This is a genomic window from Gordonia insulae, from assembly GCF_003855095.1.
Classification (GTDB): Bacteria; Actinomycetota; Actinomycetes; order Mycobacteriales; family Mycobacteriaceae; genus Gordonia; species Gordonia insulae.
In genome coordinates, this window is the sequence record NZ_CP033972.1 from 3,673,879 (window position 1) to 3,731,549 (window position 57,671).

At 66.4% G+C, this 57,671-nt stretch carries 45 protein-coding genes and 1 pseudogene (2 of these 46 only partly in view); 35 read left to right on the forward strand and 11 right to left on the reverse strand.

The genetic code is table 11. The annotated features are described in order from the left end of the window. Window positions 1-181, reverse strand: the 5' portion of a protein-coding gene (locus D7316_RS16775) for a MarR family winged helix-turn-helix transcriptional regulator (RefSeq protein WP_124709261.1). It extends 308 nt beyond the left edge of the window; only the first 181 of its 489 coding nucleotides appear in the window; it begins with the start codon at window positions 179-181; its stop codon lies off the left edge, out of view. 228 nt (window positions 182-409) lie between these two features. On the opposite strand from D7316_RS16775, the gene D7316_RS16780 reads away from it, so the two are divergent. The 6 genes from D7316_RS16780 to D7316_RS16805 are packed head-to-tail and all read left to right on the forward strand — an operon-like array spanning window position 410 to window position 6,913. After that, window positions 410-1,888, forward strand: a complete 1,479-nt coding sequence (locus D7316_RS16780) for an aldehyde dehydrogenase family protein (protein ID WP_124709262.1) — start codon at window positions 410-412, stop codon at window positions 1,886-1,888. 30 nt (window positions 1,889-1,918) lie between these two features. Beyond that, window positions 1,919-3,025: an NAD(P)-dependent alcohol dehydrogenase gene (locus tag D7316_RS16785; RefSeq protein WP_124709263.1), complete on the forward strand. Its 1,107-nt coding sequence runs from the start codon at window positions 1,919-1,921 to the stop codon at window positions 3,023-3,025. Between the two features lie 31 nt (window positions 3,026-3,056). Beyond that, on the forward strand, window positions 3,057-3,974 hold the full coding sequence (locus tag D7316_RS16790; RefSeq protein WP_124709264.1) for an SDR family NAD(P)-dependent oxidoreductase: 918 nt from the start codon (window positions 3,057-3,059) through the stop codon (window positions 3,972-3,974). 4 nt (window positions 3,975-3,978) lie between these two features. Continuing rightward, complete coding sequence (locus D7316_RS16795) at window positions 3,979-4,872, forward strand: amidohydrolase family protein (RefSeq protein WP_269462499.1); 894 nt, start codon at window positions 3,979-3,981, stop codon at window positions 4,870-4,872. Next, window positions 4,862-6,409: an acyl-CoA synthetase gene (locus D7316_RS16800; protein ID WP_124709265.1), complete on the forward strand. Its 1,548-nt coding sequence runs from the start codon at window positions 4,862-4,864 to the stop codon at window positions 6,407-6,409. Before D7316_RS16795 ends, D7316_RS16800 begins: the two co-directional genes overlap by 11 nt. A 45-nt stretch (window positions 6,410-6,454) precedes the next feature. Beyond that, entirely contained in the window at window positions 6,455-6,913 is a 459-nt protein-coding gene (locus D7316_RS16805) for a MaoC family dehydratase (protein ID WP_124709266.1), read from the forward strand. A gap of 131 nt (window positions 6,914-7,044) precedes the next feature. On the opposite strand, the gene D7316_RS16810 is transcribed toward D7316_RS16805, so the two are convergent. Then, complete coding sequence (locus D7316_RS16810; RefSeq protein ID WP_197718253.1) at window positions 7,045-8,088, reverse strand: AraC family transcriptional regulator; 1,044 nt, start codon at window positions 8,086-8,088, stop codon at window positions 7,045-7,047. A 179-nt stretch (window positions 8,089-8,267) separates the two neighbouring features. Between D7316_RS16810 and D7316_RS16815 the strand changes: the two genes are divergently transcribed. The 16 genes from D7316_RS16815 (at window position 8,268) to D7316_RS16890 (ending at window position 21,900) form a co-directional block, all read left to right on the forward strand. Further along, window positions 8,268-9,620, forward strand: coding sequence for a cytochrome P450 (locus tag D7316_RS16815; RefSeq protein WP_124709267.1), 1,353 nt, complete (start codon window positions 8,268-8,270; stop codon window positions 9,618-9,620). A gap of 17 nt (window positions 9,621-9,637) precedes the next feature. Continuing rightward, window positions 9,638-9,949 (forward strand): EthD family reductase, encoded by a 312-nt coding sequence (locus tag D7316_RS16820; protein WP_124709268.1) that lies wholly within the window; start codon window positions 9,638-9,640, stop codon window positions 9,947-9,949. Between the two features lie 50 nt (window positions 9,950-9,999). Further along, window positions 10,000-10,410: an SCP2 sterol-binding domain-containing protein gene (locus D7316_RS16825; protein ID WP_124709269.1), complete on the forward strand. Its 411-nt coding sequence runs from the start codon at window positions 10,000-10,002 to the stop codon at window positions 10,408-10,410. Window positions 10,411-10,466: 56 nt separating this feature from the next. Continuing rightward, window positions 10,467-10,790 carry a 2Fe-2S iron-sulfur cluster-binding protein gene (locus D7316_RS16830; RefSeq protein WP_124709270.1) on the forward strand — a complete coding sequence of 108 codons (324 nt, stop codon included), beginning with the start codon at window positions 10,467-10,469 and terminating at the stop codon, window positions 10,788-10,790. Further along, the gene (locus tag D7316_RS16835) at window positions 10,787-12,022 is read left to right on the forward strand and encodes an NAD(P)/FAD-dependent oxidoreductase (protein WP_124709271.1); all 1,236 of its coding nucleotides are present in this window, start codon (window positions 10,787-10,789) and stop codon (window positions 12,020-12,022) included. Before D7316_RS16830 ends, D7316_RS16835 begins: the two co-directional genes overlap by 4 nt. Before the next feature lie 140 nt (window positions 12,023-12,162). Continuing rightward, window positions 12,163-12,699, forward strand: a complete 537-nt coding sequence (locus tag D7316_RS16840; protein WP_124709272.1) for a hypothetical protein — start codon at window positions 12,163-12,165, stop codon at window positions 12,697-12,699. Between the two features lie 86 nt (window positions 12,700-12,785). Continuing rightward, on the forward strand, window positions 12,786-13,253 hold the full coding sequence (locus tag D7316_RS16845) for a hypothetical protein (RefSeq protein WP_232016938.1): 468 nt from the start codon (window positions 12,786-12,788) through the stop codon (window positions 13,251-13,253). A gap of 12 nt (window positions 13,254-13,265) precedes the next feature. Beyond that, on the forward strand, window positions 13,266-13,799 hold the full coding sequence (locus tag D7316_RS16850; protein ID WP_124709274.1) for a hypothetical protein: 534 nt from the start codon (window positions 13,266-13,268) through the stop codon (window positions 13,797-13,799). A 27-nt stretch (window positions 13,800-13,826) separates the two neighbouring features. Beyond that, window positions 13,827-14,483, forward strand: a complete 657-nt coding sequence (locus D7316_RS16855) for a hypothetical protein (protein WP_232016939.1) — start codon at window positions 13,827-13,829, stop codon at window positions 14,481-14,483. Then, window positions 14,483-15,124, forward strand: coding sequence for a hypothetical protein (locus tag D7316_RS16860; protein WP_124709275.1), 642 nt, complete (start codon window positions 14,483-14,485; stop codon window positions 15,122-15,124). Before D7316_RS16855 ends, D7316_RS16860 begins: the two co-directional genes overlap by 1 nt. Window position 15,125: 1 nt before the next feature. Continuing rightward, window positions 15,126-15,650 (forward strand): hypothetical protein, encoded by a 525-nt coding sequence (locus D7316_RS16865; RefSeq protein ID WP_124709276.1) that lies wholly within the window; start codon window positions 15,126-15,128, stop codon window positions 15,648-15,650. Window positions 15,651-15,760: 110 nt separating this feature from the next. After that, entirely contained in the window at window positions 15,761-16,381 is a 621-nt protein-coding gene (locus D7316_RS16870; protein WP_164473806.1) for an MBL fold metallo-hydrolase, read from the forward strand. 584 nt (window positions 16,382-16,965) lie between these two features. Further along, window positions 16,966-18,384: an FAD-binding oxidoreductase gene (locus tag D7316_RS16875; protein WP_124709278.1), complete on the forward strand. Its 1,419-nt coding sequence runs from the start codon at window positions 16,966-16,968 to the stop codon at window positions 18,382-18,384. Window positions 18,385-18,440: 56 nt separating this feature from the next. After that, complete coding sequence (locus D7316_RS16880) at window positions 18,441-19,202, forward strand: decaprenylphospho-beta-D-erythro-pentofuranosid-2-ulose 2-reductase (protein WP_124709279.1); 762 nt, start codon at window positions 18,441-18,443, stop codon at window positions 19,200-19,202. A gap of 8 nt (window positions 19,203-19,210) precedes the next feature. Next, complete coding sequence (locus D7316_RS16885) at window positions 19,211-21,142, forward strand: galactan 5-O-arabinofuranosyltransferase (protein WP_408610016.1); 1,932 nt, start codon at window positions 19,211-19,213, stop codon at window positions 21,140-21,142. Beyond that, a complete protein-coding gene (locus D7316_RS16890; RefSeq protein ID WP_124709281.1) occupies window positions 21,139-21,900 on the forward strand; it encodes an MBL fold metallo-hydrolase in 762 nt (253 codons plus the stop codon). Before D7316_RS16885 ends, D7316_RS16890 begins: the two co-directional genes overlap by 4 nt. Before the next feature lie 39 nt (window positions 21,901-21,939). Here the strand turns inward: D7316_RS16890 and D7316_RS16895 are convergent, their stop codons facing one another. From D7316_RS16895 to D7316_RS16905, 3 genes are read right to left on the reverse strand one after another with little or no spacing between them, the layout of a single operon-like run. Then, the gene (locus D7316_RS16895) at window positions 21,940-22,386 is read right to left on the reverse strand and encodes an SRPBCC family protein (RefSeq protein WP_124709282.1); all 447 of its coding nucleotides are present in this window, start codon (window positions 22,384-22,386) and stop codon (window positions 21,940-21,942) included. Further along, entirely contained in the window at window positions 22,383-22,715 is a 333-nt protein-coding gene (locus D7316_RS16900) for an ArsR/SmtB family transcription factor (protein WP_197718371.1), read from the reverse strand. Before D7316_RS16900 ends, D7316_RS16895 begins: the two co-directional genes overlap by 4 nt. Window positions 22,716-22,755: 40 nt before the next feature. Further along, window positions 22,756-23,205 (reverse strand): SRPBCC domain-containing protein, encoded by a 450-nt coding sequence (locus tag D7316_RS16905; RefSeq protein WP_124709283.1) that lies wholly within the window; start codon window positions 23,203-23,205, stop codon window positions 22,756-22,758. Between the two features lie 272 nt (window positions 23,206-23,477). Here D7316_RS16905 and D7316_RS27480 point away from each other — a divergent pair, with 272 nt between their 5' ends. The 3 genes and pseudogenes from D7316_RS27480 to D7316_RS27490 all read left to right on the forward strand — a co-directional run bounded on the left by D7316_RS27480 (window position 23,478) and on the right by D7316_RS27490 (window position 26,041). Beyond that, on the forward strand, window positions 23,478-24,776 hold the full coding sequence (locus D7316_RS27480) for an AMP-binding protein (RefSeq protein WP_232016940.1): 1,299 nt from the start codon (window positions 23,478-23,480) through the stop codon (window positions 24,774-24,776). Beyond that, window positions 24,722-24,859, forward strand: a pseudogene (locus tag D7316_RS27485) (hypothetical protein); the annotation flags it as partial. The gene D7316_RS27480 and the pseudogene D7316_RS27485, both read left to right, overlap by 55 nt. Window positions 24,860-24,862: 3 nt before the next feature. After that, window positions 24,863-26,041, forward strand: a complete 1,179-nt coding sequence (locus tag D7316_RS27490; protein WP_232016941.1) for a thioesterase domain-containing protein — start codon at window positions 24,863-24,865, stop codon at window positions 26,039-26,041. A gap of 21 nt (window positions 26,042-26,062) precedes the next feature. On the opposite strand, the gene aroQ is transcribed toward D7316_RS27490, so the two are convergent. Then, window positions 26,063-26,524 (reverse strand): type II 3-dehydroquinate dehydratase, encoded by a 462-nt coding sequence (gene aroQ / locus D7316_RS16915; RefSeq protein WP_124709284.1) that lies wholly within the window; start codon window positions 26,522-26,524, stop codon window positions 26,063-26,065. A 68-nt stretch (window positions 26,525-26,592) separates the two neighbouring features. On the opposite strand from aroQ, the gene D7316_RS16920 reads away from it, so the two are divergent. Then, complete coding sequence (locus D7316_RS16920; protein ID WP_124709285.1) at window positions 26,593-29,916, forward strand: arabinosyltransferase domain-containing protein; 3,324 nt, start codon at window positions 26,593-26,595, stop codon at window positions 29,914-29,916. A gap of 68 nt (window positions 29,917-29,984) precedes the next feature. Here the strand turns inward: D7316_RS16920 and D7316_RS16925 are convergent, their stop codons facing one another. Next, window positions 29,985-33,314 (reverse strand): arabinosyltransferase domain-containing protein, encoded by a 3,330-nt coding sequence (locus D7316_RS16925; protein WP_124709286.1) that lies wholly within the window; start codon window positions 33,312-33,314, stop codon window positions 29,985-29,987. After that, window positions 33,307-36,678 (reverse strand): arabinosyltransferase domain-containing protein, encoded by a 3,372-nt coding sequence (locus tag D7316_RS16930; protein WP_124709287.1) that lies wholly within the window; start codon window positions 36,676-36,678, stop codon window positions 33,307-33,309. Before D7316_RS16930 ends, D7316_RS16925 begins: the two co-directional genes overlap by 8 nt. Before the next feature lie 105 nt (window positions 36,679-36,783). Here D7316_RS16930 and D7316_RS16935 point away from each other — a divergent pair, with 105 nt between their 5' ends. The 5 genes from D7316_RS16935 (at window position 36,784) to D7316_RS16955 (ending at window position 46,140) form a co-directional block, all read left to right on the forward strand. After that, a complete protein-coding gene (locus D7316_RS16935) occupies window positions 36,784-40,125 on the forward strand; it encodes an arabinosyltransferase domain-containing protein (RefSeq protein ID WP_232016942.1) in 3,342 nt (1,113 codons plus the stop codon). A 127-nt stretch (window positions 40,126-40,252) separates the two neighbouring features. Continuing rightward, the gene (locus D7316_RS16940) at window positions 40,253-43,501 is read left to right on the forward strand and encodes an arabinosyltransferase domain-containing protein (protein WP_232017193.1); all 3,249 of its coding nucleotides are present in this window, start codon (window positions 40,253-40,255) and stop codon (window positions 43,499-43,501) included. Between the two features lie 89 nt (window positions 43,502-43,590). Next, window positions 43,591-44,517: an oxygenase MpaB family protein gene (locus D7316_RS16945; protein ID WP_124709290.1), complete on the forward strand. Its 927-nt coding sequence runs from the start codon at window positions 43,591-43,593 to the stop codon at window positions 44,515-44,517. Window positions 44,518-44,753: 236 nt separating this feature from the next. Next, complete coding sequence (locus D7316_RS16950; RefSeq protein ID WP_124709291.1) at window positions 44,754-45,398, forward strand: MspA family porin; 645 nt, start codon at window positions 44,754-44,756, stop codon at window positions 45,396-45,398. 73 nt (window positions 45,399-45,471) lie between these two features. After that, window positions 45,472-46,140 carry an MspA family porin gene (locus tag D7316_RS16955; protein WP_124709292.1) on the forward strand — a complete coding sequence of 223 codons (669 nt, stop codon included), beginning with the start codon at window positions 45,472-45,474 and terminating at the stop codon, window positions 46,138-46,140. 77 nt (window positions 46,141-46,217) lie between these two features. Here the strand turns inward: D7316_RS16955 and D7316_RS16960 are convergent, their stop codons facing one another. Continuing rightward, on the reverse strand, window positions 46,218-46,667 hold the full coding sequence (locus D7316_RS16960; protein WP_124709293.1) for a nuclear transport factor 2 family protein: 450 nt from the start codon (window positions 46,665-46,667) through the stop codon (window positions 46,218-46,220). 82 nt (window positions 46,668-46,749) lie between these two features. Here D7316_RS16960 and D7316_RS16965 point away from each other — a divergent pair, with 82 nt between their 5' ends. The 4 genes from D7316_RS16965 to D7316_RS16980 all read left to right on the forward strand — a co-directional run bounded on the left by D7316_RS16965 (window position 46,750) and on the right by D7316_RS16980 (window position 51,106). Continuing rightward, window positions 46,750-47,472, forward strand: a complete 723-nt coding sequence (locus D7316_RS16965) for a VIT1/CCC1 transporter family protein (protein WP_124709294.1) — start codon at window positions 46,750-46,752, stop codon at window positions 47,470-47,472. Between the two features lie 165 nt (window positions 47,473-47,637). Then, window positions 47,638-48,873: an HNH endonuclease gene (locus D7316_RS16970; RefSeq protein ID WP_124709295.1), complete on the forward strand. Its 1,236-nt coding sequence runs from the start codon at window positions 47,638-47,640 to the stop codon at window positions 48,871-48,873. A 299-nt stretch (window positions 48,874-49,172) separates the two neighbouring features. Next, the gene (locus D7316_RS16975) at window positions 49,173-49,721 is read left to right on the forward strand and encodes a Dps family protein (RefSeq protein WP_124709296.1); all 549 of its coding nucleotides are present in this window, start codon (window positions 49,173-49,175) and stop codon (window positions 49,719-49,721) included. A gap of 152 nt (window positions 49,722-49,873) precedes the next feature. Then, the gene (locus D7316_RS16980; RefSeq protein WP_124709297.1) at window positions 49,874-51,106 is read left to right on the forward strand and encodes a DICT sensory domain-containing protein; all 1,233 of its coding nucleotides are present in this window, start codon (window positions 49,874-49,876) and stop codon (window positions 51,104-51,106) included. A 237-nt stretch (window positions 51,107-51,343) separates the two neighbouring features. Here D7316_RS16980 and D7316_RS16985 read toward each other — a convergent pair whose 3' ends face one another. Both D7316_RS16985 and pks13 read right to left on the reverse strand, forming a co-directional pair. Continuing rightward, entirely contained in the window at window positions 51,344-52,894 is a 1,551-nt protein-coding gene (locus D7316_RS16985; protein ID WP_124709298.1) for an acyl-CoA carboxylase subunit beta, read from the reverse strand. A gap of 27 nt (window positions 52,895-52,921) precedes the next feature. Further along, on the reverse strand, window positions 52,922-57,671 hold the 3' portion of the coding sequence (gene pks13 / locus D7316_RS16990; protein WP_124709299.1) for a polyketide synthase Pks13. 659 nt of this gene lie beyond the right edge of the window; the window shows 4,750 of its 5,409 coding nt (coding positions 660-5,409); its start codon lies off the right edge, out of view — the gene reads right to left on this strand; its stop codon occupies window positions 52,922-52,924.

Genomic DNA, 57,671 nt, shown 5'->3' on the forward strand with positions numbered 1-57,671 from the left:
AGACGGTCAGTGCGGTGTACTGCAGCGCCGTCAGGTTCATCGGGCGAAGCAGATCGTCCATGTGCGCTCGAATGGCCAGCTCGACCTGCTTGATCGCATACAACAACGTCGGCGCAGGATCGACGTCAGCAATATCGACATCGTCGACGACATCGTCAGGCAGGCCCACGCTGGCGCTCATCTCAGGTCCTCTCATCGTTCCCGCCGGAAGAAACCCTTCAGGTTTCCTGTCATACTAGAGGATCACACTCGACGACGGTGAGTGAGCGACCGCAATCGCCGCTTTCCGAAAGTTGTTACTCGAGAATCTCTTCCAACTCTTCTTGTCAGGCCCTCCCCTCCCACCCAACCACAAGGAACCCTTACTATTTGGGTTCGAACTTCCTACATGAATTCAGAGGCGACTCGCATGACCACACTCGACGATGCCGGGACGATCACTCGCCCGCAGCTTCCGCCCCGACAGCTCTACATCGACGGTCGCTGGCGCGAATCCTCCAGCGGCCGCCGCACCAACATCATCGATCCGTCCACAGGTGACACATTGACGTCGGTATCCGAGGCCGACTCCACTGATCTCGACCATGCTGTGCAGGCTGCGCGGACAGCGTTCGACGATGCCCGCTGGAGCGGACTTCCCGGACGCGAGCGCGCTCGTGTCCTCAACCGCGTGGCCGCACTCGTGCGTGAGCGAGCGGACGAGATCATCGCCGTGGAGAGCGCGAATGTCGGCAAGCCGGTGTCGTTGTGCAGACCGGTCGATGTCATCACCACCGCCGAGCAATATGAGTACTGCGCGTCTCTCGCGCAGCTGAATGATGGTGCAACTCGGGCCACGCCCATGCCCGCTCATGCTTACACCCGCCGCGAACCCCTGGGCGTCGTCGGAGCCATCACCCCGTTCAACTTTCCGTTGATCCTGTCGAGTTCGAAGATTGCCCCCGCCCTGGCCGCCGGAAACACCGTTGTGCACAAGCCGGCGGAAGACACCCCGCTCAGTGCCCTACTGATGGCCGAGATACTCACCGAAGCCGGTGTACCGGACGGCGTCCTCAACGTCGTGACCGGGCTGGGCGCTGAGGTGGGCGAGGCTCTGCTTCATCATTCGGGCATCGACAAGATCGCCTTCACCGGTTCGACGGCGATCGGACGACACGCGGCCAGCGTCGCGGGCGAGAATCTCGTCCCCGTCACCATGGAGTTGGGCGGCAACGCCGCGCACATAGTGTTCGATGACGCGGACGTGGAGAAGGCCATCGGTGCGATCATCAAGGGCTTCGTATTCAACACCGGACAGTTCTGCATGGGTGGGCCGCGCCTGCTTGTTGCCCGCGCTCTCCATGAAACCGTCATATCCATTCTCGCCGAGGCGGTCCCGGCCGTACCGATCGGCGACCCCTTCGACCCCGAAACCATCATCGGTCCGATGGCCGGGGACAAACACGTTCGCAAAGTCGAGGAGTACGTCTCTCTCGCCGAATCCGAGGGTGCGCGAATCGTGTGCGGCGGCACGCGATTGCCACGTGAAGGATTCTTTTACGCGCCCACAGTCATTGCCGAGGTGGACAACGACTCACGGGTGGTTCAAGAAGAGATCTTCGGGCCGGTCCTGACAGTGCAGACGTTCGACTCTGAAGAAGAGGCTGTCGAACTGGCCAACTCCACCGAATACGGACTGGCTGCCGGCCTACAGACACGTGATGTTGCGCGCGCGCACCGAGTCGCCGCGCGCCTCCAGGCAGGCATCGTGTGGGTCAACGACTGGGCAATGCTCGATCCCGCAGTGCCTTTCGGGGGTGTGAAGAACTCGGGCTTCGGCCGTGAGTATGGCCCCGAAGCCCTCGACTCGTATACCAAGACCAAGTCTGTTGTCATCTCACTCGCCTGACCTTCCGGTCGAACCAAGGAGTACATCGTCATGACCAGCACCACTGCCGCCGTCGTCGAGTCCGGAGGGGCTGAGTTCAGCCTGTCCCCGGTAGATCTCGACGAGCCTCGCCACGACGAGGTCCGTGTTCGTCTCGTGGCGGCCGGACTGTGCCACACCGACCTCGGAGTCGCGTCCGGCGCGCTTCCCTTCCCACTGCCCGGTGTCCTCGGACACGAGGGGGCCGGCGTCGTCGAGGCTGTGGGTGCGGGTGTGTCACGCGTTGAGCCCGGCGATCATGTTCTGCTGTCCTTCACCTCCTGTGGCACGTGCGGGAACTGTCGTGACGGTCACCCGGCCTACTGCGATACGTGGTTGCCGCAGAACCTGATCGGTGGTGCCCGAACTGACGGCAGCAGCCCGGTCACGCGTGACGGCAAGGACCTGGGTGGACACTTCTTCGGCCAGTCCTCCTTCGCTCAGCATGCAATTGTCGACGAACGTAGCGTTGTCAAGGTCGACTCCGCTGCACCACTGGACCTGCTTGCTCCACTGGGGTGTGGCGTCCAGACGGGCGTCGGCGCGGTGTGGAACGTGTTGCAGCCGCGTCCGGGACACACGCTCCTGATCACCGGGGCCGGAGCCGTGGGGCTGTCGGCGGTGATGGCGGCAGCGATGACACCGGCAACCACGATCATCGTCGTCGATCGCGTGGCCGAACGGCTGCGGCTCGCCACGGAACTGGGCGCCACCCACACGATCGATGCATCCACTCAGGACGCGGCTGAGACGATTACCGACATCACCTCTGGTGCTGGGATCGATGGCGCTGTCGAAACCACCGGCAACACCGCAGTCCTGCGGACGGCGGTGGATGCGCTCGCCCCTCGAGGTACCGCGGTCATCGTCGGCGCCCCCGCATTCGGCACAGAAGTGGCACTCGACGTCAACGCGATGATTCCCGGGCGCAACGTGATTGGACTGACCCTGGGAGACAGCGAAACCCAAACCCTGATCCCGGCACTGGTTGCCATGGTGCAATCCGGTCGCCTACCGCTCGACAAACTGATCACCCACTACCCGTTCGAGGACATCAACGTCGCCGTGGCCGACATGGTCGGCGGTTCCACCATCAAGCCCGTTCTGAGATTTCAGTAACCACCACCTAGTTCAGAGGAGCACAACAGACATGGACCTCAGCGGAAAAGTCGCCGTCGTCACCGGTAGCGGACAAGGCCTCGGCCTGGCTTACGCCCGCGCCCTTGCCTCAGCAGGGGCCGCCGTCGTCATCAACGACGTGAACCCCGAGACCGCCGAGAAGGCCGTCGCCTCGATCAATGAATCCGGTGGCCGCGCTGTCGCAGAGGTGACCGCAGTCGGATCGGAGGAGGCAGCATCAGCTCTCGTCGAACGCGCAGTCGGCGAGTTCGGCCAGCTCGACATCATGGTCACCAACGCCGGAATCTTGCGCGACAAGGTGCTGTGGAACCTGGCCGCCGACGACTTCGACGCGGTCATCCGAGTCCACCTCCGCGGCACATTCCTGTGTGCGCGCGAGGCCGTCAAGCATTTCCGAGAGCGCGGCAACGGCGGACGGCTCATCCTGGCCGGCTCGCCCGCGGGTCAGCGCGGAAACTTTGGGCAGACCAATTACGCTGCGGCCAAGGCAGGTATCGCTGCGATGGCACGCACCTGGGCGATGGAGTGCGCGAAGGCCAAGGTCACGGTCAACGCGATCGTTCCCAACGCCGCGACTGCGATGACCTCGACGATCCCGTTCTTGGCGCCGTACGTCGAAGGCCTGGAGAAGGGGGAGCCCATCCCCTCAGTGGTTCGACGGGCTGCGTCGTTCGGCACCGCCGACGATGTCGCCGGACTCGCGGTGTTCTTGGCCTCCGACGCCGCCGCCGGCATCAGCGGCCAGTGCATCGGCATCGGCGGCGATCGACTGACCCTCTGGTCACACCCATCCGAGGTCGCCTCGGCGTTCCACGACGGCGGGTGGTCCGCCGACGACATCGCCGAGGCCTTCGACTCCAGCATCGGCGAGCGTCTCGAGACCTACGGCATCCCGCTGCCGAACATTCCTACGACACAGAAGGGATGATCGTGTGAGCACCACACTGGATCTGGAAAACCTCACTGCGATAGACGTTCACACCCATGCCGAGAACGATGGCTGCGGCCATTACTCGCTGCCGGACGACCTTCGCGCCGGTGCCGGAACGTACTTCGGCTCGGACGAGGGACCACCGACCCTCGACGAACTGGCCGATTACTACCGCAGCCGCAAAATGGCCGCAGTCGTGTTCACTGTCGACGCCGAGGCCGCGCTCGGGCACGGGCGTATCAACAACGAGGCAATCGCCGAGGCGGCCGGGCGTCATCCCGACGTGATCATCCCGTTTGCCAGCATCGATCCGGCCAAGGGAAGGCTCGGGGTCCGCGAAGCACAGCGACTGATCGACGAACACGGCGTAAAGGGCTTCAAGTTCCATCCGAGCGTCCAAGAGTTCTATCCCAACGATCGCGGGGCGTATCCGCTCTACGAGGTAATCGCGGAAGCGGGCCTGCCGGCGCTGTTCCATTCCGGACAGACCGGCATCGGGTCCGGGATGCCTGGCGGTGGCGGCATCCGTCTCAAGTACAGCAACCCGATGCACCTCGACGACGTCGCGGTCGACTTCCCCGACCTGACCATCATCATCGCCCATCCGTCGTTTCCCTGGCAGGACGAAGCACTCGCAGTGGCCACGCACAAGCCGAAGGTCTACATCGACCTCTCGGGATGGTCGCCCAAGTACTTTCCGCCACAACTCGTGCAGTACGCCAACTCACTGTTGAAGAACAAGGTGCTCTTCGGCTCGGACTTCCCACTGATCAGCCCAGACCGCTGGCTCGAGGACTTCGACAAGATCACGATCAAAGATGAAGTGCGTCCGAAGATACTGAAGGACAATGCGATTCGTGCGCTGGGACTGAAAGACGCCGGCCATGGCCAATGACATCGCGTCCGCCGACACCGGCCTCGGGAGCTGGCCATGGCGGCGTGCACGCATCACACCTGATCGCATCGCACTGATCGACGACGACCGTTCGCTGACCTACCGTCAGTTGGCCGACAACACCGAACGGCTGGCGTCGGCGTTTCGTGTCGCAGGACTCGACCGCGGGGCCCGGGTCGCCTACCTGGGCCCGAACGACATCGCGGCATTCGAATCGCTGTTCGCTGCCGGTCTCGGCGGACACGTATTCGTGCCACTCAACACGCGGTTGTCGGCGCGAGAGATCGACTTCATGCTCGAGGATTGCAGTGCCGATGTGCTGATCGTCGCGCCGAGCCATCACGACGTCGTCGAGCAACTCACCGTCAGACCATCGACGATCCTGACGCTGGGTCCTGGCGACGATGTACCCGGGGCCAGGGAGTTCCGCAACTTCATGGCCCAGGGAGGCCTCGGGGACGGCTTCGCGCCGGTCGGACTCGATGATCCCTGCCTGGTCCTCTACACGTCCGGCACCACCGGGTTGCCCAAGGGCGCCGTGCTCACCCACGGCAACCTGACCTTCAACACTGTCAACCAACTCGCCCACCTCGATGTACTGAGTTCCGACAGAGCACTTGGCATCGCACCGATGTTCCATGTCACCGGCCTCAACCAGGTGACACTGCCCACCTTGTTCAAGGGCGGATCGGTGCGCCCGGTAGGCAAATTCGACGCGGGGACAGTGCTGAAGAGCATCGAGGAACATGCTGTCAATTGCTTCTCGGCGGTGCCGACCATCCTGCAGATGCTCTGCGAGCACCCTTCATGGCAATCGACCGACATAAGCACGGTTCGTTACGTCATCTACGGCGGTTCACCGGTCATCGAACGCGTCGCCAAGGCGTGGTTGGACCGAGGCGTGCAGTTGCTCCAGGGATATGGAATGACCGAGGCGGCCGCCGGAATCTATCTGTCGATCGCCGATGGCGCCGCCGATCATCCCGTGTCAGTCGGCTTTCCGCACTTCTACACCGACGTCGGCATCGCGAAAGACAACTCGGTTCATCCGGTCACCTCCGACGACCGGGGTGAATTGCTGGTGCGCGGACCAAACGTGTTCTCGGGCTACCTGAATCGCTCCGAAGCAACCGACTCGTCATTTGATGGAGATTGGTTTCGCACCGGTGATGTCATCGCCACCGATCACGCCGGCTGGACGTCCGTCGTCGATCGGGTGAAAGACATCATCATCTCCGGTGGCGAGAACATCTACCCTGCCGAGGTCGAGGCAGTCCTGACCGACTACCCGGGAGTGGTCTCGGCCGCGGTCGTGGGGGTCAACGACGACAAATGGGGTGAGGTAGGCACTGCATTCGTGGTGACCGATGGTCGAGCGATCGACAAACACGACATCGCCGAGTACCTCGCAGGGCAGATCGCGCGCTACAAGATCCCCAAGAGTTTCCATGTCGTCGAGGACATCCCGCGCAGTGCCACCGGCAAGATCCTCCGAACCGAACTGCGGACCATCGCGGCCGACCAGGTACCGCACTGACCCCCTGATTGCATCACGTGATCACCGAACCGATAGGAGCACAACATGACAACAACCATTTCCAGCCCGAAGGATTTGCTCGATCTGGCCGGCCAGGACCTCGGGGTCAGTGAGTGGCTCGAAGTTCCTCAGCGCGACATCGACACCTTCGCCGAGGCAACTCACGATCATCAGTGGATTCACACCGACGTCGAACGAGCGAAGACAGGTCCGTTTGGTGAGACCATCGCCCACGGTTACCTGACCTTGTCCCTGCTCATCCCACTGTGGTCGGAGATCCTCGAGATCACCGAACTGAAGATGGCCGTCAACTACGGGTTGAACAAGGTGCGATTCCCCGCTCCGGTGCCTGCCGGATCGTCGATTCGGTTGGCCGCCAACGTGGTCTCAGTCGAGGAGGTCAAGGGTGGCGGCTATCAGGTCACCGTCGCCGCCACAGTGGAATGCAACCGCTCGGAGAAGCCCGTCGTGATCGCCGAGATGGTCTACCGCTACTACGGCTAGAACACACTCTCCGCTTCGGGGAGTCGTGGAGCCCTCTCGCCACGACTCCCCAAAGCGATCGGCAGCACGCTACTCATCGACCGACAACCATCATCCGGCCGCAGTCGGTCACACTCTCAGGGGCCCAGTCCTCACCCTTTGCCTGCCAGATAGAGTGCGCCCTCGGCCGGGACAAGCGTGTGACGCGGAGTGGAGCGAAGCGCGTTCGACGGCGTCTCCCCGAACATCTCGCGGTACTGTCCGGCAAAGCGACCGAGGTGGGTGAATCCCCACCGGAACGCGACTTCTGCGACTCCGACTTCGGCGGCATCGGCTGCCAGCAGATCCTGACGCGCACGACGGAGGCGTAGGTCCCGCATGTATCGGGTCGGAGTGGTCTGTAACGACTTCTGAAAACCACTTTGTAAAGCCCGCAAACTCAGGCCCACGGCTTGCGCGACCATTTGCGGCGTCACGTGCTCGTCGACATGCTCGTGCATGTATTCGCGGGCGTGCGCGATCGCGGCTGGACAAGCTGCCTCTCCCACCACCGACAACCGATCGGTGTAGTCGTGATTCGACGCCAGCAAGAGTCCCATGATCAAGCTTTGGGTGAGAGAACCCGCCAACATAGGATTTCGGAACAGCGAGTCGCTGACGCGCAGCGTGCTCGCGAGGGCCTGCACCACCGACCACCACTGCTGACCGTGTCCGCTCGAGATGTCCAGAGCGAGGTCGAAGCCGATCGGGTCCGCGATCTGCTGCCCGAGCATGGCCGAGAGCTGTTCGTCGACTGCATTGCGGTCGATCTTCACCGCCAGCATTCGGGAGGGGGTGTCCCCCCACCCCCGCAGGATCGTTCCCTGATCCGCACGGTAGACCGCGGCGCGGTCCTTGGTTGCGACAACTCGGTTGCTTCCCGAACCTGTCAACAACTGCCCGGCAAACGGGATGTTGATGTGATAGGAGTCCTCGAGCGGACCGGTCTCGATCTGCACCTCGGTGTCGTAGGTCAGCCACCCCAACGTGACGGGCCCCAGACGTGCCGCGTCGATGTGCATGCTGAACTTGCGCGCATCACCGAGGACATCGACGGAGTGCGGGTAATACAACCGTCCACCCACCTGGCGGGCCTCATCGACGTCGGCGCTCATGACCGACAGCCGTCCCCCGCCCACGCCTACTTCACTTTCCATGGATCAATGAGATCAGAGTCACACCTTTATTGCAAGGAACCCTTACCTTTCCGCACCGGCATTCCGGTTGCGTTGGATGGACAACTCCCGGCGTCCAGTGGATCGACGGTGTGTGAGGGCGGCCCTACCGTTCATTTAACGAGTGGTTCGCATCACACCGACCGACGACAGGAATCAGCATGACTGTGCAACACGATCTCCCCGCTGAGAGCACCACCCCTGACGGCTGCCCGGTTTCGAGTGTCACCGAGACGCCGACTGGCTGTCCCATCTCCCACCAGGCTGCGGCGTTCGATCCGTTCAAGGGTGACTACCAGGTCAATCCGGCCGACTCGCTGCGTCTGGCCCGGACCGAGGAGCCGGTCTTCTACAGCCCAGTTCTGGACTACTGGGTGGTCACCCGCTACGACGACATCAAGGAGATCTTCAAGAACCCGGACCTGTTCTCCGCAGCCATCACTCTTGAACAGATCACTCCGGTCAGCGAGGAAGCCATCGAGATCCTCGACAAGTACGACTTCGCACCCGGACCCACCATCGTGAACGAAGACGAACCGATCCACACGGAGCGTCGTCGTGCACTGTTCGCGCCGTTCGAGGCCGAGGCCGTCGCCGAGCTGGCGCCGGCGATCACCGAGGTCACCAACGAGTACATCGACAAGTTCGTCACGCGGGGTCAAGCCGACCTCGTGGACGACCTGTTCTACGAGGTGCCGTGCATCGTTGCACTGAAGTTCCTCGGAGTGCCCGACGAGGACATCGAGACATGCCGCCAGTTCGGCATGCAGCAGACCCTGTTCACGTGGGGACGGCCGCCGGCCGAAGAGCAGAATCGCGTCGCCACCGGTATGGGGCAGTTCTGGGAATTCGCCGGCGGACTCGTCGAACGTCTCAAGCAGACACCAGATGCGCCGGGTTGGATTCCACACGCCATCCGTGTGCAGGCCGACAATCCCGAGCTCATCACGGACAACTACCTGCAGAACATCATGATGAGTGGGATCCTCGCAGCGCACGAGACCACCACGAACGCGTCCGGTAACGCTTTCCGGACCTTGCTGGAGAACCGGCACGCGTGGGACGCGGTGTGCGAGGACCCGGATCTCATCCCCAAGGCAATCGAGGAGTGCCTTCGCTATGCGGGGTCCGTGGTGGCATGGCGCCGGATGACAACCGACGACACTGCTGTCGGCGGTGTCGAGATCCCCGCCGGCTCACGCGTTCTCATCGTCACCGCATCAGCCAATCGCGACGAGACGATGTTCCCTGAACCGGACGAGTTCGACATCAACCGCAAGAATGCCCGCCGACACCTGACCTTCGGTCTCGGCACGCACACCTGTATGGGAGCCACCCTGGCACGACAGGAGTTGCGCATCTTCATCGGCGAGATCACTCGTCGTCTGCCCCATCTGAGACTGGTCGAGGATCAGTCGTTCACCTATCTGCCCAACACGTCGTTCCGCGGGCCGGAGCACGTGCTCGTCGAGTGGGACCCGAGCCAGAACCCCATCCCCGCAGACCGCCCCTGAGCACCAGGAGACAACTGATGTATCACGTCACCATCACCTACGGGCATCCCGAGGATCCCCAAGCGTTCGACGAGTACTACTCGACAACCCATCTGCCGCTCGCGGCCAAGATCCCCGGCGTCCGCGCCTTCTCCGCCGGGAGGACCGAGACACTTGACGGTACTGCGCCGTCCGTGTACTACCTGGCGTCGATCACCTTCGACGACAAGGAATCGGCGGCAGCCGGATTCACATCTCCCGAGGGCCAGGCCGCTGCCGCCGACATCCCCAACTTCGCCACCGGCGGGGCGACCCTCCACTTCAATCCGGCGGAGATCTCCATTCCCTGATCGACCGACCAATCCCGACCACAACCCCGATTCCAGTAAGGACTGACCCCATGCCCAGCTTCACCAACGCCTCGGACCTCTACACCTTCGTCGGCGGAATCTTCGAAAAGGCCTACCAGGACCCCGATCTCGGACCCAAGCTCTCGGGAACCGGAGCTGTTCTCCTCGTCAAGTGCACCGACCCGGACAGCGAGGTCGTCCTCGACATGCCCAACAAGAAGGTGTACCCGAGCGCCGCAGACTCGCCCGAAACACCCAACGCCACCATGCGTATGGACACCGACACCGCCAACCGATTCTGGCAGGGCAAAGTCAACATGACGCTCGCAATGGCCAAGGGCCAGGTCAAGACCGAAGGCGCGATCATGAAGGTACTCAAGCTTGTGCCCAGCACCAAGTTCCTGTTCCCCATCTACATCGATGACCTCAAGAACGCCGGTCGCGAAGACCTGCTCGTCTAGCACGCACCACCGCTACGGCGCAGCACTCTCAGAAATCCGAAAGCGAGATGGGACTCATGCCCACCATCACCTATGTCCAGAATGACGGGACCAAGCAAGAGCTCGAGGTACCTGCAGGCAAGCGGATCATGCAGGCGGCGGTCAGCGCCGGGATCGACGGCATCGTCGCCGAATGCGGCGGCCAGGCAATGTGCGCCACGTGCCATGTGTACGTGGATGCCGCATGGCTCGACAAGCTGCCGGAGATGAACGATGACGAGGACGAGATGCTCGAGGACACGATCAGCATGCGGACGGCCGAGAGCCGCTTGTCCTGCCAGATCCCGGTTACAGAGGATCTGGACGGCATCGTCGTGCGACTGCCGGAGACGCAGGTATGACCGCCACACCGAACCGGGTCGTCATCGTCGGTGCGGGGCAAGCCGGATTCGAAACCGCGACGTCATTGAGAAGTCGAGGATTCGAAGGCGCCATCACCGTGTTCGGCGACGAACCCGATGTACCGTATCAACGCCCACCCCTGTCGAAGGCCTTCCTCAAAGGCGAACCCGACCCGGATTCGGTGTGGCTTCGTCCGCTCGACTACTTCACGTCCCACCGTATCGATCTGCGGTGTGGAAGCCCGGTGGTCGCCATCGATCGAGATGCCCAGCAGGTCGCTCTGCTCAGCGACGACACCATCGGCTACGACCACCTGGTGCTGGCCACCGGGACACGGAATCGAGAACTGCCCGTACCCGGAGCCGGCCTACAAGGTGTCCAGTACCTGCGCACGCTCAGCGAGGCTCATGAACTCGCCTCCACCCTGACCTCGTGCAAATCGGTCGTCGTCGTCGGCGGCGGATTCATCGGGCTCGAGGTGGCCGCGGCCGCCTCACGCCATGGCGCCAGTGTCACTGTGGTCGAGGCGCTGGATCGCCCCATGGCGCGTGCCGTCAGTGAGACGATCTCGTCGTTCTTCGTCGACGAGCACGCCAAGCGCGGAGTCCAGTGGCGGCTGGGTGTCGGAGTGACCGAGATAGAAGAGCGGGACGGTCGAGCCGCGGCGGTGCGAACCAGCGACGGGGAGACCATTCCCGCCGACATCGTCGTCGTCGGAATCGGTGTTCTGCCGAACACCGAACTGGCGAGCGATGCGGGCCTGGCGGTGGACAACGGCATCGTCGTCGATCGCCATCTACAGACCGAGGACGAGCGCATCTCCGCGATCGGCGACTGCGCAAGCTATCCCAACACCGCAGGTACCGGACGGCTTCGGCTGGAGTCGATCCAGAACGCAGTCGACCACGCGCGCTGCGTCGCCAATCGACTGGTCGGGAACGACCGCCCCTACGCCAGCGTCCCGTGGTTCTGGACCGAGCAGTACTCGAGCAAACTGCAGATGGCCGGCTTGGTCACCGGCCACGACAACACCGTGGTGCGCGGATCGATCTCTGACGGCGAGTTCTCAGTCTTCTGCTTTGCAGGCGACCAACTACTCGGAGTCGAATCGGTCAATCGCACGCGCGATCACATGGCTGCACGAAAGTTGTTGGCAGCCAACGCAACACCGACGAGAGAACAGGTCACGGATCTCGACTTCGATCTCAAGTCCCTGGCCCGCGCATCCTAGCTTCTACCTCATGATCGACCCTCCAACCTGACCGTCATCGGTCGGTCAGGCACGTCGGTGCAGCACGGGGACTGCGACCGACCTCGCCCATCGGCGCCATCACCCGCAGTGGCCATCAGACCACGACGTCAGGAGAACCCGTGCACATCACCGAGCCCAGCCTCGACGACCCCGAATCGGGCGAGGACATCGAGTACCCGATCGAGCGATACGACGGTCGCGACACCAACGCCGTGGCCGCGTCCGTCGCCTCGCTGCTCCGGGACAACTTTCACGCCGACCCGGGCCGAGCTCGACTGAGCCGCCGGTTGGGCAGACCGGTCGCCATCTATGACGCGAGTTCTGACGACAGCGCGACGATCGATTTTCGGGCCACCGGCGCCACCGTTTACAACGGCATCGCCGGCAGACCGACGATAGTCGTCGAACGCGAGCCCGAGTCTCTCCGTGAGTTGCCGGCGATCGCCGTTCGTCGATTCAGTACTGCCGGCACGCTGTTGTTCACCCGCACCGGGGCCGCGATCCTCCGTGCCGTACTCACGGGGACCGTGCCCGTGCACCGTGCCGTTCTCCATCCCCTGGTCACCGTGCGGCTGCTCGCTATTCTCGCCCCGCCGACGGACCCCGCGCACACCGAGATGAGCGCAGACCCATCGACCGCGACGAGCGCGGCATGAATGGCCGCACCGCAACACCGACAGCTAAGCGCCGAGTGGCTCAGGCAGCCCTCGTCATCATCGTGGTGGTTGTGGGAGTTCTGTACATGGGTCCGAGACTGTTCAATCTGACGGCCACACCATATCGGCTGGATCAGACCATCGTCTCGGCCGACAACTACAACCCGGCGCTGGACACGATCATCGGCCATGAGAAGACGACACTGGCGGCATTCGATGCACTCGACGAGATGCAGAAGGCAATCGACAGCGTGCAGGTCACTGATACCCGCGTCGACGCCGAACTGACCACATTGACTCGTCAGATCAGTGACGACATCCGGGCGACTCTGGCGCGGGCCAACGTCAATCTGGGTGGGTTGATCGGCGAACTCGATGGCCTGACAACCCGTATCGACACTCTGTCCGGAACTGTCGACGGCACCGCGAACAGTCTGAACGACAACCGCACTCGGTTGGCCGCAATTCTCGACGATGCACGGGCGACCGCGGCGAAAGTCCACAAGACCCGTCAGTCCGCGGATTCAGCCGCCGACGACCTGTCTGGACAATAGGGAGAAACGACGATGACTTTCTTCGGCAAACAGGGCGGGCCGGTCCGCATGGTGCTGGCGCTGGCCGCGGTGACCATGCTGGCTCTGCTCAGCTTCGTCATCTTCAACCTCAACACCAGGCTGGACAATCAACATCAGGCCAACCTCGACAGCATCCAACGATCCGAGCAGATCGTCACTGTCAACGACCAACTCACCGGTCAACTGGCGGATCTGACCGCACTGACCGCTGACGCGCAGAAAGCGCTCGACGCCACCGCTGCGCTGGGCCCGGTACTAGCGAAACTCGGCGATGCCATCGCCCCGGCAGCCGAGCTGCTCACGACCAACACCGCAGGCGCCCAGCTGACCAACGAGCAGCTCGGCGCCATCGCATCCGCACTCAGCCAGGTGCACGGCAAGGTGCAGGCCCTGCAAGCCTCGGCGCAGGAATTCGGCAACCAGGGTGACCAATTGCTGCAGCTGGTCGCAGGATTGGTCACCGACCTGCAGAGCTCGGTGTCCTCGGCACAGACGATCAATCAGATGCTGCCGCTGCCGGGCTGAGGTCCCTCGCCTTCCACGACGCCTTACATGACCGCGAAAGGGACCCCGTTGTCCACATTCACACTCGCCACCCGACGCCCCTGGGCCGATCAGGTCCGTACCGATCTCCCCCCGGACGAACTGCCGACATCGAGCCGGTTCGCCATCGTGACCGAATGGGCCGGAAAGTTCGCAGCCGTCCTGGCAGTGGTGTTGTTCATCCTCGTGCTCCTGGCCATCCACAAAGGACTGCTCGTCCAGCACACTGCCAAGACCGTGGTGACCGACTTCCGCACCACCAACCAGTACTTCGCCGATCGAGCGGACCTGACCGCGCCGGCCACCGCCCGCAAGCAACTCGAACAACTACGGGCGGTGCTCGACGACCTCAACTCTGCCGGGGCCCGAGACGTCGATCAACTCAACGCCCTGCTCCCCGACGCGCGGGCACTGCTGGTCGCCGGCCAGAACGACTCGCAGATCGCCGAACAGCTCCGCGGGGTCACCGGCTCGCTGCAATCGGCGGCCACATCGATCCACAAGATCGCGGCGACCGCCGACAACACTGTCGCCCAGGTAGCGGTCAAACTCGACCAAGCGTTGCGCCTGGCCCGCCAGCTCAACGCCGAATTGAACCGAACCACAGTCAAACTGGCGCCCATCCCCGCCCAAGATGGCCTCATCCCCCCACCAGGAGAAAACTGATGACCAGCACTCGCACCTGGATCGGCATCGTGGTCTGTCTCGGACTCATACCAGCGGTCGTGCTCTGCCTGATCCACGGCTTCATACCGCAGTGGCGCGACCTCAGCGACCCCCTCGGGCGGCCGTCGACGCTGAGCAACGAACTCATCGTCTCTGCCGATCAGCTCGACAAACTCACCGCCGAGATGGCACCCAAGCACGCGACCTTGTCGGTCACGATCCAAGACATCAGCCCGTTGGCCCGAAGCCTCACCGAACTGACCACGCTGGCAGCACAACTGCCCGACAGCGCCCGCACGGTCAACGCCGCCACCACGTCCGTCGCGGGAACCGCCCGACCCCTGCCCGACATGATCTCCGACCTGGTGGCCAACTCCGGACAAGCCTCCACCACCGTGGGCAACATGACCGGAGCAGTCTCCGGCGTGACCGCCCGTCTCGACGACGTCGACTCTCAGATGAGTTCTGTGCAAACCACACTCAAGACCTTGGGGCCGAAAGCCACCACCATCTCCAAGACCCTGAACACCATTGAAGAAGAGGCCGCTCGAGTCGCCGCCCTCGGGCCACTGCTCGCCGTTCTCGGACCCGCGGTCAACGGACCGAAACGACCCGCACCCCACACCACTACAGGACGCTGACGTGCACAAGACCTCCTGGGCCATCACCGCGGCCATGACCATTGCCCTACTGGTGGGCCTGCTGATCCTCACTCGCGACCTGTCCATCTCCAACGACACGTTCAAAGACGGAGTGAACCAAGCCGCCACCGTGAACGGCACAACCGACGACGCGCTCGACGGCGCCGACCAACTCCAGCCCGCCGACACCGCCACCCGCGCAGGAATGCCCGAAGTCACCGGCATCATCGGATCACTGGCACAAGCCGACCAGACGCTGGGTGAACTCGGCACCAAACTCAACCAACTCGGCGGAGCTCTCACCGGAGCAAACACTTCACTCGAAGGAATCATCACCAGCGGAAACAGTGCTGTCGGACAAGCACAACAAGCCGCGACCTCAGCCGGCGCCATCGCCAACCGACTGACCGGAATCAACAACCAGGCCGCACAGATCTCCGCCGAACTCGACAACACCCAAGCTCTCTCACACACCATCGACACCAAGCTCCGCATCGCCCTGCTACTCCCGAAGACGCCTCAGTGAGCTTGACGACTGCCTCGAGCGAGCATGCTGACGCGGTACTCGGAGTGGGACCCGGCGGACGACGGGTCAGTGTCCGATCCCGCGATGGATCGCAGGGTCGGCAGCACGCCGTGAACATCGACCGCGTCGTCACGTCCGCGGCCGTCGACGGCGAAACGCGCCGGCTTTCGGAAAACAGCAGCAACGCCTGGGTCGTCGGCGACGATCACGATGTCATCGTCATCGACCCGGGCAACCGCGCTGAGCCGATCATCGAAGCGATCGGTGGTCGCTTCGTGACCGCCGTCATCTGTACCGATGGTCGACGCGAACGAACTGCTGCGGCACCCGACATGGCCCACGAGCTCTATGCACCACTGCTGATCCATCCCGCCGACGACGAACTGTGGCGCGAGACCCACGGCGACGCCCGTTACATGATGCTCCATGATCGCCAAGAGATCGCCTTTGCCGGAATGGTTTTGACCGTCCTGCACACACCGGGGCGCACCACCGGGTCGGTGTGCCTCTACGCCGACGCTATCGCCGCCGTCTTCACCGGAGACACCCTGCGCGGCCGGGAGATGATGACCGGCAGGAGGACTCGGCGCGAGGTTCCGACCCTCGCCGCTCGCGAACGTCTGTCGACCTTGCCGTCGACGACGACGGTTCTGCCCGGACGCGGTGAAGCCACGACGGTGGGTGCTGTGAGATTGCGCCGACTCAGCGGCACTGGCACGAGCGACGACTGAGAGGGCCGAGCGGAGCTTCAGCGACTCTTTCTCACCCACACCTCCACCACGTCGCCGATCCCTTTACCGATCTGCGGCAACAATGTCGCCATAATCGGGAGCCTTGTGCCGGCCGTCGCCGGCGCCATGAACGAGCTCTCGAATGGGTAGCCGTCTGCGTGTCCCTCAGATCGACGACGTGAGCACCACGAACTCATCGGCGAGCGACCTAACGGTGCTCGGCGTCTGATCGTGACGGCATCACCGATATCGCCACATCGGGCTGAAAACAATCGTAGGGTGACAGATGATACGGAGAAACGTCATGTGTTTCTCTGTATCACGCGACATTCGTTGAGAAATAGTCGGATACATCGGGAACGGCGTCAAAAGAAAGAATGGTGCACAATGCTCGCAACGATCTTCTATGCGATCGAGGCTTTCGACAACATGCTGTGGGACATCGCCGAGTCGATAGTCACCGGCAGCAGCGGATCGTAGGCCGCCAGGGGTCGTCGCGATCCTCGAGCGCCGTCCCCGCCCCTGTCACCAGCAGAATCTGATCGCGAACAGGCCGCGTAGGCGGCCAGGTACCCTCATGAGCGATGTCTACTGAAGAGTTGTTGCCGATCGAGACCCGCAAGCTGATGGGCTGGGGCCGCACGATGCCGATCCTCGGGCACGTGCTCTCGACACCGTATCCCGAGGTCATCGCCGAAGCGGTGGCGCGCGTTGCCGACGACAACGCCGACAAACCGGACTACCTCAAGCGCGGCGTGATCGCCCGCGGCCTCGGCCGTTCGTACGGTGAGAACGCCCAGAACGCCGGCGGCCTCACCATCGACATGTCGCTGCTGAACCGGATCTACTCGATCGACCCGGACACGGCCATCGTGGACGTCGATGCCGGTGTGGATCTGGACACCCTGATGCGCAAGGCGCTGCCCCACGGACTCTGGGTTCCGGTCCTGCCGGGGACCAGGCAGGTCACCGTCGGCGGCGCGATCGGTTGCGACATCCACGGCAAGAACCACCACAGCGCGGGCAGCTTCGGCAACCACGTCGTCGAGATCACCCTGCTGCTCGCGAGCGGCAAGATCATCACGATCACGCCTGACGGCACCGACGACGATCCCGACGCCTCCATCTTCTGGGCCACCGTGGGCGGCATCGGCCTCACCGGCATCATCCTGCGGGCCAAGATCAAGATGACGCGGACCGAATCGGCCTACTTCATCGCCGACGGCACGGTCACGCACTCGCTCGACGAGACGATCGCGCTGCACCAGGACGGCAGCGAGTCGAACTACACCTACAGCTCCGGATGGTTCGACGCGATCAGCAAGCCACCGAAGCTGGGACGCGGCACCTTCTCCCGCGGATCACTCGCCACCCTGGACCAGCTGCCGCCGGAACTGGCGAAGGACCCGCTGAAGTTCGATGCGCCGACGCTGATGAACTTCCCGGACATCTTCCCGAACGGTCTGGCCAACAAGTTCGACTTCTCCATCGTCGGCGAGGCCTACTACCGAATGGGCGGCAACTACACCGGCAAGATCCAGAACCTGACGAAGTTCTATCACCCGCTGGATCTGTTCGGGAACTGGAATCGCGCCTACGGCTCGAAAGGTTTCCTGCAGTACCAGTTCATCGTGCCGCCGGAGGCCGTCGAGGAGTTCAAGCAGATCATCATCGACATCCAGGCGTCCGGTCACGTCAGCTTCCTCAACGTGTTCAAGCTCTTCGGGCCCGGAAACCAAGCGCCGCTGTCCTTCCCGATGGCCGGCTGGAACATCTGCGTCGACTTCCCGATCAAGAGGGGACTCGCCGAGTTCTGCAACGAACTCGACCGGCGGGTGATGTCGATCGGCGGGCGCCTCTACACCGCCAAGGACTCGCGGACCTCGGCCGAGACCTTCCACGCCATGTACCCGAGGGTCGAGGAGTGGATCGCGACGCGCCGCCGCGTCGACCCCGACCGCGTCTTCGTCTCCGACATGGCACGCCGCCTCGAACTGGTATGACCGGACGCACATCGAACTCATCTGAGTGACAACAGCTTTCAAAGGAGAACTCACACATGATCAATGCCGTCGGCGTGCCGCGGTCCGTCCTAGTCCTGGGCGGAAGTTCCGAGATCGGTCTGGCGATCACCGAGGAATACCTGAAGAAGGGCCCGATGCGGGTGGTGCTGGCGACCGTCCCCGGCGATCCCGCCGCGGCAGCCGCCGCGGAGAAGATGACCAAGGCGGGCGCCTCGAGTGTCGAGCAGATCGACTTCGACGCCCTCGCCCCCGACACCCATCCGGCCGTGCTGGACAAGGCATTTGCCGGCGGCGACATCGACGTGGCGATCGTCGCGTTCGGTATCCAGCCCGACGACGAGAAGGCCTGGCAGGACCAGCGGACCGCGGTGACCGAGGTCGGCATCAACTACACCGCCGCGGTGTCGGTGGGCGTCCTGCTCGGCGAGAAGATGCGCGCCCAGGGCTTCGGTCAGATCATCGCGATGAGTTCCGTCGCCGGAGAGCGCGTGCGCCGCAGCAACTTCGTGTACGGCTCCACCAAGGCCGGCCTGGACGGCTTCTACCTCGGCCTCGGTGAGGCGTTGCGCCCGTTCGGCATCCGCGTCCTGGTGATCCGACCCGGCCAGGTCCGCACGCGCCTCTCCGCCCACGTGAAGGAAGCACCGCTCACCGTGGAGAAGGAAGACGTCGCGCGGCTCGCGGTGGCAGCCGCCGACAAGGGCAAGGACATCGTCTGGGCACCCGGCCCGTTCCGCTTCGTGATGATCATCCTGCGGCACATCCCGCGCCCGATCTTCCGTCGACTGCCCATCTGATCGTGGGCGTGCCCGTTCGCCACGCCCGTGATGTCGGGGAGCTCATCGTCGGCGCCGTCCTCGGTGCGCTGATCGCGTTCGTCGGACTGAAGGTCATCGGAGGCGTCGACTGGCCGGCGTTCAACTCGTCCAACGTGACTCGCGCACTGACGACGGTCGGACAGGTCGTCGCGGTGGCAGTCCTGCTGCTCGCGGTGCTCCTGCACCGTTACGGCAGACCCCGATGGTTGGTCAATCTGCTGTCCGTCGGCGCGACGGCGGGCCTGGCCACCATCACGCTCGGCATGCCGCTCGGTGCCACCCGGCTCTACCTGTTCGGGTTGTCGGTCGACCAACAGTTCCGCACCGAGTACCTCACCCGGATGACGAGCAGCCCACGCCTGGCCGACATGACCTATATCGACCTGCCGCCGTACTACCCGGCCGGATGGTTCTGGTGGGGCGGTCGTTACGCGAACATCGAGGGTCTGCCCGGCTGGGAGGCCTACAAGCCGTGGGCCATCCTCACCATCGCGGTCGCCGCGGCGGTGGGCGTCCTGCTGTGGAACCGGATGGTCGGCGCCACCCGCGGAATCCCGATCGCGCTGGCCGTCACCGTCATCACGATCATGTACGCGTCGCCGGAACCGTACGCGGCAGTGCTGGTCCTCATCGGTACGCCGATGCTGATCCCGTTGCTGCATGCGCTGCGCGGTCGATCCCGCGCCGCCGACGGTCCGGTGGGCGGCTTCCGCTCCGGCACCAGTTGGCCCGCCGTCGTCGCGGCCGGTGCGTTCATCGGCCTGAGCGCCACCTTCTACACGCTCTACACCGGCATGTTCGCCCTCACCGCGGTGATCATGGCGCTCTATCTGATCGTGGTGGCGTGGCTCCGCGCGTCCAACAAGGCTGTCCCGGACGGCGAGATCGCCGGGCAGCGGCGATCGGTGATCCTGGCGATCGCAGGACGTCTGCTCTCGATCGGTGTCATCTCCGGACTGATCGCCCTCCTGGTGTGGGCGCCGTACCTGTGGTCGCGGGCCCGGAGTGAGCCCGCCAGCGGCGGTACGGCCGAACACTATCTGCCCGAACGCGGTGCGATCCTGCCACTTCCGTTCTTCCACTTCACCCTCGTCGGACTCATCACCCTCATCGGCCTGATCTGGATCCTGCTGCGCTTCCGGGAGCGCACGATCGCGCTGGCACTCGGACTCACCGTGGTCACCATCTACCTGTTCTGCCTGCTCTCGATGACGCTCACCGCGGGTGGCAGCACGCTGCTGTCGTTCCGGCTCGACCCGATCCTGAACGCCACGCTCGCCGCGGCCGGCGTGCTGGGTGTCGCGGAGTTGTCGCGCTGGGCGGTCGGCAGATTCGGTGACGTCCGCTTCGTCATCGGGGCGGTTGCGACGGTGTCGGCGATCGCGCTCGCGCAGGGCGTGCCGGGCTTCCTGTCCACCGAGATCACCACGGCATACACCGACACCGACGGTTACGGGAAGCGTGCCGATCAGCGGCCGCCGGGCGCCGAATCGTACTACCCGCAGATCCACCGGCTGATCCGCGAGCAGACCGGCAGACCCGCCGATCAGAACGTCGTCCTCACCGCCGACTACGGTTTCCTGTCGATCTACCCGTACTGGGGTTTCCAAGGGCTGACGTCACACTATGCGAACCCGTTGGCCGAGTTCGACAAACGGGCGAAGACCATCGAACGCTGGGCCGACTCCGCCACGCCGGACGAACTCGTGCGCAAGCTCGACCGGTCGCCGTGGAAGCCGCCGAACGTCTTCCTGTTCCGTTATGGCGCCGACGGTTACACGCTGCGGCTCGCCGAGGACGTCTACCCGAACGATCCGAATGTGAAGCGCTACACCGTCACCTTCGATCCCGCGGCATTCTCCGATCCGCGTTTCCGGGTCACCGAGGTCGGGCCGTTCGTCGTGGTGGTGCGACGGTGATCGGGAAGAAGGTCAACTTCCGGATCAGCCGGGTCGACGCGGGTTCGTCGTCGGCGTTTCTGGTCCACAGCGATGTCGTCAACTGGATTCTGCTGCAAGCGGGTTCGGACATCACGCTGATCGACGCGGGTTATCCGGGTCAGGCGTCGGATGTGGTCGAGTCGATCCGGCAGATCGGTGGTCGGCCGGAGGACATCCGCGGCGCCCTGCTCACCCACGCCCACGTCGACCACCTCGGCGGACTCGTCTCGCTGAGTGAGCAGTACGGGTTCGACGTGTTCATGGACCCGGTCGAGGTGTCCCACGCCCGCCGCGACCACCTGCAGCAGGCGGGCCCCGCCGACATCGTGCCGATCGCCTACCGGCCGCGAGTGCTGCGCTGGTTGGCCACCGTGACCCCGCTGGGAGTGCTGAGCCGGACCGGTATTCCGGACGCCAAGCCGTTTCCGGATCCGCTCGATCTGCCGGGACGCCCGCTCCCGGTCGCAGCACATGGCCACACCGACGGGCACAGCGCGTACCTCGTCGCCGACGGTCAGGTCCTGGTGTCCGGCGATGCGCTGGTCAGCGGGCACCCGATCTCGAAGATCGATGGTCCGCAATGCATCTCGAACGCCTTTCAACACGACGTCGAGACCGCGCGACGGACCGTCCGGTCATTCACCACCCTGGACGCGACGACCCTGTTCCCGGGACACGGACCCCGGGTCGACGGGTCGGTGGCAGCCGCCGCGCGCCGGGCACTCGAGGTGTCCTGAGGGCTGATCCGGTTCCGGTGGCGACGTTCCGCGGAACGCTCACCCAGCGAGGTGATCCCGCGCGAGTCCCAGCTCGATCCGCCAGCCCTCGACGTTGCCGTCGAATCTCTGCCGGCGCTCCGCCGCCGTCCCGGGCAGAGAGGCGAATCCGCTCTCCGCGACCTTGAGGACCACTCCGTCCCCGGTGTCGTCCGGGGTGACCCAGAACTCGACGAGGGTCGACTCACTGTCCACGACATCAGGATCCGCGAGCCAGCGGAAGGCCGCATAGCGCGGTTCGTCCAGGCTCACCGTGCGGAAGGCGAACTTCCCGTGGGTCGGGTCGTGGACAACGGAGAGATCGCCGTCCTCCTCGATGCGATGCTCCACGATCTGCGAGTCGTTGATGTACCAGCCCGGTTCGCTGACCAACGCCCACACCTTCTGTGCCGGTGCGGCAATGGTGATCTCGCGTTCGATGCGATCCAGTTCGAGTTCTGTGCTCATGACTTCTCCTTCGAAGAGTTCTCGGCCAACGACCTGATGCGGTCGAGGCGACGGTCCCATCCGCGGGCGATGGCGTCGAGTTGGCGCGCGACCTGGCTCAGGCGCGCACCGACCGGCTCGTAGCGCAGTTCCCGACCCGCTCTGACCGAGCTGACCAAACCCACGTCCTCCAGTACGCGAAGGTGTTTCGCGATCGCCTGTCGGGTGATGGGTAGTTCGGCGGCCAGTGCCGACGCCGACGCCGGCGTGCGGGACAACGTCACGAGGATCTGCCAACGACTGTCGTCGGCGAGCGCCGCGAACAGATCGACCGGCGCGGCGCCGGCCACGGCCTGCGCACTCGGATCGCTCGTCCCGCCCACATCCGACTCAGGCACGGGCAGCGGCCCCGGCGAGGTGGTCGGCGGCCAGATCCAACTCGATCCGCCAGCCGTCGGTGTGGTCGTCGAATCGCGAGCGGCGATCGGCCTCCGGCTCGGACAGCGAGGCGAACCCGGATTCCGCAACCCTGAGCACCACGCCGGAATCGGCCTGGGTGACCCAGAACTCCACCAGCGTCGACGAACTCGTGGGATCGTCGGCGTCGATGTGCCACCGGAAGGCCGCGTAGGTGGGCTCATCGAGCGTCACGGTACGGAATGCGAACTTGCCGTGTTTCGGATCGTGGACGTAGCTCATGTCACCGTCGTGCTCGATGCGGTGGTCGCCGATCCTCTGATCGTTTGCATACCAGCCGGGTTCACTGACCAGTGCCCACACCCGCGCGATGGGTGCGTCGATGGTGATCTCTCGTTCGATGCGATCGAATTGCGTGTCCATGGGGTTCTCCTCGGGTCGAATGGACGAGCTATCTGCAACTCAATAGTTGCAGATGCCATCGGTTAGTGCAACCCCTGAGTTGCAGAAATCCTCCGTTCGATCCGCCGAGCGCAGTCGAGGCACCGCGGCAATGCACCGACCAGCGACAGCGGGTATCGTCGACGACCTGGGACCGGCAGTGAACCCGTGCCCCGTTCGGTTGGCAGCGTTGCCCGAGCCCCCGTGGCCGTCTGTGACCGTGGACGTTCCCGTGACCGCGGAAGTTTGAACCAATGACCACTTCATTCCTCGTGGATACCGACGTGTTCGGTGCCGACCTGACGACGGCAGCAGCGCGGTGGCGTGCGGTTGCCGCAGCGCGCGCCGATGCGACCGCGGTGCGCACGCCCGAGGCGTCGCTCACATTCGCCGAGACCGCCGCGCAGGCAGATCGACGTGCCCAGCAGATCGTCGGCATGACCGAGGCCGGGCGCCCCATCGCGATCTCGATCGAGTCCGACACTGACACGGTTGTCTCGATGCTGGCCGTGCTCTGCTCCGGCCGTCCGCTCGTCCTGCTCGATCCGTTCCTGCCCGCGGATCGTCGCGAGCGCGTCCTCCGACTGTCCGGCGCCCACCTCTGGGAACCATTGGACGCCGACGTGGATCCCGGGGGCACGGTGTCCGGGGCGCCCGAACCCGCACCCGACGACCCCGCCGTCCTGCTCTTCACCTCGGGCTCCACGGGCACCCCGAAGGGCGCCGTCCTGTCCCAGCGGATGCCGGTCAACCATGCTCGCGACGGCCGGCACTTCATGAACTTCGGCCCCGAGGACCGGGCCGCCGTGCTGTTGCCGCTCAGTTTCGGTGGCGGCCTCGACGCGCTCGCGATGAGCCTGCTCAACGGCGCGACCGTGCTGCTGTGGGACGTCCGCCGACGAACCACTTCCGGCCTGCGTGACTGGCTCGCGGCCGAGCGTGCCACCACCGTGCACAGCACACCGTCCCTCCTGCGTTCGTGGCTGGGCGAACTCACCGCCGATGACGCCGTCGACTCGGTTCGCCTGCTCTCGACCTGCGGTGAGCCGACACACCACACCGACGTGCTCCTCACCCGGGAAACCCTCATGCCGCACGGCATGTTCTGCAGCGGGGCCGGTGCCTCCGAGGTCGGCAACCTGGCCTTCAACCTGCTGTCACCGGAGCAGGAGATCGAGGCCGGACCGGTACCGGTCGGTCTCCCTGCGTCGGACAAACACATCCGGATCGTCGACGAAGACGGCGCAGACCTGCCGGCAGGCACCACCGGCGAGGTGCTGGTCGAATCCGCCCACATCGCCTCCGGGTATCACGACGACCCGGAGCAGACGGCCACCGTTTCGAGGAACTCGCCGACGGCCGGACCCGTTATCGCACAGGCGACCTCGGCCGGCTCGACGAGAGCGGCGGACTCCACCTGCTCGGGCGACTCGACGACGCCGTCAAGATCCGCGGGTACCTGGTCGAACCCATCGAGGTCGAAGCAGCGCTCCGCGCCCTGCCCTGGACCCTCGACGCGGTCGTCACCGCCGATCCCGACGCCGGACGACTGACCGCACACGTCGCCGTCGACCCGCAGAAGTGGTCGCCGACGTCCGCCGAGATCCGTCGCGCACTCGGAGAGTCGCTGGCGTCGTGGATGATTCCACGAGACATCGTGGTGCTCACCAAACTCCCGCGCAACGAGCGGGGCAAGGTCGACCGCGGCGCACTACCGCCCCCGCCGCCGCGTCCCGCGCCGGAACCGCCGCGCGGACTGACCGAGATGGCGTTGCACCAGTTCTGGTGCGACATCCTGGGTCTCGAAAGCATCGGGCGCAACGAGGATTTCGTCGAACTCGGCGGCGACTCGCTGGCCGCCGCGAAGATGCTCGCGGAGGTGCATCATCACCTGCAGTTGGAGGTGACCACGGCGATGCTCGCCGAGGCCCCCACGATCGCCTTGTTCGCCCAGCGCATCGAGTCCGCCGCGAAGGAACGTTCGGCGAAGGCGACCGGCGCGACGCTGGTCCCGCTGCGGCCGGGCACCGGCACCCCGATCTTCCTGATCGCGGGCGCGGGCAGCCTCGCGACGAGTCTGACCCCGATGGTCCGGGCGATCAGCACCGTCCGTCCCATCTATGCCATCCAGGCGCGCGGAGTGGAGACACGCGGTCGGGCCGACCACTCGATCCGCGCGGCCGCGCGTCGCGCGATCGCCGACATCCGATCGGTCCAGCCCCACGGTCCGTATCAGATCGGGGGCTACTCGCTGGGCGGATTCATCGCGGTCGAGGCCGCTGCCCGGCTGACCACAGCGGGCGAGACATGCGGGATCGTGACCGTCATCGACTCCGCATTCGTCCCGGCTCTCGCCCGGCGGCTCCGAGGTGAGCGCGTCGGCGTGTTGTCGCGGGCGCGTGCGGCGTTGCGCTCCCTCACGGCGGAGGACGACACCCTGCCGGACCGGACCGGCGACGCAGCGGCGAAACCTGCTGCTCCCCTACCGCAACGCATCGTGCAGCAGGTGGGTCTCCACGCGCTGATGCTCACCGCGGGACTCGTCCCCCTGCCGACGGCCTTGCAGTGGGTGGTCTTCTTCTCACTCGGTACCAGGATGATCGGGCGCCATCGTCCCAGTCCATTCGCCGGACCCATCGCGGTCATCCGTTCACGCACCAACTCCGACGACCCCGATCTCTGGGGACATCTGACCTCCGGCGAGGTGGAGTTCGCCGACGTCAGCGGTGACCACATCTCCATGATCCGTGCGCCCTACGCCACCGAAACGGCCCGGGCGCTCGAGGCGGTACTCGCGCGCACCGACGGCCCGGCCTGACCTCGAGGGAGACGGCTCCCGTCAGCCCACCAGCTCGGCCAACCGCCGGATCGCGAACTCGTAACCACGGATGCCGTAACCGACGATGATCCCCGCAGCGATCGGCGAGACGTAGGAGTGGTGCCGGAACGCCTCGCGTTTGTGGACGTTGCTGATGTGGACTTCCATGATCGGCACCTCCGGGACCACCAGGGCGTCGGCGAGTGCCACCGAGGTATGGGTCCAGCCGGCCGGGTTGATGACGATGCCACTGATCTGTCCACGGGCCTCGTGGATCCAGTCGATCATCTCGCCCTCGTGATTGGTCTGGGCGGCGCGCAGCCCGAAGCCCAGTTCCGCGGCGGTCCGTTCCGCCAGTTCGACGACGTCGGCGAGGGTGTGTGAACCGTAGACCTCGGGCTGCCGGACGCCGAGCGTGTTCAGATTCGGGCCGTTGAGCAGCAGAATCGGCAAGGTCTCTGGGCTGGTCGCGGTCTCCGGCATGGCCCCAACCATAGTTGAGCGGTTCGGCCGGACAAGGCGCCGCGGGGCAACGGTTACCATCTCTCTTTGTGCCAGTGCAGACGGTTCGACGAGCCAAGATCGTCGCCATCATCACCGGACTGCTCGGTTTCCTCATGGCACTCGCGACTCCGCTGATGCCGGTCAACCAGACGACCGCGCAGATCTCCTGGCCCCAGGAGGGCCGGATCGGGTCCGTCGAGGCGCCGCTGATCAGCTACGTTCCGATCGATCTCGACGCCCATGTGCCGTGCAGCGCCTTCGAACAGCTCGGCGACGGCGAGTCCGTCCTCTTCTCGACCACGCCCAAGCAGGCGGAGAAATCCGGCGAGCGCGGCCTGTTCGTCCGCAAGACCGGGCAGCCCGGCGATCCGGCCGACCGGCAGACCGTCGAGGTGGTGATCCGCAACGTCCCGCTGGTGTCGGCGACGCTGGCGCAGATCCGCGCACAGGACTGCCGGGAGATCGCGGTGCACGCGGATGCCGACGCCGTGTCCGCCGAGTTCGTCGGGATGCGCGACGACGAGGGCGAACCGCTGTCCGGTACCACCTCCGGCCGGCAGTCGAACACCTACGCCGAGGATCAGCGGCCACAGGTCACCGGCCTGTTCACCGACCTCGACGGTCCGGTGGCGAACGTGCCGGGCCTGGATGCGCATGTCACCATCGACTCCCGCTACTCCACGGCGCCGACGATCCTCAAATGGGTCGTCCTGGTGGTCGGCATCATCTGCACCCTGCTCTCGCTGGCCGCTCTCGCCGTGCTCGACTCCACCGACGGTCGTCGGCATCGCCGCATCCTGCCCGCCCGCTGGTGGCGCCTCAACGCCCGCGACTACGTGGTCATCGGCTCACTGATCCTCTGGCACTTCATCGGACCCAACACCTCCGACGACGGCTACCTGCTGACCATGTCCCGCGTCGCCCAGGACGCGCAGTACACCGCCAACTATTTCCGTTGGTACGGCGCGCCCGAGGCGCCGTTCGGCTGGTACTACCAGGTCTTCGGACTGCTCAGCCATGTCAGCGTCGCGAGCCCGTGGATGCGGATACCGGCGTTGCTGTGCGGCATCGGGGTGTGGCTCATCATCAGCCACGAGGTGCTGCCGAGGCTCGGTCGCGCCGCCATCATCCGCCCATCGGTCGGGTGGACGGCTGCGTTCGTCTTCCTCATCTCGTGGTTCCCCTTCAACAACGGCCTGCGCCCGGAGCCGATCATCTGCCTCGGCGCGCTGCTCACCTGGTGCTCGGTGGAACGCGCGATCGCGACCGGCCGCATCCTGCCCGCGGCGGTGGCCTGCCTCATCGGCGCGTTCAGCCTCGCGGCCGGACCCACCGGTCTGCTCGCCGTCGCCGCCCTGATCGCGGGTGCCCGGCCGATGATGCTGGCGCTGATCAAGCGCGCCAAGGTGATCGGCGGTGATCGCTGGTCGTATGTCGCGCTGCTCGCCCCGATCGTCGCGGCAGGCACGTTCGTCGTCTTCGTGGTCTTCTCGAACCTGACATTGCGGTCATTCGTCGAGGCGTCGAAGATGAAGTCCGCGCTCGGGCCGTCGCTGCACTGGTACAACGAGATCGACCGATACTCGTCGCTGTTCACGTTCTCGGCGGACGGATCGATCGCGCGCCGCTTCGCCGTGCTCGCGATGATCCTCGCGCTCGTGGTGTCGGCCGCGATGCTGATCCGACGTTCCCGCATCCCGGGAACCGCGCTCGGGCCGTCGAGGCGCATCGTCGGAATCACGTTCGCGTCGTTGGTGTTCCTGATGTTCACCCCGACCAAGTGGACGCACCACTTCGGGGTGTTCGCCGGTCTCGCCGCGGCCCTGGCCGCCATCGCGGCGATCGCCGCCAGCAACGACACGATGCACTCACGACGGAATCGCACGTTGTTCGCCGCACTGGTGCTGTTCATCGCCGGTCTCGCGTTCACCGCACCCAACTCGTTCTACTACTCCTCGGCCTGGGGGATGCCCTGGGGCGTCGGGCAGGTCACGTTCGGACTCAAGCTCGCCGACATCTTCCTGTACGCGGCGCTCGCCCTGCTGCTCCTCGCACTCTGGTTCCATTTCCGAGAACCGTTCGCGGGCACCGACCCCGCCGATCCCGCGCACCAGCGCCCCCGGACCTGGTATCGCCGGCTGTGGTCGGTGATCGCCGGTGCGCCGCTCGCCTTCATCTCGGCGGGCGTGGTGATCTTCCTGATAGTGACCGCCATCTTCGCGGGCATCCAACAGAGTTCGTCGTACTCGGTGCCGCGGTCGAACCTGGAAGCCCTCCGGGGCGAGGAATGCGGCATGGCCGACAAGGTGTGGGTGGAGACCGACCCGAGTCGGTTCCTGCTCCAGCCGGTGGACGGTTCGATCGCCGACCCACTCGCCGGACCTGCCACCGCACCACCCGACGCAACACGGCCGGCCACCACAGGTTTCACCGCCAACGGCGTCCCCGTCGACCTCGCCACCAGCGCGAGCGAAGGGTCGCTGGGTGTACTCGCCGGCACCGCCGTCGACTCGCCAGACGTTCTGACCGCCAACACCGGCGGCACCGGAGGCGGGGTCGTGTCCACTGCGGGCGCGAACGGCAGTTTCGCCAAGCTGCCATTCTTCCTCGACCCGGCAAAGACTCCGGTGATGGGCAGCTATTCCACCACCGACCAGGTCCCGGCTCGTCTCACCTCGGCGTGGTACGCGCTGCCGTCCGACTTCAGAAGCCGTCCCCTGCTGTCGTTCTCGGTCGCCGGCCTGTACGACAACCCGAATCTGCTGCTCGAGTACACGACCGATCCGGTCGGTCCCGGTACGCGGGACGCGTCGTTGAAGGCCACCGGTGAGACCGAGTTGATCGATCCGGGCCCGCGACCGTCCTGGCGCAACGTGCGGGTCACCACCAGCTCACTGCCGTCCGACACCACCGCGGTGCGGATCGTCGCGAACGACGACAACCTGTCGTCGGATCGCTTCATCGTGGTCACGCCGCCGCGACTGCCGGAGATGAAAACGCTCCAGGAGGTCGTCGGGCGTGAGGACCCGGTGCATGTCGACTGGACCTCGGGCCTGGTGTTCCCGTGTCAGCGTCCGTTCACGCACAAGAACGGGGTGGCCGAGATACCCCAGTGGCGCATCAAGCCGGGTGCCGACCTCGCGGCCGCGGTCTCGGCATGGCAGGACTCCTACGGCGGCGGCCCCCTCGGCTGGATCGAGGTGTCGCAACAGGCGAATTCGATGGCCACCTACCTACAGGGCGACATCGGGCGTGACTGGGGCTCACTCGAGCGCTACACCCCGTACGGCGACGTGAACACGCTGGCCGACATCGAGACCGGCACCGCGACCCGCAGCGGACTGTGGAGCCCGGCGCCGATCCGGCACTAGGCCGACACGTGGACGGTCGTCATGGCGGTGGTCCGCGCCGGGCGCGGAGCACCGCCATGACGTCCGGTTCAGTTCTTGATCGCCCGCATCGGACCCGGTGTCCACATCCCGCCGTGCACATCATCGGTGACCACGAGCTCGGCCTCGACCTGCGGCTTGAGTGGGGTGAGCCGCTGCAGGCTGCCCCAGTCCTTGGCCCAGTCGCCACGGAGGTAGGCGGGCAGCACGACGGGCCGCAACTCGTTCTCGACGATGCCGAGCGGTCCGCCGTAGTCGCCGGCCATCCAGCGCCGTGAATTGACCCGTTCCCCTTCGGCATCGGGGGTGATCCGCCACTGCGGGGTCTCCAGCACCCCGTTGACCGCGGAGGCGGGCCGCTGGCATGGGAAGGCCAAGGCCACCTCCCAGTCGAGCAGCACCGGATCCTCGCTGCCGACAAGGTCGTTGAGGGTGACCATCGAGGTCACCCGCGGAGGGGTGACGGCCAACCACTTGGCCGGGTCACCGGACGTGTCGTCGGCGACCACCCGTGCGACCGTCGCGCGCGGCGGTGCCTGGTCGAGCGGAAAACGCATGTTGCGCCATTCCGGTGCCGAGTCGAGTCCCAACGGGATCATCGACGCGACAGTGGTGACCTGACCGTCGGGTTCCACCCGCCCGAACTCGAGGCGGAGCTTCTGCCCTGGATGACGGACCGCGAGTTCGTCGATGTACTCGATGTCCCCGGCAACCGACATCGTGACCAGCGGCGCATCGTCGCTGCGCGGAGGCAGCTGATACCAGTCCGACGTCAGACTGCCACGGCCCGTGGGGGTTCCGTAGGTACCCAGAACCGGGACCCGCGCCTGGTCGAGACCGAACGGCAGCTTGACCGACGATCTGTTGACACCGCGGGTGCCGGTGGTTCCGCCGCCGGTGTCGGCCGCTCCCGCCGTCCCGGTCGGTTCGTCCTGCGCGGTGTCGGGGTCGGTCTGGGTGCGGTCGAGTTCGGTGGAGTCGCCGTCACTGTCGGCATCGCTCTCCAGGTGCGCCGACACCCCGTCCGGATCGAAGCCCACCATCCCGTCTCCGGCGAGTGCCGCCCCCGGCGACGGATCGGTCTGCCCGGCAACACGAGCGGGGGCGAGCACACCCTTGTTGGGATCGGCCTCGACGAGTACCGCATCGGCGAGCGCACACGGATGGCCGCGCATCGCATCGATGTTCGAGCCCGTCCACGACCACGAATCCCGCTGCGTCTGAAACGCCTTGGCGAACGACACGAACGTGAAGAGCAGGATGACCGCGGAGATGATCGCCAGTGAGTAGGTCGGCATGCGCTGGATCAGGCTCGGATTGCCGGCCGTCTGCATAGGTTCGCCGACCTCGGCACGCCGGTCGTCGCGGTAGTACTGCCACGCGCCGTAACAGGTCAGGAGGATCGCGACGGCGACGATCGGCACGAACAGCCCGATACCCCGGACGTTGGGGGTGTCGTCGCCCCACGGGATGCCGTAACTGCCGACGTACCACCATTGGTTGCGCCCGGCGAAGGCGACCGCGAGAGCGTACGCGCACGCCGCCGCGATGAACGTGCGGTTACAGCGACGACGCATCACCGACGGATAGAGGAATGTCGTTGCCGCCGCGGCGAGTACACCTGTGAGACAGGCGAACGCACCCATCTGATGGGTGGCCTTGGTCGGTACGAACGCCAACACCGCCACCGCACCGGAGGTGACCGCGATCAGTCGCCACAGCGGCGCACTCGCCACCCCCGGCACCCGACGCTTGCTCAGCAGCGTGAGCACGATGATCGCCACCGCGAGGAACGTCACGAAGATGCCGACGCGGCGGGCGATGGACCCGTCCGGCGTCGGATTCAGCAGGATGTAGTACCGCATCCCTTCGGTCCACCACTTGTTGGTGGGACCGACGATGCCCTGCACCTCGACGCCTTCGAGGATCGCGGCCAGCGGTTGGTCGGCGAAGATCTCGAAGAGCACGGCGAGTCCCGATGCGACGATCGGCACCAGCAGCGGCAGCAACCCGTCACGTCGGCGGCGTTCCCGCAGTCGTTTCAGCAGCGGCCGCACCGCCGCCAGCAGCGGCAGGATCGCGATGGCACCGGCCGGGTGGACGGTCAGGGTCAGCGCGGCGGACAGGATGCCCAGCGTCAGCGGGAAGAACCGTCCGGAGGCGATGGCGCGTTCCACCAGCACCCACGTGAGCAGGATGCCGACGGACAGGATCGGTTCGACGCGCAAGCCGTTGTTGAACGGGAGCCACACGGCCAGGAAGCCCAGGCCGGCCGCCCAGCGCGCCGCGCTCGATGTCCGGACCGCCTGCCCGAGTCGGGGAATCGCGGCGCGGCTGATCAGGAACCATCCGGCCAGCGCGAACAGCAACGGCAACAGACGCAACCAGGGTGTGGCGGTGCTGACCTGCATCCACAGCGCCAGATACTGGTAGTGCCAGCCGAACGGGTCCTGCGGCGCACCGAAGTACCGGTAGTAGTTGTCCAGATAGCCAGCGCCCGGCGCGATCCGGCCGACGGTCACCTGATATCCGTCGTCGGCGGTGTTGCCGCCCACGAACAGCCAGATCACCAAGACCGCACCGACCACGACGTCGACAGCGGTGGGACGCCACCAGCGGGCCGGGAGCAGACGGCGCAGGCGTCTGCCGTCACGAGCATCGAGCACCGCGAGCGCGAGCATCGAGGCAAGGGTCAGCAGAACACCGACGATCAGCGCAGCGCGTTTGAGCGGCGTCGGACTCGAGATGAACCGGGTGTCGATGGTCGATCGGAACGAGAGATCCTGTGTGGATGCGCTTTTCGGCAGGTCGGTGTAGACACCGATGATCTGCGGGCGCGCATTCGGGTCCTTGAGGTCGAAACTCTGGACACCGCCGGCATCGGGCGCGAGTCCTTCCGCCGCACCACGGGTGCCGGTGGTGTCCGCGTGGATCACGATGCGGCAGTTCGTGTCCTGTTGCGCGGCTGATCTCGGCACGTTGATCAGCACGGCATTGCGCTGCGTCACCAGCAATCGATCGGCGGTGGCCCGGACGAACAGCCCGACGGTGCTCGCCTCCGCGCCGTTCTCCGGCACCGTGGACAGCAGCACCCCACCCGACGCGGGCAGATCGGCGGCCAGGTCGCACGGCACCGATACGTCCATCGACACCGGCACATACGACACATTCGGCGCCGCGACGTTCTCGACCGAGTTCGCTTGCGGCCACTGCAGCTCGGACTTCGTATAGGTCACCGGCAGGAATGGCGACGCCAGTGCCAGCAGGATGCCGAGGGCACCGGCCACCACCGCGACGATCTTGGCGATCCGGATCGTCCGCGGGCCCGGACCGGTGGCGGTCTTCGCCGGTTCGACCGGTGTCGTGTCGATGTCAGTCATCCTGCGGTACCACCCTGAGAGCTCCCGACCGGGTCCAACCCCAGTTCGTCGTCGTGCCGGTCGTCACCGACGCCGGCTCGGCATCGGGCACCAGCGACGACAACCGTTGCAGGCCACCCCAATCGCGGTACCAGTCGTTGTTCAGATAGGTCGCCATCGTCGATGCGCGCGTCAAGGCCTCGGAGGTGGTGAGGATCCCGCCGTTGACCGACGCCTGCCACGTCTTCGACTTCGAGTTCGTCGTCGTCTGATCGGGGACGATCCGCCACTGCGGAACCTCGCTCACCCCATGACGGGTCGTCATCGGGTGCTGGCACGGGAACTGGCTGCCCACCGACAGATCGAGCAGCACCGGCGTCTGCGATCCGATGACCTCCTGCAGGGTCCGCAGCCGCGGTGCGCGCGGCGGGGTGACCGCCAGCCACTGGTCGGGACTCACGTTGTCGTCCACCGCGACGATCCGCATCGCCGTGGCGCCTGCCGGCACCTCGGACATCGGGATGCGCAGGTTGCGCCACGGACGGTTCGGGCGTTCCGGGCCGGGATCGATGGGGATGTAAGGCGTACCGACGCGGGTGAATGTCCCGGGTCCACCATCGGTGCGGCCGAACTCCACCTTCAGTGACCGACCGGCCTGGGGCACCCCGTCCTGATCGACCGAGAACACCGGGCCTGCCGCGGTGATCACCAGTAGCGGAGACGAATCACGGTCCGGCAGCCCATACCAGGACGAGGTGAGTTCGGCGGTCCCGTTGTCGTGGCCGTAGCTGCCCAGCACAGGGGTACGTGCCGGGTCCAGGCCGAACGGCAGCGCAGCCGTCGACCCGTTGACGGTCCGCAGCCCGACACCGCCGGTCGTTCCCGGCGGACCGCCCGTCACCACGAACGGACGGGCGAGATCGCCGGAGGTGTTGATGGTGCCCGCCCCGAGCGACGTCGGATCGGGCAGGAGGTCGCCCGCCACCCCGTCGGGGGTGAACCCGCTCGCCGCACCGCTCTCCCCGCCGCCCAGCGCACGCGAGATGTCCGACGTGCCGATCGGTTGCAGTGCACCGTTGTTGGGGTCCTCCTCCACCAGCACCTCATCGGCCATGCCACAGGGGTTGCCGCTCAGCGCGCGCATGTTGGCGCTGAACGTGGTGTAGGTGTCCGAGCGCGCCACCGCGGCCTTGGCGAACAGGGCCAACTCGGCGATGACGACGAGGGTCGCGATCACCAGCATGGGTGACGATGCCACCGCGACCTGCCACGTCGAGCCGGAACGCTTCTCGCGCACCACTCCTCGCTCGGCGTCGACGTCGATACGCAGGTGGAACCAGGTGGCCACCACCAGTGCGAGCACGGCGAGCACCAGGAACACCGACGACAACGGGGTACCCGCCAGCGAGGGCGCCTTGTCGAACCAGGAGATGCCAAAATCGTAGGCCCAGCCCCACGCGTTCTCGCCGGCGACGGCCACCGCGCAGGCGAACAGGAGGACGGCGATGTACATCCACAGATTGCGCGGTGACCGTCGGGCCGACTGCGCGACCGCGACCGTCGCGACGGCGGCCATCGCCGCGGCCACCCCCGCATAGATGCCGAACTGGACGGTCCACTTGGTCGGGGTGAACGACAACAGGAGCACGGTCAGCAGGATCGCGCCGACGAGGCGCCAGACCGGTCCGGGGTCGACACCCCGAACATGCTTGCGGCGCAGCATCACCGCGAGCGTGACGAACACCGCGGCCAGCAACAGCAGCAGCGGCACGCGACGCACCAGCGAGCCGTCCTGCGTGGTGAGCGACAAGTAGTAGAAGCGCAACAGTTCCTGATACCAGACCAGCGTCGGGCCGACCGTGTAGCGCACCCGGATGGCCTCGGCCATCGTGGCCAGCGTCTGATCGCGGAACACCAGGATCACCACGAACGCGGCAGCCGCCCCGATCGGCGCGAGCAACGGCAGAATCCCGTTCTCGCCGCGACGTTTTCGGATCGTGCGGAGCATCGGCCGCGACCCGGCGACCAGCAGCGCAACCGCGATGAGCCCCTGGGGCGCGACCGCGAGAGTCAGACCTGCGGCGAGCGCAGCCCCGGCAGCGGGCAACATGCGCCGCGTGGCGACCGCCTGTTCGACACCCCACCACGTGAGCAAAGAACCGAGCACGACGATGCCCTCGCTGCGCAGCCCACTGGCGAGTGGCATCCAGAACGCGACGAACACCGCGGCCGCCGTGAGCATCGCCCACTGCGAGCGGCGCACCGCGCCACCGAGTCGCGGCAACAGGATTCGACTCAGGATGAACCAGCTGACCAACCCGGCGACGAGCGCGGGCAGCCGCATCCAGATGCCCGCCGTGGAGATCGAGGCCCAGTGCGACAGGAAGCTGTAGTACCAGTCGAACGGGGCCTCGGGGATACCGGAGAAGCGATAGTAGTTCGCCAGATACCCTTCGTCGTCGGCGTTGCGGCCCATCGCGAGGATGTACCCGTCGTCGGACGATCCGGCACCGAGGAAGTGCCACACCACCAGCACCGCGGTCACCGCCAGGTCGGCGATGCGGGGCGCGAACAGTCGGCGCACGTCGACACGCCCGATCCTGCGGTGATAGCCGTGCGCGACGTCGAGGGCCGCGATCGCGACGAAGGTCACGAGAACCGCGAGTACTCCGAGGATCATCACGAGCAGTTTCAGCACCGACGGACTGCTCTCGAATCGGTTGTCGACGTCGACCCGGACGGCCAGCCCGTCGGAGGCGGCCGCCCGCGCCACGACGTCGGGTTCGAGGCCGGTGAAGATGCCCGAGACCTGCGGCCGGTCCTGCGGGCCGGTCGCGGCTGCGCTCCCGGCGGCGGGCTCATTCGGCCCGCTCGCTCCGCTCCCGGCGCCCGGCTGATCCGGCCCGACGGCACGGGCTTCGACTCCCGACGGGGATGAGCGCACCTCCAACCGCTCGCACCGTGCGAGATCGGCGCGGGGAATGCGGAGTAGCTCCGTACCGCGGACGGCGACGGTCACCGCGTCGGCATCCGCGGTGACGAACAGTGCCTTGTCCCTGGCATTGAGCCCGGCCGCCGGCATCGTCGACAACACGATCGTCGACGCGGTCGCCCCCGCGCCGGTACCCGCCGGTCGGGTGTCCTCGGCGAGGGTCCGGCACCCGATGGCCACATCCAGACCGGCCGGTGCCTGCGCGACGAGCGGCGCCGTCACCGACGCGCTGGTCGCAGCGCCGAGAGCACGGCCGGGCCAGTCGATGGACGCCGTCTTCTGGGTGACCGGCAACAGCGGCGTCAGCACGGCGGCGACGATCGCGACCAGTCCGGCGACGGTGGCGATCGTCGCCCAGACACGCGGGGACACCGATCGGAAAGAGGAAGTCATCAGAGGGTGACCCTAGTAGAAGGCCGAACCGGGATCTCCCGGCGCTCCGAAGCAGCCCGAGGTTCGACTATGTCCTCTCAGGTAAGTCGCTTAGCATCAGACATCGTGCCTGTGACAGCCCCGTCCTCCACGCCGGAGGCAGCGACCCCGCCTGCCAGGGTGTCCGCGGGCACCGCCCGCACCGTCGCGGTCGTGGCCGGGCTCCTGGGCGTCATCCTGTGCGCGATCACACCGCTCCTGCCGGTCAAGGCCACCGACGCGTCCTTCGACTGGCCCCAGGGCCAGCAGTTGACCGCGGACAGCCCGTCGATCTTCGCGCCGCTGATCGCGCAGACCCCGGAGTCGCTGGACGCGCGCATCCCCTGCGCCGTGCTGGCCGACCTCCCCGCCGACGGCGGCCAGGTACTGACGACCATGCCGACCAACGCCCCGAAGAGCAAGGCCTCGGCCCTCTACGTGACGGCCACCCGGGACGCGGTGTCGGTTTCGTTCCGCAACACCGTCGCGGCGAGCGCACCCCGTGACCAGCTCGGACGTTGCAGCGAGCTGCGCATCTGGTCGTCACCCACCGGGCCCGGAGCACAGTTCGTCGGGCTCGGGGATGCGCGCCCGACCATTCTGCCGCCGGACAAGCGACCCCAGGTCGACGGCATCTTCACCAGCCTGACCACCGAGCAGGTCACCGCGAACCCCGGTCTGCGGGTCCACGTGCAGATCGACAATCGGTATGTCAGCTCGCCGACGGTCCTCAAACTCATCGTGATGGTCCTCGCGGTCATCTCGGTACTCGTCGCCCTGATCGCGCTGTTCCTCCTCGACCGTTTGTACGGCTACCAACGTCGCATCGGCGCGCGCACGGCCTCGCTCTGGCGATCACTGATCCCACGGGCCAGCGACATCGTCGTCACCGTCGTCCTGCTCATCTGGGCGCTGCTCGGCGCCGGTACCGCCGACGACGGCTACATCCTGAACATGGGCCGGACCGCCGACGCGTCGGGTTACCTCGCCAACTACTACCGCTACTACGGCATCCCCGAGGCGCCGTTCGACTGGTACTACAGCTTCCTCGCCCACTGGTCGGGGATCTCGCCGTCGATCCTGTGGATGCACATCCCGTCCCTGATCGCGGGGCTGGTCTCCTGGTTCGTCCTCAGTCGCGTGCTGCTCCCGCGGCTGGGTGCGGGGGTACGCCGCAGCGGATGGGCCGTCTGGGCCGCCGCGCTGGTGTTCATCGCGTTCTGGCTGCCGTTCAACAGCGGGCTGCGCAGTGAGCCGATCATCGTGCTCGGGTCCGTCCTCACCTGGTGGGCCGCGGAACGGGCCATCGCCACCCGTCGCCTGCTCCCGGCGGCACTGGGCGCCCTGGCGGCCGGCCTCACCCTTGCCCTCGCGCCGCAGGGTGTCATCGCGGTGGCGATCCTGCTGGTGTCGGCCCGGCCGCTGCTGCACGTCCTGCTCGACCGCCGCAAGGAGTCGGGCACCCTCGCGCTGCTGGCCCCGGTCCTGGCGGCGGGGTTGCTGGTGTTGATCGTCGTGTTCCGCGACCAGACCCTGGCAACGGTGGCCGAGGCGATGAAACTCCGCTACCAGGTCGGTCCGGTGATCAGCTGGCATCAGGAGTTTCTGCGCTACTACTTCATCTCGGTGACCACCGACGACGGTGCGCTGACGCGACGCGTGCCGGTCCTGTTGCTGCTGGCAGGCCTGATCGTCACGGTCGCGGTGATGCTGCGCCGCACCCGCATCCGCGCGGTCGATCCCGGGCCGACGTGGCGGCTGATCGGTTCGATCGGTGTGACGCTGCTGCTGCTCGCATTCACCCCGACCAAATGGACCATCCAGTTCGGCATCTTCGCCGGCCTCGGTGCCGCGATCGCGGCCACCGCCACCCTCGCGGTGGCGCAGTCGGCGGCGCGGTCCACCCGAAACCTGTGGGTGTTCGTCTCGGGCCTGTTCTTCGCGCTGGCGGCCGCCATGGCCGGCTACAACGCGTGGCCGTTCGCCTATGAATACGGCATCTCCTGGTTCGACCGCGCACCGGTGCTCGCCGGCCGGCCGGTGTCGACCCTGTTCCTGGTCCTGGCCGTCATCACCGCGATCATCGCCGTGTGGCAGCACCTGCGCCTGGACTACGTGGCGAACAAAGGCCTGTCGCACATCACCGACGGGCCGGGCGAGACGCGCGCCGATCGACGGCGCCTGTTCCTCGCATCGTCACCGATCGCGGTGGTCGCCGGGCTGATGGTGGTGGCCGAACTGTTGGTGTTCGCGAAGGCCGCGGTCGCGCGGCATCCCGCCACCACGGTGTTCGCCGAGAACGTGAACGCTCTGCGCGGCAACAGTTGCGGCATGGCACAAGAAGTTCTGGTGGAATCGGACCCGAACGCCGGCATGCTGCGACCGGCGAACGGCGCGTCGGTGTCGGCCGCGCTGAGCGGTACCGACCCGGTCGGCTTCACCCCGGACGGCATCCCCGGCGCTCTCTCTCCCGAGCCCGGCAGTCAGCGACCAGGACAGATGAACGTGTCGGCCAGCATGGCGCGGCCGTTCGCCATCACCGGCGGACTCGGTGCGGGCACCACCGGCGGCACCGGACCGCGGACCGTGAACGGGTCCACCACCGCCCTGCCGTACGGCCTCGATCCGTCGACGACGCCGGTGCTGGGCAGTTACGGCTTCCCCGGCGAAGCTCGCCTGACCACCGGTTGGTACGACCTGCCCGCCGACCGAGGCGCCTCGCCCCTGCTGGTGTTCAGCGCTGCGGGCGCCATCTCGACGATCGACACGTTCGGCGTACGGAACTTCGGGCAGAAGCTCGTGGTGCAGTTCGGTCGTCCCGGACCCGATGGCTCGTTCGAACAACTCGGACCCGATGTGCTGCCGATCGATCCCGGGCCGGTCATCACCAACCGGCCCTGGCGCAATCTGCGGGTGCCGATGAGCGCTGCCCCACCACGTGCGACCGCGATGCGAATGGTGCTGCAGGACAACAACCTCGGTCAGTACCAGTTCATCGGCATCACGCCGCCGCGCGCGCCGCAACTGCAGACCCTGCAGCAGGTCGTCGGTTCGCAGGCGCCGACGCTGATCGATTTCACCGTCGCCGCACACTTCCCGTGCCAGCAGCCGCTGCAGGTGACCAATGGCGTCGCGCAGGTGCCGCAGTGGCGGATTCTGCCGGACTATCCACTGGCCAACTCGCAGTCGAAGACCTGGCAGGCCGCGGCCGACGGTGGGCTGCTGTCGATCTCCGAGTCGACCACGTCCGCCGAGGCGGTTCCGACATATCTCAAGGACGACTGGGCGCGGGAATGGGGTGCGCTGGAGCGATTGACACCGCTCGTCGACGATGCGGGCACGGTCGCGGTGAACACGTCGCAGACGACACAGTGGGGCTGGTCGCGCACCAGTTCGATCAGGGTGGAGCCACAATCCGATGACGAGTGAGACACCGACGTCCGATGCGCCCGATGGCTCCGCGCCGGTGGAGCAGGATTCGGGGTCGGCCCCACGCACCCGCGACTACCGGACGGTGAAGATCGTCGCCGTGGTCACCGGCCTCCTCGGCTTCCTGATGGCATTGGTGACGCCGCTGCTGCCGGTCGATCAGACCACCGCCGAACTCAATTGGCCGCAGGGCAACGGCGTCGGCAACGTCGCGGCGCCGCTCGTCTCGTATGTCCCGATCGACATGGACGTCTCGGTGCCGTGTGCCCTGGCAGCCGAGTTGCCCGCCGCCGGCGGACTTCTGCTGTCGACCATTCCGGAGGACGGGCAGGACGCCCGGGCCCGAGCCCTGATGGTGCGCGCGAGCCAGGATCAGCTCACGGTGACCGACCGTGACGTCGTCATCTTGACCACGGATCGTGCGCCGGCACAGGCGAACCCGGACTGCCGCATCGTGTTCCACGCCGACGGCACCGGCGTGAACGCCCGATTCGAGAATCTGCCCGGCGCCGGGAGCGGCGCGACCGGAGTGGACCGGGGCGATCAGTCCGGTGGTCTGCAGACCTTCGCCGCCGCCGACCAGGAGATGCGCCCACAGATCGTCGGCGTCTACACCGACCTGCCGGAAACCGCTCCGCGCGATGGCCTCTCGCTGCATGCGACCATCGACACCCGCTACGTCAGCACACCGAGCTCGCTGAAACTCGCGGTGATCGTCCTCGGCATCATCATGACCATCCTGTCGCTGATCGCGCTCGGCCTGCTCGATCATCGGGACGGTCGGGGACACAAGCGTTTCCTGCCGTCCGGATGGTGGACGATCCGTGGGCCCGACGTCGCGGTGTTCCTCATCCTGGCGTTCTGGTGGTTCGCCGGCGCCAACACCTCCGACGACGGCTACAACTTCACCGTCGGACGGATCACCGGCGATGCGGGCTACGCGGACAACTATTTCCGATACTTCGGAGTGCCGCAGGATCCCTTCGGCTGGCACTTCCAGGTGATCGCGGCGATGTCGCACGTCAGTCTCGCCGCGCCGTGGATGCGCCTGCCCGCGTTCCTGCTCGGCCTGCTGGGCTGGTGGCTGATCAGCCGCGAGGTGATCCCCCGACTCGGTCGCGCCGTGCGCAACAGCACCCCGGCGGTGTGGTCGGCCGCCTTCGTGTTCCTCGCGATCTGGTTGCCGTACAACAACGGTCTGCGCCCGGAACCCGCGGAGGCGGTCGGCGCGCTGTTGACCTGGTGCTGCGTGGAGCGCGCCATCGCGACCCGCCGCATGCTGCCGTACGCGGTCGCCGTGGTGGCCGCCGCCTTCACGCTGGCGCTCGCCCCGGGCGGTCTGATGGCCGTCGCCGCTCTGCTCGCCGGTGTCCGCCCGGTGGTCAAGACCCTGGTCACGCGGCGCAAGCGGGACGGGTTGCTGCCCATGCTCGCCCCGGTTCTCGCGGCCGGCACCGCCGTGCTGTACCAGATCTTCTACGACCAACCGCTGGCTGCACTGGTCGTCGGGAACAAGGTCGCGACCGATGTCGGCCCGACGCTGGAGTGGTGGCAGGAGCCGGTGCGCTACTACTACCTGATCCTGCCCACCGCCGACGGCACGCTCGCGCGACGGTTCGGCGTCCTGCTGATGATCCTGTGCCTGGTGGTCGTCCTGCTGCGACTGCTGCGCCGTGAACATCCGAACGGTGTTGCCCGCGCGCCGATCTGGCGCCTGATCGCGGTCACGCTGGGCACCATGTTCTTCATCGCGTTCACCCCGACCAAGTGGACGCACCACTTCGGCGTGTACGCCGGCATCGCGGCGGGACTGGCCGCGGCCGCCGGCGCGATGATGGCTCCGGCCATCCTGCGCTCTCGACGCAATCGGACCTTCTTCGCGGCAGCTGTTCTCGCGGTCACCGCCATCTCGTTCACCGGCACCAACGGTTGGTGGTTCGTCGGCAGTTTCGGCATCCCGTGGTGGGACCGACCGCCGTCGATCGCGGGGATCAAAGTCGGCTGGATGATCCTGGTGGTCGCGGTGATCACCGCACTCGTCGGCCTCTGGTTCCACTTCCGCGACGACTACGTGGACGCCGAGACCCGGACGCGTGGCGGATCGGGTTGGCCGTCGAAACTGAAATTCTCGCCGCTGCCGGTCATCTCGGGGCTCGTGGTGATCTTCATGGTGATGTCCTTCGCGAAGGGCGCGTACGAGCAGCGCGACAGCTGGTCGTGGCTGAAGTCGAACGCCCGTGCAATGACCGGCAACGAGTGCGCGCTCGCCAACGACGTTCTCGTGGAACCCGATCCGAACACCGGTCTGCTGACGCCGGCCGCCGTGAACGGCCGTCCGGCGCCCACCATCTCCGCTGCCCTGGCCGGCGAAGGTCCCCCGGACGGTTTCACCCCGAACGGCGTCCCGGACCGGCTGTCGGTCGATTCGACCGAGGAACAGGACACCGCGACGACGTCGGCGCAGAACACCGCGCAGACCGGCGCCGGGGCCGATGAGTCCACGCAGACCAGTGAGTCGGCGCAGGGCGGCACCGAGGGCGGGCAAGGCGCCCGCGGCGTCAACGGATCGACGGTCGGACTGCCGTTCGGCCTCAACCCGGCCAACACGCCGGTCCTGGGCAGTTACGGCTCGCCGAGCGGTACCGGATCGCTCACCACCGACTGGTATCAACTGCCGGAACGCAACGCCGATGCCCCGCTGCTGACCATGTCGGTCGCGGGTTCGGTGCAGGCCGTGGACGGTCTGGGGGTGCAGCATTCCGGACAGCAGGTTCGCGCACAGTTCGGTCGGACCGGCGCAGACGGGCGGGTCACCCCGGTCGGCGTGATGTCGCCGATCGACATCGGCGAGGTGCCCATCTGGCGCAACCTGCGCTACCCGCTGGCCGACGCCCCGCCGAACGCCGACGTCGTTCGGATCGAGGTCCGCGACACCGCCGGTGCACCATCGGAATGGGTGGCCATCACCCCGCCGCGCGTGACCGAGATGCGCACGCTCAACGACGTCGTCGGCACCACCGATCCCGTCTTCATCGACTGGCTACCCGGGTTCGTCTTCCCGTGCCAGCAGCCGATGGCGGTGCGCAACGGTGTCCTCGAGGTGCCGCAATGGCGCATCATGCCCGACGCCGAGGCGACCCGGAAGAACAGCCAGACCTGGATGTCGGGCAAGGCGGGCGGTCCGCTCGGCATCACCGAGGCGATGCTGACCCCGACCCTGCTGCCGACGTATCTCCGTAACAACTGGGGACGCGACTGGGGTGGCCTGCAGCGTTTCACCGAGATCGATCCGGCACCGCCGGCGGAGCTCGACACGGGGACGGCGCGTCGGTCCGGCCTCTACAACCCGGCGCCGATGCGATCGAGTGGTTACTGACCGGCAGGCTCCGCGACGATTCCGGTGTCCGGCGACCAGGGGGCGCGATAACCTGAGGTCAGGAACCCTCGGCGCTGAGGAGTGATCCGATGACCGTCATCGACCGCAATGACGCCGCCCCCGCGGGGCGCGAGCACGACGGTTTTCAGCACGCCCATGTGGCCGACGTTGCCCGCGCTCGGAGCCGCCGACGGGTACGCCGCACGGGCGACCTGGTGACCGGGCTGGGACCGACCATCGCCGGCGCCAACGTGATCATGCAGCTGGCGAACCCCAAGGTCGGCCACGGGGTGGTGGAGTCCCGGGTCGACTCCGGCAGTGCTGTCAAGCACCCGATCAAGCGAAGCCGCACCACCGGCACCTTCCTGGCAGTCGCTCTGCTCGGCGATGCGCGGGATCGCGCCTACGTCCACGACGAGCTCCAGCGGGTGCACGAACAGGTCTACTCGACCTCGACCAGCCCGGTGCGCTACAGCGCCAACGACTCCCGCCTTCAGCTGTGGGTCGCGGTGTGCCTGCTGAAGTACTTCATCGACCAGTACGAACTGCTGTACGGACCGCTCAGCGCGGACGAGCGCGAGAATGTCGTCGCCGACTCCCGCTGGCTCGGAACGAGTCTGAACGTGCGCGACGACCAATGGCCGTCGAGCTACCGTGAACTGCACGACTATTGGCAGGCACAACTCGATGACCTCACCATCGACCCGCCGGTACGTGAACTGCTCCAGCGACTCTCGGACCTGTCCTTCCTGTCCTACCGGATGGGGCCTGCGGGCACGGTCGCCCACAAGGTGCTGGGCCGGCCGATGAACTACCTCATCAAAGCGGGCCTCCCGCCGGAGTTCCGCGCCATGATGAACTGGCGATGGAGTACCGCGGACGAGTGGCACTACGAGCGGGCGCTCGCGATTGCCCGGATCGTCGACCCGGCCGTCGGCCGCGTCATGCGCGGGCTGTTGCAGGCGTACGTGTACGACATGCGTCTCCGACGCCGGTTGGGACTCAAGGTCTTCTGAGCCCTGGGTGTGACCGGACTCACACCGTCCAGCGAATCCCCATTCGCGCTGCTCGTCATATCTCGGAGCTGATCCACGCGCAATGATTTCGTTCTCAGCATCCCCCAAGGCAATTTGCAGCGATCCCATCTTGTAAGCTGCCGACGGACGAACGACGGTCACGCCCGACTACCACATGCGTTGTAACAGGTTGCGGCGCCGTCACTTTCAAGAGCGAATCCTGTGAGAGGGAATCAATGAGCAAGTTCAGCAAGCTCGGGCTGCGTCGCGTTGTCGGTGCCGGCGCGCTCGCCGCCGTCGCGGCGGTCGGCATGGCCGGCATCGGGGCGGGAGGCGCAGCGGCAGCTCCGTTGCCCAACGGCTACAAGAACGCGGCGGGTGTCGATGGCGAGTCCATTCAGACCTGGCGTACCGGTGAGTCGGCGCTGCCGGCTCCGTCGGTGGCCAACAACGGTGCGGGTCGCGCCGCGGTTGTCTCGGGTACCTACCGGGCCAAGGCCAGTGCGGGTGTGAACGGCAACATCGCGGTCAAGGTGCTCATCGGTTGCCAGGTGGACATCACCGGCCTCGAGGGCGGCCTGTCGGGCAGCATCACGCAGGCGCTGAGCCCGTCGCTGTCGGGTTCGCTGACCATTCCGCTTACCCCGGGTCAGGTCGCGGTCGTGGATGTGACCGACAAGGACATCAAGGAGGGTGGTGTCGCGGCGATCCAGCTCGATCAGTTCGGGATCAACGTGGAGAGCTGCGGCGGGTATGCCTCGGCGCGCACCATCGTCAAGACTGTCGGCGCCAAGGGTTACAACACCGATGACGGCACCGTCAACGGTGAAGGCACCTACATCCAGTCGACCCTGTACGGCAAGCCCTTCAGCCTCAACTGAGCGGCGAGCAGACAATTCAGCACAACTCTGATTTATCTGCCCCGAGCAGATTGATATTCCACGAAGGGGAATCATGAAGAAGATCAACACTCGCGTGGCCGCAGGCTTCGGCCTCGCCGGTGCCGCGGTGATGGGCCTGACCAGCCTGGGTGCCGGTGGCGCCGCGGCCGGTCCGCTGCCCGGCGGGTACGTGACCAAGACCCTGGTCGACGGCACCCCGGTCACCGTCCGCCTGTTCGACGAGTCGGTGAACGTGCAGAGGGCTGTCACCAATGTCGCGACCAGCCGTGAGGTCTGGCTGTCGGGCAAGGTGAAGGTCACCGTCGGCGGCAAGGCCACGGGCGGGACCATCGCCGGTGGCTACCTGGTCGGTTGCCAAGTCGACTTCGGCGCAGGCGCCAAGGGCGGCGCGGGCGTGGAGGTCGCCCCGGGCGGAAGCGGCGGCGCCACGGTCACCCCGGGTGGAAATGCGGGCGGCGGCTTCACCCTCGGGCCCGGTAAGTCGTCCTACGTGCCCGTCATCAACACCACCTCTGGTGACAGCACGGCCTACAAGAAGTACACCGTCAACGGGTACACCTTCAAGGGCGCCAACGGTGGCGTGGCCTACAGCCAGGAGAAGTTCGGTCTCGACGGCTGCGCAGGCTACGCCTCGGCCAAGGCCAAGATCCGCGTGTCGGTCAACACCGACGCGGTGAAGGGTGTCATCACCCTGTACGGCAAGCCGTTCAGCCTCGGCTGAGTTCGGAGTGTGTGCGCCCCTGATCTTCTCGTGAACGCGGGAAGGCCAGGGGCGTCATGCTTTTCCGGATCGATCATTCACCTCGTGCCGCCGCGCAGATGACCGGACGTGTCACCGGTGAAGTCGAGCAGGCCGTAGTCGCGTGAGGTGAATGCCCAACCGTCGCCGGTGCGGCGCATGGTGTCGTGATGGCGTCCGACGGCGATCACCTCGATTCGTCCGTCGCGCGGTTGAAGCACGGTGTAGCAGGATCGAATCCGTGCACTGTCGGCGTCGGCGAACTCGATGATCGGATTCGAGATCAGGTGTCGCGTCCTGGGCGTGCCGTCGTCGTACAGGATGACCATCGCCCGCAGCATCCCCTCCACGAAGTCGGCACCATGCCCGACCACGTCATCACCGACGACGATGTCGGCGTCGGCGAACAACGCTCCGACAGCGCCGAAGTCACCGGCATCCACCAGTTCGGCATAGCGGTAGAGCGTGCGGTGGATGGCGTCGGTGTCGGCCGGCGGGTGATCATTCATGCGCCCAGTGTCGATGACCGGTAGCGGTAAGGCAACGTTTCCCTTGCTTGCGCGAATACCTCTGCCGCAGTTGAGTTGACGCATGTCGATCGAACACGAACACCAGCATTCCGGTGAGCCGCACCGGGGATCGTTGGCCAATCGGCTCAATTGGCTTCGCGCCGGCGTTCTCGGCGCCAACGACGGAATCGTGTCGACAGCGGGCATCGTGGTGGGCGTGGCGGCGGCGACGGTCGATCGCGGGCCCATCTTCACCGCGGGCATCGCCGGTCTGGCCGCCGGTGCGGTCTCGATGGCATTGGGTGAGTACGTCTCGGTCAGCACCCAACGCGACACCGAGCAGACGCTGCTGGCAAAGGAGAGGCGTGAGCTTCGAGAACAGCCGGAGGCCGAGTTCGAGGAGCTCGTGGGCCTGTACGAGGACAAGGGTCTGACTCATGAGACCGCGTGCCGGGTCGCGCGCGAACTCACGGACCACGACCCCTTCGAGGCCCATGCGGAGGCGGAACTCGGCATCGATCCGGATCAACTCACCAATCCCTGGCAGGCCGCGGCGTCCTCGGCGGTGTCGTTCACGGTGGGCGCCCTGCTGCCGTTGGCCGCGATCCTCATCCCTCCCGCGGGATGGCGGATACCGGTCGCCTTTGTCGCGGTCCTGGTTGCCCTCGCCCTGACCGGCGCCACCGGTGCCGCTCTCGGCGGCTCCCGGCCGTGGCGCCCGATGCTCCGGGTCGTCGTCGGAGGAGCCGTCGCCATGATCGTCACCTTCCTCATCGGCCGACTCGTGGGGCACACGGTGGTGTGATCGGCCGCGTCCGGGGAGTAGTCCACAGGCGGGCAGACCGGAGGCCGGAATTGTCGGACTTTACCGGTATCCTGGAGACGCCGTGTGACGTGTTCTAGCGTCGAAACCCGTTGGTGGACAACATTTTTCCTTGACACGAACGTGTGTTCGAGTACTCTGGTCGGCATGGGGGAACTCAGCACGATCATTGCTCGCACGCGTGAGGTCACCGTCGCCGATACGGCGTCGGGGCGGCAGGTGTTCGACGCCACCACGGCGTTGATGGAACTACGCAACATCGTCGACCACCAGTTGGCGGTACACGCCGCCGCCCTGGACCGGCTCGGGGTGGCACGCCGATCCGGTGGCACGACGCGGAACCTGTTGATGCAGATGGGTGCCGCACCCGCTGTCGCCTCACGGTGGCTGCGCATCGGGGCGGCGATGAGCATGCTGCAGCGGTTACCCGGGTATGCCGGAGACGGTGTGTTCTCCGGAGAGCATGTGGCTGCGATGGTGGCCGGCCTGGCGCACATCGACCGTCGCGCCGCCGACGGACTGTGTGACGAGGAACGCCTCGAGCACGAACGAGCGCTGATCGCCCACGCCCTGTCCGGTGCCACACCCCGCGAGATCGAGAAGGTGGCGCGTGGACTCGGCAATCAGGTCGCCGCCGACACCGGTGGACCACCGGCCGGGGAAGACCGGCGGATCAACGAGTTCAGTGTCGAACCCACCACCGACGGACGCGTGACGGTGCAAGGTGACCTGGATGTGGTGATCGGCGAGAAACTGACCGCCGCGATCGACTCACTCACCACAGCGCGTCCCGAACCCGACGGCTCCCCCGACGCGCGCAGCAGAGGTGCCCAACGGGCCGATGCGCTCGAACAGATCCTCGACGCCGCCGCGGGCAGCAACATCCCGTTCATGACCGCCCCGAAAACCCATATCAACCTGACCATCCCCGTCGACACCCCCGACCTGGCATCCCTGCAATGGTTGGGGCCGATATCGCAGGCCACCGCACGAATGTTGGCGTGCGATGCCGCGATCACCGAGATCATCATCGACGGCCACCGGGCACCCCTGGACATGGGCTACGAACAACGCCTGTTCACCCCACACCAACGCAAAGCGATCATCACCCGCGACCAATGCTGCATCAAATGCGGTGCCCCCGCCTCCTGGGGACACGTGCACCACATGATCTTCTGGAGCGACGGCGGCCCCACCGACCTCGACAACGGCTGTCTGCTGTGCCCGTCGTGTCACGCCCACGTCCACGCGCACGGTTGGGACATCGTCCTCGGCCTCGACCGCCACCCCTGGCTCATCCCACCCACCGACATCGACCCACACAGGACACCACAACCCGCCTACAACCGACGCACCCCGCACCTCGACACCATCGCCGCCTGAGGCCTCGACACACCTCCTCACTCCGTTCGTCGGCACTCGACCAGCGGCCACAGCTAGACACGTTCGTCGGCTACTCGACCAACAGACCAGACCATCGAACAGCGTTACAGCGCAGCACATTTCACGACGCACATTCACCACGCACCCGACCACCAGCCGGGACCGCGCACGACCCTTGACAACTCCACAGTGTGGGCCCTTCCGTGGGCTCGTTATCGTCTCGTGACCCCTGTCTCGGTTGGATTGCCATCGTCGGGAGACCGGCGATGGCTCATCGAACGCGACCTACCGTCGGAGACATGACCTCATTCACCGCACCGGGCTTGTCCATCGAATCCGCAACCACCGTGTCCACCACCTTGCAAGAACGACTCAGCGCCCTCAACGATCTGCACCTGACACTCAAGCACATTCATTGGAATGTGGTGGGCGCCAACTTCATCGGCGTCCACGAGATGATCGATCCGCAGGTGGAGCTGGTCCGTGGGTATGCGGACACGCTGGCCGAGCGGATCGCGACGCTGGGGTCGGCGCCTCGCGGCACGGCCAAGGCCATCGAGGACGACCGCTCATGGAGTGACTACTCGCTCGGCCGGGACAGCGTGGCAGCGCACCTCGGCGCGCTCGACCTCGTCTACGACGGCTTCGTCAGCTCGCACCGGGACGCGATCGCAAAGATCGGCGAGCTCGACCCGATCACCGAGGACATCCTCATCGGCCAGACGGCGGAGCTCGAGAAGTTCCAGTGGTTCGTCCGAGCACACCTGGAGAGCAACTCGGGCCGGCTACCCACCTCCGGCGAGTCCAGTGAGGCAGGCGCCGCCGAGGCGGCCCGCAACGGCGGCTGATCGGTCGGGTGGCACCCGTCGCCACGTTTGTTATTCTGGCCGCAGGCTGCATGTTTGCCTTGTCCAGGATGTGAAGCAACCCGCGTCCGCTCAGTTCGATCAGAGCGACCTTCCGCTCTGGCGGGAGGCGCCGAGATGGCCACGGTTCGACCATGACGCCCGATTCCGGGCGACCTCCGGCAACCGAGAGCGGGTTCACCCTGTTCGAGGATCTGGAGCTCCACATGCAGTTCGCGCCGGTCTGTCGGCTCAGCGATGGGTCCATCGCCGCCGTCGAACTGCAGCTCAAAGGTTCGAGTGGCACCCGCCTCGGCACCGCCGATGCCCTGCGTCGCGCCGCGCGGCTCATGGAGCAACATCACGTCGTCGATGTCCGGCGCCGGCAGTTCGCCCGATCGGCGCGTGCGCAATCGGTGGCCAAGATCCTTCCTCTGCTGGTCGGCATGGACCTCGACCTCTTCGACGAACTCGAGGACGCGACCGTGGACGCCCTCGAACGGCAGATCCTGGTGGTCCTGCCGAGCGCGGTCACCAGCAGTCCGCAGCGCACCCTTGCACGGGTCGCCAGAGCACGGGCCGCCGGCAAGATCATCTGCGTCGACGGCCTGACGCGCAGCGAACATGCGGCGACCCTGTTGTCGCTGATCGAACCGGACATCATCGTGACCGGTGCGGAGTTGCTGCAGCAGAACGCAACTCAGGAGTCTGCCCGCTTGGCGCACATCCTTGCCGCGCACACCGAACGCAGCCAGGCGGTGGTGATCGCCGAGGGTGTCGACGACGAGGCACGACGGATCACCGCGATGACCATGGGAGCGTCGTTCGGTATCGGCGCCCTGTATCCGGCAGTGGAGAACCCGGCGTCGCTGCCCACCGCGACCGTCGTACCGTTGCCCGACATGCCCGTCTGGTCCACGCCGGGACCGGATCAGGCGACACCGTATGCCATCGCGACCGTGTCGATCACTCCCCGCCGCGGCGACAAGCGGCTGCTGATCGAGATGAGCAAAGCCCTGGAACACCAGGCCGCGATCGGCGGTGCCGCCGTCGTGCTCGGCACGTTTCAGCACGCCAAGCACTTCACGCAGCACACCGCAGATCGCTGGCGGGCGATGTCGGAGAACACCGGCCTCGCCGGCGTGTACGGGGTCGGCCTCGCCGACGTTCGCGACGGCAACGTGCACCGCGCCCCGCTCCGGCCCGACGACGATCTCGTCGAGGAGTGGAACGTCGCGGTGCTCGGCCCGCACTTCGCCGCTCTGCTGTCGGCGCGCGACCAGCACAGCGGCGGAGACGATCTCGACCGTACCTTCGATTTCGTGCAGAGTTACGACCGCGTGACCGTCACCCAGGCCGTGCATTCGATCCTCATGCGGTTCGGCTGACGGTCTCGGGTCTCAAGCCGCACTCGCAGTCGCGTGACCAGATCTGGAGCCGCGCGTGGCCTGATCCGAAACTGCCGGGTAGCCTGATCCGGATAAGCGCCCCGGAGATACGCCCCCTGTAGAGGGGGCGCCGACATTGTGTCGACGGCCGCGCTGCGTGGGGTGCATTTCCGGGGCGCTTATCCGGGCGGGACGCTTATCCGGGGCCCTTATCCGGACGTGGCGGTCCGCCGACGGCTAGATGGGCATCAGGAAGTGCTTGCGCGGCGTCCGCAACGTCTGCTTGTCACGCAACTGCGCCAACGCTTTCCGAAGCTGCAACCGGGTCTCCGACGGCTCGATGACCGCGTCGATGTAGCCACGCTCGGCCGCCAGATACGGCGTCGCCATCATCGTGTTGTAGAACCCGATGAAGTCGCGACGCACCTTGTCCGCCTCGGCGGCCGACATGCCCTCGGTCTGCCGGCGCGTCAGCACCGCGGCAGCCGACTCGGCACCCATCACGGCGATCTTCGCCGTCGGCCAGGCGAAGTTGATGTCGGCGCCGAGCTGTTTGCAGCCCATCACCGCGTACGCGCCGCCATAGGCCTTGCGCAGCACCACCGTCACCTTCGGGACGTCGGCCTCGACGTACGCGAACAGGAAACGGCCGGATCGACGGATCGTCCCCTTCTGTTCCTCGACGAGCCCCGGCAGGATGCCCGGCGTGTCCACCAGGAACACCAACGGGATGCCGAAAGCGTTGCAGGTCCGGACGAATCGCGTCGCTTTCTCCGACGAATCGGTGTCCAGCACACCCGACATCACGTTCGGCTGATTGGCGACGACACCGACGGCACGACCGTCGACGCGTGCGTAGCCGGTCAGGATGTTCGGCGCGAACAGTTCGGCGACCTCGTGGAAGGCGCCGTCGTCGAACAGCTTGATGATGATGTCGTGCATATCGTAGCCGGCGTTGTCGTTGTCCGGCATGAACTCGTCGAGCGAGAGATCCGATTCGGTGATCTCCGGTTCGAGACCGGGGTTGACGATCGGCGGCTGCTCGTACGCGCTCGACGGCATGTACTGCAGGTACTCCCGAACCCAGTCGAACGCCGACTTCTCGTCGGGGGCGACGTGGTGGATGTTGCCCCACCGTGCCTGGTTGTGCGCGCTGCCGAGGTCCTCGGCGGAGATGTCCTCACCGTTGACCTGCTTGAGCACATCCGGACCGGTGACGAACATGTAACTCTTGTCCTCGACGGCGACCAGGATGTCGGTGTTCGCCGGGGTGTACACCGCACCGCCGGCGCACTTGCCGAGGATGACCGAGACCTGCGGCGCCAGACCGGACAACAGGTCGTTGCGACGACCCATCTCGGCGTACCAGGCCAGGGACGTGACCGCGTCCTGGATGCGCGCACCCGCCGAGTCGTTGATGCCGACCATCGGGCAACCGATCTTGCCGGCCCACTCCATCAGCGCGGAGACCTTGCGGCCGAACATCTCTCCGACGGTTCCGCCGAAGACGGTCTGGTCGTGCGAGAACGCCGCGACCGGCCGCCCGTGCACCATCCCGTGGCCGGTGACGACGCCGTCGCCGTACCCCGAATGTGCCGCACCCGGCATCTTGGCGAGTGCGCCGATCTCCACGAACGTGCCCGGATCGAAGAGCATGGTCAGCCGCTCCCGAGGCGAGCAGATACCCTTCGCCTCGCGCTTGGCGATCGCCTTCTCACCACCCGGTTCCTGTGCGGCAGCGAGCTTCTCGCGCAGGTCGGCCAGCTTTCCGGCGGTGGTGTCAGTCACGATGCTCACTTTCCTTGCTTGCCGACCTCACCGGGACTCTCCGACATCCTTCAGTCGCTTGGTGAGATCCGCGCCGACCTTCCCGATGTAGGGCTCGTCGACGATGGACAGATGGTCGCCGCCGATGTGGATGATCTCCAGATCGTCCACCACCTCACCCCAGCGGCCGTCCTCGTCGATCTTCGCCCACTGGGGTTCGAGTTCGATTGCGCCGTCGTGCATCTTGTCGGCACGGTAGAGGATCACCTTGCCGTCGTATGCGGTCGGCTCGATGTTCGTCAGGGCACGGTTGTCGAGGAACGAGGTGCGCTGGTGCTCGATGATGCCGCCGGGGATCTTGGTGCCCGACATCGACATCATCTCCATGATGATCTGGAACTGACCCTCGTCGTCGGCCTCCACGAGCCGATCCATCGGGATCGGGACGTCGGCGTCAAGGTCGTAGGTCTTGACCGCGAAGTCCCGCCACCGCTCGAGGCGCGCCCGCTTGGTGTCCGGCGTCTCGACGACCGGCTCTGACGGCCGGACCACGTCGATGAGGCCGACAAACGCGACCTGCTCACCCTCGTCACGCAGCACCTGTGCGCAGCCGTAGGCGAGCGCACCACCGAGCGACCACCCGATCAGCACGTACGGGCCATGCGGCTGGACCTCCCGCAGACGCGGCATGTACTGCCGCACACGCTCTTCGATCGAGCCCTCGACGCGGTCGAAACCGATGACCGGCCGGTCCTCGGGGAGCCGCTTGAGCAGCGCCTCGTATGCGGACGTGTTGCCACCGGCCGGATGGAAGAGCAACGCCGGGACCGGATCGCCGGCCGCGGGGTCGTAACTCTTCTTCCCGCTGGGCACGAGCCGCAGGTAGCGGAGGAAACCGTCGGTGTCCGCACCGGCGTCGAGATACTGGCGGACGTAGTCCGACATCTCCTCGATGGTCTCCGAGTCAAGGATGTCCTCGACGTCGATGTCGCCACCGGTCCGTTCGTTCAGCCGATCCGTGAGTTGTTGCGCCACATCGTCGGTGAGCACGGGGAGCTTGTTGAAGATGCCGCCCGCGGACTTCTTGGTGACCACCGCGTACACGCCGAACGTCAGCCGCTCCGCGGCGTCGCGCGGGGGGACATCGGAGCCGGTGGCATCGGCCACCGCCTGCTGCGAGCTGAGATCGGTGGCGGCAGCGGCCGGGGCGGAGGTCTCGGCGGCATCGACAGATTCCGCGGAGGGAGCCGCCGACTCTGCCGGCTCCGCCGTGTCCGCGGCGGGTTCCGGACTGTTGCCGATGGGTTCCGGCGTGCTCTCGGTGGAATCCTGGTTGCTGTCCGCGGGTTTCTGGGTGCTCTCGGCGTCGATCAGAGCGTTGAGCGCCGCCGTGTCGATGTCCCCCTGTCCGGCAGCACCTTCGGCGAGTTGCGCAACCTCGTCGCGGTGCTCGACGGCGTAGGTGACGAACTTGACGACGTCGGCGAGATTCGCCTGACGCATCGCCTGCAGCTGGAGTTGCGGGATGTCGAACTCGAACTCGACGCGGTTCTTGATGCGTACGGCCATCAGCGAGTCGAGGCCCAGCTCGATGAGCGGGATCTCCCGCGGCAGGTCCTCCGGGTCGTAACCCATCGACTCACCGACGATGGTCGCGAGCCGATCCTCAACCGACTCACCGGAATCCGGATTCCACTTGTTGTCGACGTCGTGGACCACCTCGTCTTCGTTGACCACCTTGTCGTCGGCGAACACCGCGGCCGGCGACGTCTGGGCATCCTGCGCGCCCTGGCCGTCGGCTCCTGCTCCGGGGATCGACGCATCCGGAGCAGCGGCCCCGGTGACCACGGCCTCGAAGAGCAGCCGGAAGTTCTTGTCCTCCTTGCCGTGCACGGTGACCGACGCCCCACCCGGATGCGGGCTCAGCGTGGTGGTCAGCGTGCCCGACGACGGGATGTCGCCGTGGCCGATCGCCGCGCCGACGGTGGCGTCCGGCAGCACCTGGGCGGCTGCTGCGCGCACCAGCTCCCGCGGATCGGTGACCGCGGAGGCGTTGACCTCCCAGGCGTGACGACCGTCAGGCAGGGCGACATGCGATCCGGGCACCTTGCCGGACGAACCGCCCGACGACAGTTGCGCCTTGAGCCAGAACTCCTTGCGCTCGAACCGGGTGCGCGGGATGTCGGCGAAATCGCCTGCACCGAACAGCGATCCGACCTGAACCGGATGCCCGTGCACGTAGAGCTTGGCGAGCGCGTTGACGACGCCGTGACTCTCGTCCTCCTTGCGGCGCAACGTCTCGATCAGCTCGGCGTCGTGCAGCCCGGCCGAGAAGGTCACCGCCGCCACGGAGATGAGCACCGCGGGGTTGGGCGAGAGTTCCAGGAAGGTGCGGTGACCGCTCTCCACGGACTTCGCGATGGCCTGGCTGAACCAGACACTGTGGCGCAGACCCTTGATGAAGTAGTCGATGGTGTGGACCGGCTCGCTGTTGGGGCGGTAGAACGCCTCGCGGTCGACCGAACTGTAGAACCCGACCTTCGGGCGCAACGGCTCGATGCCGGTGAGCTCGTAGGCGAGTTCGCCGAGGATCGGGTCGGTCTGCGAAGTGTGGCTGGCACCCTTGGTCTGCAGCTTGCGTCCGAGTTTGCCGTCCGCCTCGGCGCGCGACACGATCGCGTCGACCTGCGCCTCGGGTCCCCCGATCACGGTGTGCGTCGGAGCGGCGTAGACGCAGATCTCGAGTTGCGGGAAGTCGACGAGGACGCCCTCGATGTCCTCGGCGCTGTACTCGACGAGCGCCATCGACCAGATGTCGTCACCGGTCAGCATCGACTCGCCCTCGCCCATGAGGCGCGACCGCTGGCAGATCACCCGGGTGGCGTCCTCCAGCGAGAGGCCGCCGCTGATGTAGGCGGCCGAGGCCTCACCCATCGAATGCGGAACCAGCACACCGGGTTCCGCGCCGAAGTGGCGAAGAGTGTCGGCCAGCGCGACCTGGATCGTGTAGATGCCGACCTGGCTGGTCTCGATGCCGTACGTCTGCTCGTCGTCGAGGAACATCTCGGCGATCGAGTAACCGAGTTCGTTCTGCACGTACTCGTCGACCCGGTCGACGTACTTCGCGAACACCGGGTTCTCGGTGTAGAGCTGCTTGGCCATCTTGCGGTGCTGCGAACCGAATCCGGAGAGCAACCACACCGCGGAGGCGGCGTCGGGCGCGTCCGCGGAGTAGACCAGCGGGTTGTTCTTGCCGTCGGCGATCGCGCGCACACCCGCGACCGCATCGTCGTGGGTGCGGGCCATCACGACCGAGCGTGACCGACCGTGGTTGCGATGCGCCAGCGCACGACCGATGTCGACGAGCGGAGTGGCCTGTCCCGCTTCGGATTCCAGCCATTCGAGCAGATCGGCCGCGTACTTGCGGCGACGCGACGGCAGGAAGCCGGACAGCACCAGCGGCACCACGGAACCCTCGGCCGCGCACGGCGCGAATCCGTCGGCGGGGTCGGCCTCATCGGCGGACGCGGTATCGGTCGGTGTGGTCGCCTGCGCCGCCAGCACGGCACGCTCGGCCTCGGTCAGGAACTCGTCGTCGTCATCGTCGATGTCGAGGTGGCCGGCGGTCGCGACCTGCGTGACCTCGGCGTCCGGGTCCGCGAGGACCGGACCGGCCAGGTCACTCGGCAACACCTCGCGGATGACGACGTGTGCGTTGGTACCGCTGAAGCCGAAGCCGGAGACACCGGCGACCGCGTGTCCGCTGTAGCGCGGCCAGTCGGTCGGCTCGGGGATCACCTTGAGGCCTGTCGAGTCGAACTGGATGTACGGGTTGGGGCCGTTGTAGTTGAGCGACGGCGGCAGCTTGTCGTGCTGCATCGAGAGCACGACCTTCGCCAGCGCACCGGCGCCCGCCGCGGATTCCATGTGTCCGAAGTTGGTCTTGGCCGATCCGAGGAGCGCGGGTGCGCCGAGGGTCCGGCCACGGCCGACCACCCGGCCCAGCGCGTCGGCCTCGATCGGATCGCCGAGGACGGTACCGGTGCCGTGGGCCTCGACGTAGTCGACGGTCCGGGGGTCGATGGCTGCGTCGATGTAGGCGCTGCGCAACACCTCCACCTGAGCCTCCGGATTGGGCGCAGGCAGGCCGTTGGAGCGTCCGTCGGAGTTGACCGCGGACCCGGCGACCACGGCGAGCACGGTGTCACCGTCGCGCCGTGCGTCCGACATCCGTTTGAGGACGACGAGACCGCCGCCCTCGGCGCGGATCATGCCGTCGGCGTCCGACGAGAACGCCTTGATGTGGCCGTCCTTGGCCTGCGCGCCGATCGAGTCGAAACCCAGGGTCGCGGCCGGGGTGAGCAGCATGTTGACGCCACCGGCGAGCGCGACGTCCGACTCACCCGAACGCAGACTGCGGACCGCCTGGTGGACGGCGACCAGCGACGACGAGCAGGCGGTGTCGATCGCGACCGCCGGCCCGTGGAAGTCGAAGAAGTAGGAGACGCGGCCGGCGAGCACCGACGTCGACGTCCCGGTGAGCGCGTATGCCGCGGTCTCGTGCGCGTCGTCGGCCAGGCCCAGGGTGGCCAACATCTGATAGTCGTTGGTCGAGGTGCCGATGAAGACACCGACCTGCTCACCCTTGAGGTCGCTGGCCGGGATGTGCGCATGCTCGAGCGCCTCCCAGGTCAACTCGAGGGCGAGGCGCTGCTGCGGATCGACCATCTCGACCTCGCGCGGGCTCATCTGGAAGAAGTCGGCGTCGAAGGTCCGCACGTCGTCGAGGTAACCGCCC

Excerpts from the sequence above, each read along its gene's own strand:
- D7316_RS16780 (WP_124709262.1), top strand. The coding sequence starts at position 410 with ATGACCACACTCGACGATGCCGGGACGATCACTCGCCCGCAGCTTCCG.
- D7316_RS16785 (WP_124709263.1), top strand. The coding sequence starts at position 1,919 with ATGACCAGCACCACTGCCGCCGTCGTCGAGTCCGGAGGGGCTGAGTTC.
- D7316_RS16790 (WP_124709264.1), top strand. The coding sequence starts at position 3,057 with ATGGACCTCAGCGGAAAAGTCGCCGTCGTCACCGGTAGCGGACAAGGC.
- D7316_RS16800 (WP_124709265.1), top strand. The coding sequence starts at position 4,862 with ATGGCCAATGACATCGCGTCCGCCGACACCGGCCTCGGGAGCTGGCCA.
- D7316_RS16805 (WP_124709266.1), top strand. The coding sequence starts at position 6,455 with ATGACAACAACCATTTCCAGCCCGAAGGATTTGCTCGATCTGGCCGGC.
- D7316_RS16810 (WP_197718253.1), bottom strand. The coding sequence starts at position 8,088 with ATGGAAAGTGAAGTAGGCGTGGGCGGGGGACGGCTGTCGGTCATGAGC.
- D7316_RS16815 (WP_124709267.1), top strand. The coding sequence starts at position 8,268 with ATGACTGTGCAACACGATCTCCCCGCTGAGAGCACCACCCCTGACGGC.
- D7316_RS16820 (WP_124709268.1), top strand. The coding sequence starts at position 9,638 with ATGTATCACGTCACCATCACCTACGGGCATCCCGAGGATCCCCAAGCG.
- D7316_RS16825 (WP_124709269.1), top strand. The coding sequence starts at position 10,000 with ATGCCCAGCTTCACCAACGCCTCGGACCTCTACACCTTCGTCGGCGGA.
- D7316_RS16830 (WP_124709270.1), top strand. The coding sequence starts at position 10,467 with ATGCCCACCATCACCTATGTCCAGAATGACGGGACCAAGCAAGAGCTC.
- D7316_RS16835 (WP_124709271.1), top strand. The coding sequence starts at position 10,787 with ATGACCGCCACACCGAACCGGGTCGTCATCGTCGGTGCGGGGCAAGCC.
- D7316_RS16845 (WP_232016938.1), top strand. The coding sequence starts at position 12,786 with ATGGGTCCGAGACTGTTCAATCTGACGGCCACACCATATCGGCTGGAT.
- D7316_RS16850 (WP_124709274.1), top strand. The coding sequence starts at position 13,266 with ATGACTTTCTTCGGCAAACAGGGCGGGCCGGTCCGCATGGTGCTGGCG.
- D7316_RS16855 (WP_232016939.1), top strand. The coding sequence starts at position 13,827 with ATGACCGCGAAAGGGACCCCGTTGTCCACATTCACACTCGCCACCCGA.
- D7316_RS16860 (WP_124709275.1), top strand. The coding sequence starts at position 14,483 with ATGACCAGCACTCGCACCTGGATCGGCATCGTGGTCTGTCTCGGACTC.
- D7316_RS16875 (WP_124709278.1), top strand. The coding sequence starts at position 16,966 with ATGTCTACTGAAGAGTTGTTGCCGATCGAGACCCGCAAGCTGATGGGC.
- D7316_RS16880 (WP_124709279.1), top strand. The coding sequence starts at position 18,441 with ATGATCAATGCCGTCGGCGTGCCGCGGTCCGTCCTAGTCCTGGGCGGA.
- D7316_RS16895 (WP_124709282.1), bottom strand. The coding sequence starts at position 22,386 with ATGAGCACAGAACTCGAACTGGATCGCATCGAACGCGAGATCACCATT.
- D7316_RS16905 (WP_124709283.1), bottom strand. The coding sequence starts at position 23,205 with ATGGACACGCAATTCGATCGCATCGAACGAGAGATCACCATCGACGCA.
- D7316_RS27480 (WP_232016940.1), top strand. The coding sequence starts at position 23,478 with ATGACCACTTCATTCCTCGTGGATACCGACGTGTTCGGTGCCGACCTG.
- D7316_RS27490 (WP_232016941.1), top strand. The coding sequence starts at position 24,863 with ATGATTCCACGAGACATCGTGGTGCTCACCAAACTCCCGCGCAACGAG.
- aroQ (WP_124709284.1), bottom strand. The coding sequence starts at position 26,524 with ATGCCGGAGACCGCGACCAGCCCAGAGACCTTGCCGATTCTGCTGCTC.
- D7316_RS16925 (WP_124709286.1), bottom strand. The coding sequence starts at position 33,314 with ATGACTGACATCGACACGACACCGGTCGAACCGGCGAAGACCGCCACC.
- D7316_RS16930 (WP_124709287.1), bottom strand. The coding sequence starts at position 36,678 with ATGACTTCCTCTTTCCGATCGGTGTCCCCGCGTGTCTGGGCGACGATC.
- D7316_RS16940 (WP_232017193.1), top strand. The coding sequence starts at position 40,253 with ATGGCATTGGTGACGCCGCTGCTGCCGGTCGATCAGACCACCGCCGAA.
- D7316_RS16945 (WP_124709290.1), top strand. The coding sequence starts at position 43,591 with ATGACCGTCATCGACCGCAATGACGCCGCCCCCGCGGGGCGCGAGCAC.
- D7316_RS16950 (WP_124709291.1), top strand. The coding sequence starts at position 44,754 with ATGAGCAAGTTCAGCAAGCTCGGGCTGCGTCGCGTTGTCGGTGCCGGC.
- D7316_RS16955 (WP_124709292.1), top strand. The coding sequence starts at position 45,472 with ATGAAGAAGATCAACACTCGCGTGGCCGCAGGCTTCGGCCTCGCCGGT.
- D7316_RS16960 (WP_124709293.1), bottom strand. The coding sequence starts at position 46,667 with ATGAATGATCACCCGCCGGCCGACACCGACGCCATCCACCGCACGCTC.
- D7316_RS16965 (WP_124709294.1), top strand. The coding sequence starts at position 46,750 with ATGTCGATCGAACACGAACACCAGCATTCCGGTGAGCCGCACCGGGGA.
- D7316_RS16970 (WP_124709295.1), top strand. The coding sequence starts at position 47,638 with ATGGGGGAACTCAGCACGATCATTGCTCGCACGCGTGAGGTCACCGTC.
- D7316_RS16975 (WP_124709296.1), top strand. The coding sequence starts at position 49,173 with ATGACCTCATTCACCGCACCGGGCTTGTCCATCGAATCCGCAACCACC.
- D7316_RS16980 (WP_124709297.1), top strand. The coding sequence starts at position 49,874 with ATGACGCCCGATTCCGGGCGACCTCCGGCAACCGAGAGCGGGTTCACC.